Genomic DNA, 56,001 nt, shown 5'->3' on the forward strand with positions numbered 1-56,001 from the left:
CCGCCCCTGACCACCATCCGCCAGGACATCGAGGAAATGGGCCGCCTCATGGCCCGCCTCCTGCTGCGCGCCATCGAACCCCCGGCCGCCACCCGGGGTTCCGTCCCCGCCCCCTCCTCGATCGTCACGCCGACGCAGCTCGTGGTGCGCGCCTCCGCCTAGCGGGCGGTTCGGGCCTTGCGGCGTAGCTCACCCCGGAGCCGGGTTTTCGCAGGCCACGGCGGGTGCCGGGGCCGATCCGAACTCCTGTGTGTGATCTGTGGGTTGGAAACGCCGGGCAAAGGGAAGGTCACGAACAGGCAGCGAACGTGAGGGTGCGGTGAAGGCCGCACGGATACGCGGAGGTCAGGTATGACCGTGATTCTCGGCATTGTGATCGTGGCACTCGTGGTCGCCGTCGTCGTCGGTTCGTTCTGGAGCGCGGGCAGCCCGATCGCGGTCCGGCGCCGCCACGGACAACGTCCCGGTGGCGGCGCCGGATGACGGCGCGTCAGTACGGCTGATCCCGGGTCAGTAGACCCTGCGGTGGCCACCGCCGCCGCCCCGCTTGCGCAGGTACATCTCGCGTCCCGCGGCGGACCGTTCCTTCCATACGCGCCGCATCTCGGCGCGCGCCCGCTGGTCGGTGCGTGAGGCGATCCACGCGTTCTCCCGCAGCAGCTTGCGGTAGCTCTCCAGCCGGCGGTGCTGCAGCCTGCCGTCCTCCAGCGCGGCGAGTACCGCGCAGCCCGGCTCGGACACATGGGAGCAGTCCTGGAACCGGCAGTCGGCGGCCAGTTCCTCGATCTCGGAGAACACCTGGGTGAGCCCGGCCTCGGCGTCCCAGAGCCCGACGCCGCGCAGCCCGGGGGTGTCGATCAGCACGCCGCCGCCGGGCAGCGGCAGCAGGTCGCGGGTGGTCGTGGTGTGCCTGCCCTTGCCGTCGGCGTCCCGGGTGGCCTGCACCTCCTGCACCTCGCGCCCCAACAGGGCGTTGGTCAGCGTGGACTTGCCCGCGCCCGACTGCCCGAGCAGCACCGCGGTGCCGCCCGCCAGGACGGCCCCGAGCACATCGAGCCCCTCGCCGGTCGCGGCGCTGGCCACCAGTACCTGGACGCCGGGCGCGGCGGCCTCCGCGTCGGCCAGCAGATGGGTGGTGTCGGGCACCAGGTCGGCCTTGGTCAGGACGACCAGCGGCTGCGCGCCGCTCTCCCAGGCCAGGGAGAGGAAGCGCTCCAGCCGTCCGAGGTCGAGTTCGGCCGCCAGCGAGACCGCGATCACCGCGTGGACGATGTTCGCCGCGAGCACCTGGCCCTCGGACCTCTTGGACGACGCCGAGCGGACGAAGGCGGTCCGCCGCGGCAGCAGTGCCCGTACCGACGGGCCCTTGGGTTGCGCGGGGTCGGGGTCGACCACCGCCCAGTCGCCGGTGCACGCCACCCGTGTCGGATCGGGCGAGTGCACCGGATCGGTGTCGGCGCGCAGGGTGACGAGTCCGCCCGCGTCACCGGGGACGACGACGTCGCACATCCCCCGGTCGACCCGGACGATACGGCCGGGCAGCAGTCCCTGCCCGGCGTGTGAGGCGAACCGCTCCGCCCACTCCTCGTCCCAGCCGTACGAGGCGAGGGGGTGCGAGGAGGCGGACGGGGCGGTGAGAGAAGACGAAGACAAGGGGAGACCCTTCGATGGGTGGCCCCGGCACCGCGCGCACGGGCGCGGAAGGAAGAGGTGAGGTCAGCCGGAGACCACGGGGGTGGAGTGGATGTACTGGCGAATGCGGGCAGCGCCCAGCGCAATGACAGTCATCGGTCAACACCTCCCAGGTCTTCTCCGTCGGGTCACCACGGCGGCCCGACCGGGCCCCGCAGACAACGCCCGTACCGTAGCGCCCCTCCCTGATCGGGCGCCAGCTATTTTCCGCCGGGGTGCGATCCGGGGTGCCATCCGGGGTGCGAGGTCGTGCGGATCGCGGAGATCGCACTGATGTGGCGGGCCCCGCAGCGGTCCTGGGGCAGCACGAGTTGGGGGCCGTACGCGTCGAGCGGGGTGGTGTCGATACGGGTGGCGAGCAGGACGGGGGCACGCCCGAAGTCGGGGTCGATCTCGGCCCAGGACAGCAGCGCGAGATGGCCGTCGAGGCCGGTGACGGCGATCAGGAAGCGCAGCCGCTCCCGGCGGCTGGCGGGGTCGAAGGCCGGGCGGGCGGCACGCAGCACGTCGTAGAGGAGCGGGCCGCGGAAGTGGTGGTGCTGGATGCCGCTGCTGGCGCAGTCGAAGCTGACGTCGGCCTCGTGCTCGGGCCAGTCGCGCAGGTCGGCGACCGTGAGGCGGAGGGGGCGCGCGATGTCGCCGGTCAGTTCCACTCATGTCTGATTCCCGACCCCGCGGTCGGATATGCCGCAGGAGCGAGCGGAATCCGGTCGATCCCGCACTTCTGCGGTCGCTCATGGCACACCCGGCTGGCATCTGCAGGTGCGGGGGCCGACACGCAATCGTGTGATCGCACAAGCGAGCGGCATGTGCCGGATTGTTGAGCTTATGCAATGCGACAGCAGACTTACGCCTCGCAGATACGTCACTATGATCGACACATGCACACGTACCGGATCGGTGAGATCACGGCTTCTGCCGAGGTCATGACGGGGGTCAGCGCGGACCCCCCGCGGGTCTCCTCCGCGCACCACCGCTTCGCGTGAACCCGCGCGTCTGTGCGCGGCAGAGAGGGAGAACTCCTGTGACAACCCGTACCGCGCGGCGTCGCGCCCTGCAGCTCGCCGTCGGCACGTCTGCCGTGCTGCTGGCGCTCACCGCCTGTTCCTCGTCGGACAAGAAGTCGGACAGCACCTCTTCCGGCACTCCTGGCGGCACCACGACGAGCGCTTCGGCGGGCTCGCAGAAGGTCACCGGCACGGTCACCGTCTTCGCCGCGGCCTCGCTGAAGGAGAGCTTCACGACGCTGGGCAAGGAGTTCGAGGCGGCGTATCCGGGCTCCAAGGTGACGTTCAACTTCGGCGGCAGCGACACGCTCGCGGCGAGCATCACCTCCGGCGCCCCGGCCGATGTCTTCGCCTCGGCGAGCCCGAAGACGATGAAGACGGTCACGGACGCCAAGGACGCGGACGGCACCCCGGCCACCTTCGTCCGCAACCAGCTGGAGATCGCGACGCTGCCCGGCAACCCGGACAAGATCGCCTCGCTCAAGGACCTGACGAAGTCCGGGGTGAAGGTCGCGCTCTGCGCGAAGACGGTGCCCTGCGGCGCCGCCGCGCAGAAGGCGCTGACCGCCAGCCACCTGACGCTGACTCCGGTCACGTACGAGACGGACGTCAAGGCGGCGCTGACGAAGGTGGAGCTGAAGGAGGTCGACGCGTCCGTCGTCTACAAGACCGACGTGCAGGCCGCCGGCGGCAAGGTCACGGGCGTCGAGTTCCCCGAGTCCGCCTCGGCGATCAACACCTACCCGATCGTGAAGCTGAAGAACGCGCAGAACGCCGCGGGCGCCGACGCGTTCATCGCGTTCGTGCAGTCGGCCGAGGGCCAGAAGGTGCTGTCCGCGGCGGGCTTCCTCAAGCCGTGACGGACGGCGACCGCGCGGGCGCCGCGGCCGATCTCCTGGAGTCCCCGCACACCGGGGGCCCGGGGGGACGGCCGCGGCGCCCGCGTGTCCGGGGGCACGGCGTGCCGCTCCCCCTGCTGCTGCCCGCGCTGCTCGGACTGGTCTTCCTGCTGCTGCCGCTGGTCGCGCTGCTGGTCAGGGCGCCCTGGAGCAGCCTGCCCTCGGAACTCACCAGCGCCGCCGTCTGGCAGGCACTGCGGCTGTCGCTGCAGACCGCCAGCCTGGCCACCGCGGTCTCACTGGTGCTCGGGGTGCCGCTGGCCTGGCTGCTGGCCCGCACGGCCTTCCCCGGGCGGGGGCTCGTACGGGCGCTGGTGACGCTGCCGTTGGTGCTGCCCCCGGTGGTCGGCGGTGTGGCGCTGCTGCTGGCGCTCGGCCGCAACGGCATCGTGGGCCGCTGGCTGGACTCGGCCTTCGGCATCACCCTGCCGTTCACCACGGCCGGGGTGGTCGTGGCGGAGGCGTTCGTGGCGATGCCGTTCATGGTGATCAGCGTCGAGGGCACGCTACGGGCCGCCGACGTGCGCTACGAGGAGGCCGCCGCCACGCTGGGCGCCTCGCGCTTCACCGCCTTCCGGCGGGTCACGCTGCCGATGATCGCACCCGGGGTCGCGGCCGGCGCCGTACTGGCCTGGGCGCGGGCGCTCGGCGAGTTCGGCGCCACCATCACCTTCGCGGGCAGCTTCCCCGGCCGCACCCAGACGATGCCGCTGGCCGTCTACCTCGCGCTCCAGGACGACCCGGAGGCGGCCATCGCACTGAGCCTGGTGCTGCTCGCGGTGTCCATCGCCGTACTCGCCGGGCTCAGGGAACGCTGGACGGCCGCCGCGTGAACCGGTTCACGAAGGAGAAGGAGCGGGGCGTGGCCGGTGGCGCGCCCGGCCTCGACGCCCATCTGCTGCTGGACCGGGGGAGCTTCCGGCTGGACGTACGGCTGTCGGTGGCGCCCGGCGAGGTACTGGCGCTGCTCGGGCCCAACGGCGCGGGCAAGACCACCGCACTGCGCACCCTGGCCGGGCTGACCCCGCTGACCGGCGGCCATCTGCGGCTCGACGGGCGGGAGCTGGAGGACCCGGCGCGGCGGCGGCGCGTGGCGCCCGAGGACCGCCCGGTCGGAGTGATCTTCCAGGACTACCTGCTCTTCCCGCATCTGACGGCGCTGGACAACGTGGCGTTCGGGCCGCGCTGCCAGGGCGTCGGCAAGGCCGAGGCGCGCGCCCACGCGGCCGAACTCCTGGACCGGATGGGGCTGTCGGACCACGCGCAGGTGAAGCCGCGGCGGCTGTCGGGCGGGCAGGCGCAGCGGGTCGCGCTGGCCCGCGCGCTGGCCACCGAGCCGCGGCTGCTGCTGCTCGACGAGCCGCTGGCGGCACTCGACGCCCGCGCCCGGCTGGACGTACGGGCCGAACTGCGCCGCCATCTGGCCGCGTTCGAGGCGGTGGCGGTGCTGGTCACCCACGATCCGCTGGACGCGATGGTGCTCGCCGACCGGCTGGTCGTCATCGAGGGCGGCCAGGTGGTCCAGGAGGGCACCCCGGCCGAGATCGCCCGCCGCCCGCGCACCGACTACATCGCCCGGCTGGTCGGGCTCAACCTCTACCAGGGCGAGGCCGAGGGGCACAGTGTCGTGCTCGGTCCCGGCCTCACCATGACCAGCACGGAGGAGCTGTCGGGACCGGTCTTCGTGGCCTTCCCGCCGAGCGCGGTCACCCTCCAGCGCGACCGTCCGGACTCCAGCGCGCGCAACGCCTGGCAGGCCAGGATCGACGGGCTGGAGTCGCACGGCGACCAGATCCGGGTGGCGCTGACCGGGGTGGCCGGTGAACTCCCGCTGACCGCCGACCTGACGGCGGTGGCCGTCGCCGAACTCGGCCTGCACGCGGACGCGGTGGTGTGGGCGACGGTCAAGGCCGCCCAGACGCACGCCTATCCCGCCTGACGGGCACACTGTCACCATGCTGCTGCGCCAGCTCGAATATCTGGTGGCCCTGGCCCGCTGGGGGTACCTCCCAGGCCGAAGGCTCTGGGGGAGTCACTTCGCCCGCGCCGCGGCGGCCTGTTACGTGTCGCAGCCGTCGCTGTCGGCCGCGATCCGCAAGCTGGAGCACGAGTTGGACGCGCCGATCGTGCGGCGCGGGCGGCGCTTCGAGGGGCTCACCCCCGAGGGCGAGCGGGTGCTGGCCTGGGCACACAAGGTGCTGGCCGAACGGGACGCGCTGGAGCAGGAGTTGTCGGCGATGCGCGGCGGCCTCGCGGGCACCCTGCGGATGGGCGCCATCCCCACCGCGACGACCGCGGCCTCGCTGCTGACCAGCGCATGCACGTCGGTACGGTCGCGGCGGGCCGGATCGGGCTGGCGGTGCTGCGCAGGCCGGCGCCGTTCGACGTCAAGCTGCACTACTTCGACCGGCAGCGGCTGCCGGAGCACATCGAGAAGGAGCTGAACCTGACCTTCCACCCCACGGCCGCCGACATGGTGCCGCACTGCGACGTGGTGACGATCAACGCGCCGCTGCACCCGGAGACCGAGGGCCTGTTCGACGACGCGATGATCGGGCGGATGAAGCGCGGCGCGTATCTGATCAACACCGCCCGCGCGCGGATCTGCGACCGGGACGCGGCCGACCGGGCGCTGCGCGACGGGCGTCTCGCCGGGTACGCGGGAGACGTCTGGTACCCGCAGCCCGCCGGGGCCGTGGCGGGCGGCGGCCTTGCCGGAACCGGCGCCCGGTCGTACTCGACCAGGAGCTGACACCGCCCGCCCCGGTCGGTGCGGCGCCGCCGCGGGGCAGCGGTGCACCCTCGCGGCGGCGCTTCAACTCCCATACGATCAACGGCAGTTGAGCCTCATGTCGAGACTGATGGGAGCACCGCACGTGTCCCCCAGCAAGGAGAAGAAGTTCCAGGTCATCACCTCGATCCAGCGGCGGACCGAGAATCCGCTGATGATCAGGAACCCGTTGCAGACGGTTCTGGTGACCACCGGCCGCACGTCCGGACTGGCCCGCCGTACACCGATCGGCGGGCGCAGGGTGGGCCGTACCTTCTGGTTCGTCGCCGCGCACGGCCACCGCGCCAACTATGTGCGCAACATCGAGAAGAACCCCGAAGTGCGGCTGCGGCACCACGGCCGCTGGTACACCGGCACCGCGTACCCGATGCCGGACGACGACCCCATCGCCCGGATGAAGATGCTGCCGCGCGTCAACAGCGCGCTGGCGCGGGTGCTGGGCACGGGGCTGATGACCATACGGGTCGACCTCACGAAATGACGTAAGGGCGCGTGTCCGATTCCTTCAAGACGGCCGGTACGGGTGCGGCCTAGCGTGGTCGGTATGACAGCACGCAACGCACCCGTACCCCGTATTGACCTGATCGGCATGGTCGTCGCGGACATGGCGGCCTCACTGGCCTTCTACCGCCGCCTGGGCATCGACGTGCCCGCCGAGGCGGACGGCGAGCCGCATGTCGAAGCGGCCCTCCCCGGCGGCCTGCGGCTGGCCTGGGACACCGTGAAGACCGTCCAGTCCTTCGACCCGAGCTGGACCCCGGCCACCGGCACCCGCGTCTCGCTCGCCTTCGACTGCGGCACCCCGGCGGGGGTCGACGCGGTCTACGCCGAACTGACCGCGGCCGGCCACCCCGGCCATCTGGAGCCGTGGGACGCCTTCTGGGGCCAGCGCTACGCCGCGCTCCTCGACCCGGACGGCAACGGCGTCGACCTCTTCGCGGCGTCGGACACGGGCGACGGGCAGCCGCAGGGCTGAGATCGCCGGGCCGCAGGCCGTTCTCGGCGTCGGCGTCAGGGCCGCAGCAGCCGCCCTAGGGGTACGCCCGCGAGCGCCTTCACCTCGCGGGCGAGGTGGGCCTGGTCGGCGTAGCCCGCGCGCAGTGCGACCTCGGCGAAGGCGGTGCCGCGCCGGGCCAGCGCGAGCGCCCGCTGCATCCGCAGCACCCGGGCCAGGGTCTTGGGCCCGTAGCCGAAGGCCGCCTCGCAGCGGCGGCGCAACTGCCGCTCCCCCAGCCCCGTACCGGCCGCGACGGCGGACAGCGGGCGGCCCGCGCGCAGCCCCGCCGCCACCCCCGCGGACAGCGGGTCGGCGGGGCCGGTCTCGTGCGTCCGCCGTACCGCCCACTCCTCCAGGACCGCCGCCGGGTCGCCGCCGCCCGCCCGGTCGGCGAGTGCGCGGGCAGCCCGCGCGGGCCACAGGGCGTCCAGCGGCACCCGCTGGTCGCGCAGTTCGCGGGCGGGCGCGCCGAGTGCCCGGGGACCGGCGCCGGGGGCGAAGCGCAGTCCCGCGTACGCGCTGCCGGGACGGTCGGCGGACAGGTGCGCGACGGTGTCGGGCCCGGCGACCAGCAGCGCGCCGTCGTGCCAGATCAGGTCCATGCAGCCGTCGGGCAGCACCCGGTACTCGCCACTGCCGCAGCCGTCGTCGTCGCGGGTCCACACGATGACACCCGGTACCAGGGCGGCGCGTTCCTCGTACATACCTCCATGGTGCCCCTTTCCCGGCCGCCGTCAGAAGACGGTCAGAAGTACGGCGGGGACGGCGGGCGCTGCGGAGGGGGCGGCGGGGGCGGCGGGGGCGGGGGCTGCGGCGGCCTCGGGGGCGGCGCGGGCACGACGGGCGCGGGCTGGTCCGCTGCCGGGCGGCGCGGGCGGCGCAGCCGGGAGCGCACATCGGCGTGCGGCAGGAACCCGGCCCAGCGCTCCGGGAACTCCGCGGGCGGGTCCTCCTCGGGACCCATCTCGTCGTCGGCGAAGTGCGCGCGGGCGGCGCGGCGGGCCGCGGCCTGGGCCACCACCTCCGCGGCGGCGGCCTCGCGCAGCCTGGCGTTCTCCTCGCGGGCCGCGGCGGTCGCCAGCGACGGCCAGACCCGGTCCACGGCGGCGTTGACCGCGGCGCCCACCAGGACCGCGAAGGCCGACACCCCGATCCACAGCAGTACGGCGACAGGCGCGGCCAGCGACCCGTAGATCGTCGGCCCCTCCACGGTGTGGGTGAGGTAGATCCTCAGCACGAAACTGCCGCCCACCCACATGAACAGCGCGATCAGGGCGCCCGGCACGTCCTCGTACCAGGGCGATCTGACCGGCACGGACACGTGGTAGAGCGTGGTGAGGAAGGCGACGGAGGCCACCAGCACGATCGGCCAGTACAGCAGGTTCACGGTGCCCGCGCCGCCGGGCAGCACCTCGACCGCGGTGTTGGGCCCGGCCACGATCAGCGGCAGCACGGCCGCGCCCAGGATGAGCGCCACGACGTAGAGGGCCAGCGACATCAGCCGGGTCCTGACGATGCCGCGGCGGCCCTCCAGCCCGTACATGATCGTGATGGTGTCGACGAAGACGTTGACCGCCCGCGAGCCGGACCACAGGGCGATCAGGAAGCCGAGCGAGATCAGATCGGGGCGGCGGCCGTGGAAGACGTCGTCGACCAGGGGTTTGACCAGTTCGTTGACGCCCTTGTCGGACAGCACGGTGGCCGATGCCTTGAGGATGTTGTGGCGGATGTGATCTATGGTGTCGAGGCCGACAATGGTGTCGACGTAACCCAGCGCACCGACCAGCCCCAGCAGCAGCGGCGGCAGCGAGAGCAGCACGAAGAAGGCCGCTTCCGCGGCCAGTCCGGTGACCCGGTACTCCATGCAGGAGTTGACGGTGTCCTTCAGCAGCAGCCACGCGACCTTGCGCTTGGAGACGTTGCGGTAGAGCACCCGCGCCCGGCGCCAGCGGCCAGGTCGCCGATGGGTTCTTCCTTCTGCTGCTTGCACCCCCTTACGTTAGCTGGCATGACAGCCCTCACCCACACGGTGACCAACCAGGCTCCGCCGCTGGTCGGCCACGACGTCTACGCCACCGACAGCGCCCTGACCGAGGCCGTCGCCCGCCATGTCGACCCGGCCCGGCTGGACGAGATCAGCGACGAGCTGAGCACGCTCGGCCGGGCCGCGGGCTCCGCCCAGGCACAGCGCTGGGGCGAGGAGGCGAACACCTACTCCCCCGTGCTGCGCACCCACGACCGCTACGGCAACCGGATCGACGAGGTGGACTTCCACCCGTCGTACCACCGACTGCTCGGGCACGCGGTGTCCGCGGGACTGACCGACGCGTGGTCGCGCCCCGACGGCCATGTGCGGCGTGCGGCGGGGTTCCTGGTCTGGTCGCAGGCCGAGGCCGGGCACGGCTGCCCGGTGTCGATGACGCATGCCGCGGTACCCGCGCTGCGCACCGACCCGGCGCTGGCCGCCGAGTGGGAGCCGCGGCTGGGCTCACGGGTCTACGATCCGCGGCTGGCGGCTCCCGGCGCGAAGCCCGGGGCGCTGTTCGGGATGGGCATGACGGAGAAGCAGGGCGGCTCCGACGTGCGGGCGAACACCACCCGGGCGGAACCGCTGGCGGAGGAGGGCGCCTACGCGCTGACCGGGCACAAGTGGTTCTGCTCGGCGCCGATGTCGGACGGCTTCCTGGTGCTCGCCCAGGCGGTCTCCGCCGGGAACGGCGGTCTGACCTGCTTCCTGCTGCCGCGGGTGCTGCCCGACGGCACCCGTAACGCCTTCGCCATCCAGCGGCTGAAGGACAAGCTCGGCAACCGCTCCAACGCCTCCTCCGAGGTGGAGTTCCACGGCACCTGGGCGCGCCGGGTCGGCGAGGAGGGGCGCGGGGTGGCCACCATCATCGAGATGGTGGCGGCGACCCGGCTGGACTGCGCGCTCGGCTCCGCCGCGCTGATGCGGCAGGCGGTGGCGCAGGCGGTGCACCACGCCACGTACCGCAGTGCCTTCGGCGGGCCGCTGATCGACAAGCCGCTGATGCGGAACGTCCTGGCGGACCTGGCCGTGGAGTCGGAGGCGGCGACCGCCACGGTGCTGCGGCTGGCGGCGGCGTGCGACACGGACACCGAGCAGGAGCGGGCGTTCCGGCGGCTCGCGGTGGCGGTCACCAAGTTCTGGGTGACCAAGCGGTGTCCGGTGGTGGCGGCCGAGGCGCTGGAGTGCCTGGGCGGCAACGGCTACGTGGAGGAGTCGGGGATGCCGCGGCTGTTCCGCGAGTCGCCGCTCAACTCCGTCTGGGAGGGCTCGGGCAACGTCCAGGCGCTCGACGTGCTGCGCGCTCTCCAGCGCGAGCCGCAGGCCCTGAACGCCTTCCTCAGCGAGATCGGCCTCGCCCGCGGCGCCGACCACCGGCTCGACGGCGCGATCAAGGACCTCCTCACCGAACTCTCCGACCTCAGCCACCTCGAGGCGCGCGCCCGCCGCGTCGTCGAGCGCATGGCCCTGGTCCTCCAGGGCTCCCTCCTCGTCCGCTTCGCCCCGCCCCCCGTCGCCGACGCCTTCTGCGCCTCCCGCCTCTCCGGCGACTGGGGCACCACCTTCGGCACCCTCCCCCCGACCCTGGACCTGAAGGCGATCGTGAACAGGGCAGCACCGGTGGAGGACTGAGGGCGCCCCGGGGGTGGGGGTGCGGGGAAGGGGCTCGGGGCTTCCGGATTCGGTACGGCATCAGCCCCTTTTTTGCCGCCCTCTCGCCTCCGGCGGCTTAGACCCGGTGTCGACGGTCGATCGTGCTCGATCCCCTCGTTCCTCGGGGAACTCCGCGCGTTCTCCCTTTCAACACCGGCGCCGCCTTTGGCTCGCTGGCTACATCACCGCAACCCGCGACGCAGAGGCACCGTTCCGGGGTGCCGGACCGTGCCCCGAAGGGGCGCGGGGAACTGCGCGATGGGGGCACCTCCCGGCCGAAGGCTGGGGGACCCCGCCAGGGGAAGGTCCCGGGGACGGGCTCGGGCGGCAGCCCGAGGGGTAGGCGCAAAACGGCGCGGCAGCGGTGCCGTCCCCGGCCCCGGGGGTGGGCCAGGAGAAAGGTTTCCGCTGCCGCGCCTGCAGAGGGTGGCGCCGCGCCGACTCGGCACCACCCCCGGTCATGTGGGGCTCTCTGACCCGCGCCGGTACGGTGACGCGGCGTCACTGTCCGTCGAAGTCGCGTACGCTCGCAACGGTTGCATCCCGTTGCAACCGTTTCCGGCAGGGCGGGGGTGCGGTGACTCAGCTACCGATCGAGTCCGGAGGGCTGGACTCGATGGACGTGCGCGCCTCCGCGCACCTGCTCGCCTCGGTCCGCGAGGCCACTCTTGCGGGTGAGATCCCGCCCACGCCGCCGCGGGCAGTGATCGGCGCGTCATGGGAGCGCGTCCAACGCCGCGGCGTCGACCCTGACATCGGCCGGCACAACGGCCTGCTGAGCACCGAGGAGATCGAGCACCGGCGGCAGTCCACGCCGCTCGGCGACGTGCTCCCGCTGTTGCGCGAGGGCCTGGTCTCGGTCGCGGACGCCGCCTGGCACATCATGGTCGTCACCGACGCGGACGGCCGGGTGCTGTGGCGGGACGGCAGCCTGGCGGTGCGCAAGAGCGCCGACCGGCTCGGCTTCGCCGAGGGCGCGTCCTGGTCCGAGGACGTGGTCGGCACCAACGCGATCGGCACGGCGCTGGTGACCCGTACGCCCCTGCAGGTGCACTCCGCCGAGCACTTCGTCCGTACCCACCACGGCTGGACGTGCGCCGCCGCGCCGCTGCACGACCCGCGCGACGGGCGGCTGCTGGGCGTGGTGGACGTGAGCGGGCCCGCCGCGACCGTGCACCCGGCGACCCTGTCGCTGGTGTCGGCGGTCGCCCGGGTCGCCGAGGGCGAGCTGCGCAACCGGCACTGGGCGGCGGTGAACCGGCTGCGGTCGATCGCGGCGCCGCTGCTCGCCCGGTTCGAGGGCCAGGCGCTGGCCGTCGACCGCAACGGCTGGACCGCCGCGGTGACCGGGATGGCGCCGCCGGACCGGGTGGCGCTGCCCCCGACCGTGCGGGCCGGGCAGAGCTGGCTGCCGTCGCTCGGGCTGTGCGTGCTGGAACCGCTGCCCGGCGGCTGGCTGATCAGGATCGGCGGCCGGGAGCGGGCGCCCGCGGCCAGCCGGGTGGTGCTGGACGTGAGCCGCCCGCGCAGCTGGCTGGTGACGGTCACGGGCGCCGCCGGGAGTTGGGCGCAGCAGCTCAGCCCGCGCCACGCGGAGCTGCTGTTCGTGCTGGCCGTGCACCGCGGCGGCCGCACCGCGGCGGAGCTGGCGGCCGACCTGTTCGGCGACCCCACCCGCACCGTCACCGTACGGGCCGAACTCTCCCGGCTGCGGCGCAATCTCGCCGGTGTCCTCGCGCACCGCCCCTACCGCTTCGCCGACGGGGTGGATGTCCAACTCGTACGCCCACAGCATCCGCTGGACCTCCTCCCCCACTCCCTGGCGCCGGCCGTCCTGGCGGCCCGCCGCTGACCTCACCCCGGGCTCCCACTCGGCGGTTACGGTGTGTGTCCGGACGGTGACCATGGAAACGGACCCGCCGCGGCAGCGTCAAGAGGCCGCCTCCGGCCGATGCGCGACATCCGGCCACCGGGTGTCCTGGGGCGCCGCATAAGGTGAGGCCATGAGCACCGCCCTGACCACCTGGTCCCTGGAGATGAACGCCGCCGACGAGCTGCGGGCGGCGGCCGTGCCGCCGGGGGAGGCAGGGGTGGCGGTCGTGCGGGCGGAGGTCGCTTCCGGGGAGTTCGGGCGGTTCCTCTATACGGCGGTGGGCGCGGACTGCGCGTGGACGGACCGGCTGCCGTGGACGCGGGAGCGGTGGGGCGACCATCTGGCCGAGCCGGGCACCGAGGTGTGGGTGGCGTACCAGCACGGCACCCCGGCCGGTTACGTGGAGTTGGGCGCGCAGGACGCCGGCGTGGTGGAGATCGTGTACTTCGGGCTGCTGCCGCAGTTCCGCGGCCGCGGTCTCGGCGGCCATCTGCTGTCGTACGGCGTGCGGCGCGCCTGGGACCTGGGCGAGCGGTGGGAGGGGCGCGGGGCGACGACCCGGGTGTGGGTGCACACCTGCTCGCTCGACGGGCCGCACGCGCTGGCCAACTACCAGCGCCGCGGCTTCCGGGTGTTCGACACCGTCACGGAGAGCACCGTGACACAGGACACAGTGTCTCAGTAACTGAGATTATCTGGTCCACATAGTGGATAGCGGTGGACTCTCCCGAGACCCGCATGCCACGCTTCCGTCATGTCGCGCACTGGAATCGCCTTGGTAGGTCGGCCGCACGTCGACTTCTGCCGCGTGTCCAGCGCCATCTGTCCGGCGGGCTGACCGCACTGCCCCAACCTCCGCCATCCCCGTCGTCGTGGATGCCCGGGAGTGACCCGCCGCCGCCCGCTGCGCACCGCAGCCCTGTGATTCCCCAGGCCAACGGGTTCTTCCGCGCTGTTTCGACCGTATTCGAGCCTGCCCGAAGGACGCATCGCCATGGCTTCCAGCCCTGACCTCCCCCAGACTCCGGCCTCGGGCGACCCCGCCGCGGCCCCCGCCGCGCGTCGCAAGACCAGGCGGCACCGCGGTGAGGGCCAGTGGGCCAAGGGCCACTTCACTCCGCTCAACGCCAACGAGCAGACCAAGAAGGACGACGACGGTCTCAACGTACGGACACGTATTGAGACGATCTACTCCAAGGCGGGCTTCGACTCCATCGACGGCGCCGACCTGCGCGGACGGATGCGCTGGTGGGGTCTGTACACCCAGCGCCGCCCCGGGATCGACGGTGGCCGCACCGCGATCCTGGAGCCGGAGGAGCTGGACGACCGCTACTTCATGATGCGGGTCCGGATCGACGGCGGCCGGCTGACCGTGGCGCAGCTGCGGGTGATCGGTGAGATCTCCCAGGAGTTCGCCCGCGGCACCGCCGACATCACCGACCGGCAGAACGTGCAGTACCACTGGATCCGGATCGAGGACGTGCCGGAGATCTGGCGCCGCCTCGAAGAGGTCGGACTGTCCACCACCGAGGCGTGCGGCGACACCCCGCGCACCATCCTCGGCTCCCCGGTGGCCGGGATCGCCGCCGACGAGATCATCGACGGCACGCCCGCGATCGAGGAGATCAAGACCCGCTACATCGGCAGCAAGGACTTCTCCAACCTGCCGCGCAAGTTCAAGACCGCGGTCTCCGGCTCGCCGCTGCTCGACGTGGTGCACGAGATCAACGACGTGGCCTTCGTGGGCGTGCGCCACCCCGAGCACGGCCCCGGCTTCGACCTGTGGGTCGGCGGCGCGCTATCCACCAACCCGCGGCTCGGCGAGCGCCTGGGCGCCTGGGTGCCGTTGGCCGAGGTCCCGGAGGTGTGGGCCGGTGTGGTCGGCATCTTCCGCGACTACGGCTACCGGCGGCTGCGCTCCCGCGCCCGGCTGAAGTTCCTGCTGGCCGACTGGGGCGTGGAGAAGTTCCGCCAGGTGCTGGAGGACGAGTACCTGGGGCGCGCGCTGGTCGACGGCCCCGGGCCCGAACTGCCGCAGGAGCGCTGGCGCGACCACATCGGCGTCCACCAGCAGAACGACGGCCGCTACTACGTCGGCTTCGCCCCGCGGGTCGGCCGGATCGACGGCACCACGCTGACGAAGATCTCCGCGCTGGCCGCGGACCACGGCTCGGACCGGCTGCGGACCACCACCGACCAGAAGATGCTGGTGCTGGACATCGAGGAGTCCAGGATCGAGTCGCTGGTGTCCGGGCTCGAGTCGCTCGACCTCCAGGTCCGCCCGTCGTCCTTCCGGCGCGGCACGCTGGCCTGCACCGGTATCGAGTTCTGCAAGCTGGCGATCGTCGAGACCAAGGCGCGCGGCGCGTCCCTGATCGACGAACTGGAGCGCAGGCTGCCGGACTTCGACGAGCCGATCGCGATCAACATCAACGGCTGCCCCAACTCCTGCGCCCGTATCCAGACCGCCGACATCGGTCTGAAGGGCCAGCTCGTCACCGGCCCCGACGGGCAGCAGACCGAGGGCTTCCAGGTGCACCTGGGCGGCGGCCTCGGACTGGAGCCCGGCTTCGGCCGCAAGGTGCGCGGGCTGAAGGTCACCGCGGCCGAACTGCCGGACTACGTCGAGCGGGTGCTCACCCGGTTCCAGGCCGAGCGCACCGACGGCGAGCGGTTCGCCCAGTGGGCGGCGCGGGCGTCCGAGGAGGCGCTGTCATGAGCGAGCGGGCCGCGCCGTTCTACTGCCCCTACTGCGGGGACGAAGACCTGCGTCCCTCGGAGGAGGGCCACGGCACATGGGAATGCCGGGCGTGCAGTCGCGCATTCCAGGTGAGGTTCCTCGGACTGCTGTCCAGGGGACCGCAGTCCGATTCGACCGATGGAGGCGCTTCGTGACCACCACCTCGACTCCCCGGCACACCGCGGAGGAACTGCAGCGGCTCGCCGAACAGGCGGGCCGCGACCTGGAGGAGGCGTCCGCGCTCGACGTGCTGCGCTGGGCCGCCGAGACCTTCGGGCCGCGGTTCTGCGTGACCTCCTCGATGGAGGACGCCGTCGTCGCGCACCTCGCCTCGCGCGCGCTGCCCGGCGTCGACGTCGTCTTCCTCGACACCGGCTACCACTTCCCCGAGACCATCGGCACCCGGGACGCCGTCGCGGCGGTGATGGACGTGAACGTCATCACGCTCACCCCGCGGCAGACCGTCGCCGAGCAGGACGCCGAGTACGGGCCGAAGCTGCACGACCGCGACCCCGACCTGTGCTGCGCGCTGCGCAAGGTCGCCCCGCTGGAGCAGGGCCTGCGCGACTACGACGCCTGGGCGACCGGGCTGCGCCGCGACGAGTCCCCGACCCGCGCCAACACCCCGGTGGTGAGCTGGGACGCCAAGCGGCGGAAGGTCAAGATCGCGCCGATAGCCCGCTGGACGCAGGCCGACGTGGAGGCGTACGTGGCCGAGCACGGGGTCCTCACCAACCCGCTGCTGATGGACGGTTACGCCTCGGTCGGCTGCGCGCCCTGCACCCGCCGGGTGCTGGAGGGCGAGGACGCCCGCTCCGGGCGCTGGGCGGGTCTGGGCAAGACCGAGTGCGGGATCCACCTCTGATGACACACCAGGAGTTCGACATGGGCACCGGAGCCACCGTATGGCTCACCGGTCTGCCGAGCGCGGGCAAGACCACGCTCGCGTACGCGCTGGCGGAGCGGCTGCGCGGTGAGGGACACCGCGTCGAGGTGCTCGACGGCGACGAGATCCGCGAGTTCCTCTCGGCGGGCCTCGGGTTCAGCCGTGAGGACCGGCACACCAATGTGCAGCGGATCGGCTTCGTGGCCGAGCTGCTCGCCTCGCACGGTGTGAAGGTGCTCGTGCCGGTCATCGCCCCGTACGCGGACAGCCGCGAGGCGGTCCGCAAGCGCCACCAGGCGCAGGGCACCGGCTATGTGGAGGTGCATGTCGCCACTCCCGTCGAGGTCTGCTCGGACCGCGACGTGAAGGGGCTGTACGCCAAGCAGGCCGCGGGCGAACTCACCGGTCTGACCGGCGTGGACGACCCGTACGAGGCCCCGGAGGACCCGGACCTGCGGATAGAGACGCAAGGCCACACGGTCCAGGAGTCGGCTGACACCTTGCACGCTCTGCTTGTCGAGAGGGGACTGGCGATATGACGACGACCGCCGTGGTGCCGACGGACAGCCCGTACGCGCTGTCGCACCTGGACGCGCTGGAGTCCGAGGCCGTGCACATCTTCCGGGAGGTGGCGGGCGAGTTCGAGCGGCCCGTGATCCTCTTCTCGGGCGGCAAGGACTCGATCGTCATGCTGCACCTGGCGCTCAAGGCGTTCGCGCCCGCCGCGGTGCCGTTCTCGCTGCTGCACGTGGACACCGGGCACAACTTCCCCGAGGTGCTGGAGCTGCGCGACCGCACGGTCGCCGAGCACGGGCTGCGGCTCCATGTCGCGATGGTGCAGGACTACATCGACGACGGCCGGCTGCGCGAGCGCCCCGACGGGCTGCGCAACCCGCTGCAGACGGTGCCGCTGACCGAAGCGATCCAGAAGCTGCGCTTCGACGCGGTCTTCGGCGGCGGGCGGCGCGACGAGGAGAAGGCCCGCGCCAAGGAGCGGGTGTTCTCGCTGCGCGACGAGTTCTCGCAGTGGGACCCGCGCCGGCAGCGCCCCGAGCTGTGGCAGCTCTACAACGGCAGGCACGCGCCGGGCGAGCACGTCCGGGTGTTCCCGCTGTCGAACTGGACCGAGCTGGACGTGTGGCAGTACATCGCCCGTGAGGGCATCGAGCTGCCGGAGATCTACTTCGCGCACGAGCGCGAGGTGTTCAGCCGGTCCGGGATGTGGCTGACCGCGGGCGAGTGGGGCGGCCCCAAGGACGGCGAGCCGGTCGAGACCCGGATGGTGCGCTACCGCACCGTCGGCGACATGTCCTGCACCGGCGCCGTCGACTCGGCCGCCACCACGCTCGACGCCGTGATCACCGAGATCGCCGCGTCCCGGCTGACCGAACGGGGAGCCACCCGCGCCGACGACAAGATGTCAGAGGCCGCGATGGAAGACCGCAAGCGCGAGGGGTACTTCTAACCATGACCGGCACCGTGAACCCCCTCACCGCCGAGCAGTTGTCGGCGACCACCCTGCTGCGCTTCGCCACCGCGGGCTCCGTCGACGACGGCAAGTCCACGCTGGTGGGCCGGCTGCTGCACGACTCCAAGTCGGTGCTCAGCGACCAACTGGAGGCGGTCGAGCGGGTGTCGCAGGACCGCGGCCAGGAGGCCCCGGACCTGGCGCTGCTCACCGACGGCCTGCGCGCCGAGCGCGAGCAGGGCATCACCATCGACGTGGCCTACCGCTACTTCGCCACCGCCCGGCGCCGGTTCATCCTGGCCGACACCCCGGGGCACGTGCAGTACACCCGCAACATGGTGACCGGCGCCTCGACCGCCGAGCTCGCCGTGGTGCTGGTCGACGCGCGCAACGGCGTGGTGGAGCAGACCCGCAGGCACGCGGCGGTCGCGGCGCTGCTGCGGGTGCCGCACGTGGTGCTCGCGGTCAACAAGATGGACCTGGTGGACTACGCGGAGCCGGTCTTCGCCGCCATCGCCGAGGAGTTCACCGCGTACGCGGCGGCGCTCGGCGTGCCGGACATCACCGCCATCCCGATCTCGGCGCTGGCCGGTGACAACGTGGTGGAGCCGTCCGCGCACATGGACTGGTACGGCGGCCCGACGGTGCTGGAGCACCTGGAGACGGTGCCGGTCAGCCATGACCTCACCGGCTGCCCGGCGCGCTTCCCGGTGCAGTACGTGATCCGGCCGCAGACCGCGGAGCACCCCGACTACCGGGGCTACGCGGGCCAGATCGCCTCCGGGCTGCTGCGGGTCGGCGACGCGGTGACGGTGCTGCCGTCGGGCCGTACCACCACGATCGCCGGGATCGACGCGCTCGGCCGCAGCGTCGACACCGCGTGGGCGCCGCAGTCCGTCACCGTGCTGCTCGCCGACGACCTGGACATCTCGCGCGGCGACCTGATCGCGCAGACCGCCACGGCGCCGGCCACCACCCAGGACGTACGGGCCACCGTGGCGCATCTGCACGAGCGTCCGCTGCGGATCGGCGACCGGGTGCTGCTCAAGCACGCCACCCGGACGGTGAAGGCGATCGTCAAGGCGCTGCCGTACCGGATCGACCTCTCGCACGGTCTGGCGCACGAGAACGACCCGGCGGAGCTGGAGGTCAACGACATCGGCGCGGTGGAGCTGCGGACCGCGGAGCCGCTGCCGCTGGACGCGTACGCCGACTCGCGGCTGACCGGCTCCTTCCTGCTGATCGACCCGGCGGACGGCACGACGCTGACCGCCGGTATGGCCGGAGAGGCCTTCGCCGAGGTGAAGGTCCCGACGGCGGCCGACGACGACGGATGGGACTTCTGACGATGGATCAGGATGCCTTCTCGGGATTCGCGAAGGAGGGCGGCCGCGTCGGCAGCGGCGCGCTCGGCGCGGGGACGGGCGGGGTCGCGCGATGTGTGCGCTGACTCCGATGGCAGCGGTTCGCGTGTGCAACGCGACCGCCGCCGTACGCCCCGGCCGTGTCGCACGCGGCCCGCAGCACCGCTTTCGAAGACCTGACGACCCTCCGGCCGCGCCCTCCTAGACGGGCGCGACACGCCGGGCCTTACGAGAGGACACGCCCGTGTCTGCCCAGCACCGTCCAGCAGTCCGCCGCAGACTCATCGCCGCGGCCGCCACCCTGCCGATCCTGATCGGCGCGCTCGCCGCCTGCGGCTACGGCTCCAAGAAGGACGACTCCTCCGACTCGTCGCCCGCGCCGGTCGCCAGCGCCGGTACGAAGAAGCTCTCCGCCGACGAGGTGAAGATCGGCTACTTCCCGAACCTGACCCACGCCACTCCGCTGGTCGGGCTCAAGGAGGGCCTGTTCCAGAAGGAACTGGGCGCCACGAAGATCAAGGAACTGACCTTCAACGCCGGGCCCGCGGAGATCGAGGCGCTCAACGCCGGTTCGATCGACATCGGCTGGATCGGCCCCTCCCCGGCGATCAACGGCTACACCAAATCGAACGGCACCAGCCTGCGGATCATCTCGGGCTCCGCCTCGGGCGGTGTGAAGCTGGTCGTCAACCCGGCCAAGATCAAGACGCTCGACGACGTCAAGGGCAAGAAGATCGCCACCCCGCAGCTCGGCAACACCCAGGACGTGGCGCTGCTGAACTGGATCGCGTCCAAGGGCTGGAAGGTCGACGCGCAGAGTGGCAAGGGCGATGTGTCGGTGGTCCGCACCGACAACAAGATCACCCCGGACGCCTACAAGAACGGGTCGATCGACGGGGCGTGGGTGCCGGAGCCGACCGCCTCGAAGCTGGTCGCCGAGGGCGCGAAGGTGCTGCTCGACGAGAGCACGCTGTGGCCCGACAAGAAGTTCGTGATCACCAATGTGATCGTGTCGCAGAAGTTCCTCGCCGCGCACCCCGATGTCGTCGAGGCGGTGCTGCGGGGCTCGGTGAACACCAACGCCTGGATCGCGGCCAACCCCGACAAGGCCAAGGCGGACGCCAACGAGCAGCTCAAGCGGCTCACCCAGAAGGCGCTGCCGGCCAAGGTCCTCGACCCGGCCTGGCAGTCCATCCAGCTCCTCGACGACCCGCTGGCCGCCACGGCGAACCAGGAGGCCGCGCACGCGGTGTCGGCGGGGCTGCTCAAGAAGCCCGACCTGAACGGCCTGTACGACCTCACGCTGCTCAACAAGGTCCTCAAGGCGGCTGGCAAGCCGACCGTGGACGCGGCGGGGCTCGGCAAGCAGTAGCCCCGCACCAGCACTGTTTGCTCGCACCGAACAGTCCGCACGTCCAATGATCAGGACCCCCAGGAGGTGACACCGATGGCCGACACTCTCACCAGCGCCGTGGCACAGGCCACGGAACCCGCTGCGTACGCCGCGCGAATCGACCATGTGTCGAAGGCGTTCGGCAGGCCCGGCGCACAGCAGCTCGTACTGGACGACATCACCCTGGATGTACGTCCGGGTGAGTTCGTCTGCCTCCTGGGGGCCTCGGGGTGCGGCAAGTCCACCCTGCTCAATCTGGTGGCCGGTCTCGACAAGCCGTCCGCCGGGACGATCGACGCGTCCGGCGGACGGCCCGCGCTGATGTTCCAGGAGCACGCGCTGTTCCCCTGGCTGACGGCGGGCAAGAACATCGAACTCGCCCTGCGGCTGCGCGGGGTGCCGCGGGAGGAGCGCCGCCCGGAGGCCGAGCGGCTGCTCTCCCTGGTGCGGCTGGGCGGCGCCTACGGCAAGCGGGTGCACGAGCTGTCCGGCGGTATGCGGCAGCGGGTGGCGCTGGCCCGGGCGCTCGCCCAGGACAGCCAGCTGCTGCTGATGGACGAGCCGTTCGCGGCGCTGGACGCCATCACCCGTGACGTGCTGCACGACGAGCTGACCCGGATCTGGTCCGAGACGGACCTGTCGGTGCTGTTCGTGACGCACAACGTGCGCGAGGCGGTACGGCTGGCCGAGCGGGTGGTGCTGATGTCGTCCCGCCCCGGGCGGATCGCCCGCGAGTGGACCGTCGACATCCCGCAGCCGCGCCGTATCGAGGACGCGGCCGTGGCCGACCTGTCCGTCGAGATCACCGAAGAACTGCGTGGGGAGATCCGCCGCCATGGCCAGCACTGAGACGGAGCCCACGGGCAGCGCCGCCGGGCAGGACGAGGCGACGACCGCTGACGCCGCGGTCCCGGCGCAGAAGGCGGCGCCCGGGGTCCGGCACGACATGTCGGGCCTGGAGGCCGGTCTTGACGCGCTGGAGACCGTACAGGTCCAGCGCTCGCCGATCGGCGAGCTGCTGCTGAAGAAGGTGCTGCCGCCGATCTCGGCGATCGTGCTGGTGCTAGTGGTCTGGCAGCTCGCGGTGTGGGCGAAGCTCGCCGACCCGACGAAGCTGCCCAGCCCCTCGGCGGTCGGCCAGGAACTGTCCGACCGGTGGCAGGCGGGCGACCTGTTCTCCATCATCTGGACCAGCGTCGAGCACGGCCTGCTGGGCTTCCTGGCCGCGCTGGCCATCGGCACCCCGCTGGGCCTGCTGGTGGCCCGGGTGCCGTTCGTGCGGGCCGCGATCGGCCCGATCCTGTCCGGGCTGCAGTCGCTGCCGTCGGTGGCGTGGGTGCCGGCCGCCGTCATCTGGCTGGGCCTGAACAACTCCACCATGTACGCGGTCATCCTGCTGGGCGCGGTCCCGTCGATCGCCAACGGCCTGGTGTCCGGCATCGACCAGGTGCCGCCGCTGTATCTGCGGGCGGGCCGCACCATCGGCGCGACCGGGCTGCGCGGCGCCTGGTTCATCCTGCTGCCCGCCGCGCTGCCCGGCTACATCGCGGGCCTCAAGCAGGGCTGGGCGTTCTCCTGGCGCTCGCTGATGGCCGCGGAGCTGATCGCCTCCTCCCCCGACCTGGGCGTGGGCCTGGGCCGGTACCTGGAGAACATGCGGGAGTCCTCGGACATGGCGGGGGTCTTCCTCGGCATCCTGCTGATCCTGTTCGTCGGCATCGCCATCGACCAGATCATCTTCAGTCCCCTGGAGCGCTGGGTGCTGCGCAGCCGCGGGCTGTCGGCGAGGAGCCAGTAGTGCGCCCCGGCCAGTCGCCCCCGCTGCTCGTCATCGCGCACGGCTCCCGCGATCCGCGGCACGCCGCGACCGTGCGCGCCCTGACGCAAGCGGTACGGGCGGCCCGGCCGGGACTGCGGGTGGACACCGCGTTCCTGGACTTCTGCGCGCCCTCGGTGCCGCGGGTCCTGGAACGGCTGGCGGCCGACGGCGTACGCGACGCGGTGGCGCTGCCGCTGCTGCTGACCCGGGCCTTCCACGCCAAGGCCGACATCCCGGCCGTACTGCGCCAGGCACCGGCCAGGCTGCGGATCCGGCAGGCCGACGTGCTCGGCCCGTCGCCGCTGCTGACCGCCGCCCTGGAGCGGCGGCTGTACGACGCCGGGCTGCGGCCCGGCGACCGCTCGTCGACCGGCATCGTGCTGGCCTCGGCGGGCTCCACCGACCCGGAGGCGAGCGCGGTGATCGCTGAAATCGCGCGGGAGTGGCGGCACACCGGTTGGTGCGCCGTGCGGCCCGCGTTCGCCTCCGCATCCCTGCCGCGCACCGAGGACGCCGTCCGCGAGCTGCGCGCCGAGGGTGTCCGCCGGATCGCGGTCGCGCCGTATGTGATCGCGCCCGGCTTCCTGCCGGACCGGATCGCCCGCGGCGCCCGCGAGGCGGGCGCCGATCTGCTCGCCCCGGTGCTGGGCGCGGCGCCCGAGGTGGCCGAGCTGCTGCTGCGCCGCTACGACGAGGCGCTGCGGCCGTCGTTCCGGGCGCTGCTGTCCGCCTGAGAGCGGCTTCTCCTCGTACCCGCGAACCAGGCATACAATTCCGGCATTTCGTTGCTTTCTCCACGCTTTTGCATGCCCTTGGGGGCAGCGGGCAGGGCACCACGTGTCCTCTGCGCCGCACGGGGGCAATCGCCCCCGACGCGAGGAGGACCGGCACGATGGCCACGATCGACCAGCGGGAGATCGAGCACGCGCGGACCCGGAAGCCGGTCCGCGTGCACGATCCGCTGCCCCCGTCGCCGCTGCCGTCCCCGCCGACGTCCCCCTCGTCCCGCACGACACCGCCGTCCCTCCCGTCGGCCGCGCGGCCCGCACCCGCAGCCCGGCAGGGCGAGCGGCTGGCGGCGCTCGACGGGCTGCGCTTCCTCGCCGCGCTCGTCGTGGTCTTCTTCCATCTCGTGGGCCAGGTGCCCGCCACCTTCCAGCGGATCTGGGGGCGCCCGTACCAGGAGGTCTTCCCCGTCGCGCACAGCTACTTCGCCTTCGGGCGGCTCGGCGTGGAGCTGTTCTTCGTGATCAGCGGGTTCGTCATCGCCATGAGCGGCTGGGGGCGCTCGCCGCGGGACTTCTTCATCGCCCGGGTCGCCCGGCTGTACCCGATGTACTGGATCGCGGTCCTGCTCACCGCGCTGTTCCTGACCACGGTCGACACCCCCTTCGGCCAGCCGGCGCTGCGTACCGTGGTGGCCGACATGACCATGCTGCAGACCCCGCTCGGGGTGTCCGACCTGAGCGCGGTGTACTGGACGCTCTGGCCGGAGCTGTGCTTCTACCTGATGTTCGCCGTCGTCGTGTGGCGCGGGGTGAGCTACCGCCGGGTGGTGCTGTTCTGCGGGGCCTGGACGGTCGCCGCGGTGCTGGCCCCGGCCGCGGACAACCCGCTGATGACGACGCTGGTGAACCCGGTCTCGGCGCCGTACTTCATCGCCGGTCTGGCCTTCCACCTGATGTACCGGTTCCGGCCCTCGCCGCTGCTGTGGGGCATCGTGGGCATGTCGTGGCTGCTCGCCGTGCAGTTCCTGCTGGCGTCCAGCGGCGGGCGGATCGACTGGCAGGAGTGGTCGCCGAACAAGGGTGCCCTGGTGCTCGCGGTCACCGTGATCTTCGCTCTGGTCGGCGCGGTCGCGCTCGGCTGGACCCGCCGCATCACCTGGCGCTGGCTGGGCACCGCGGGCCGGCTGACCTTCCCGCTCTATCTGATCCACTACAGCGTGGGCATCTGGCTGGCGAACACCTTCGGCCGGCGGATGGACCCGTGGCTGCTGGTCGTCGGCAGCACCCTCGCGTTCATCGCCCTGAGCTACGTCCTCCAGCGGTACGCCGAACGCCCGCTGGCCACGGTGGTGCGGCGCTCGCTGCGGTCGGCGGCGTGGCGGGGCCCGGCGTAGGAATGCGGTGCGTGTAGGGGGCAACTGCCCGGCCATGGTGGGGTTGACCCCACCCCTGAGGGGGAGAACACCCTCCCCGAAGTCACCAGCAGGCCGGATGGGTCGGTACCTCCGCCGACCGTAGCGTCATGGGTGACAGAGCGGCCGGACGCCGCCACCCATGACGATCTTCGCAAGGGGGACACCGTGAGTCGCGCACGCGCACACGGCAGCAGGATGGGCATCGCGGCGGCGATGGGCAGTTGGAGCGCGCGCCATCGCTGGGCGGCGGTCGGCGGCTGGATGCTCTTCGTCATCCTGGCCATGTTCATCGGCCAGTCGGCGGGCCGCGTCGACGTCGACGAGGACCGGGCGATGTCCGGCGAGGTCAGCCAGGCCGCCACGATCAACGACGACGCCGGGCTCAAGGGCGCGGCGAGCGAGATGGTGCTCCTCCAGACGAAGGGCGCGGGCAAGGCCACCGATCCGGCCTTCCGTGCCGCCGTCACCGATGTGATGTCGGCGGTCAAGGGCACCGGCAAGGTGACCGCGGTGACCTCGCCCTACGCCACCAGGACGATCTCGGCCGACCAGCACTCCGCGCTGGTGCGGTTCGACATGCTCGGCGACAAGGACGACGCGTCGAAGCAGGTGGATCCGGTGCTCGACGCGGTGAAGGCCGCACAGGGGCGCCATCCCGACCTGCGGATAGAGGAGTTCGGCGACGCCAGTTCGCAGAAGGCGGTCAACGACGCCTTCGGCAGCGACTTCGCGACCGCCGAGTACTCCGCGGTGCCGGTGGCACTGGGCATCCTGCTGGTGGCGTTCGGCGCCCTGGTGGCGGCCCTGCTGCCGGTGGCGCTGGCGATGACGGCCTTCCTGGCCGCGGGCGGTGTGGTGGCGATGGTCAGCCACTCGGTGCCGATGAGCGACACCGCCAACTCCGTGATGCTGCTGGTCGGTCTGGCCGTGGGTGTCGACTACTGCCTGTTCTACCTGCGCCGCGAGCGTGAGGAGCGGGCCGCGGGGCATGACCCGCAGACCGCGCTGAAGATCGCCGCCGCGACCTCCGGACGGGCGATCCTGATCTCCGGTGTCACCGTGATCGTGGCCATGGCGGGCATGCTCTTCACCGGCATCGGCGACTTCAAGGCCATGGGTGTGGCCACGATGATCGTCGTCGCCATCGCGATGTTCGGTTCCGTCACCGTGCTGCCCGCGCTGCTGTCGCTGCTCGGCCACCGGGTCGAGAAGGGCCGCATCCCGTTCCTGAACCGCCGCAAGAAGGCCGCCGCCGGCCGCCCGGCCGACAGCAGCAGCCGCTTCTGGCGGGCCGTGCTGCGGCCGGTGCTGCGCAACCCGAAGGCCGCCGTCATCATCGCGGGCGGCGCGCTGCTGGCCATCGCGCTCCCGGCGTTCGGCATGAAGTCCGCGAATCTGTCGATGCAGCAGGAACTGGGCGACAGCCTGCCGATCATCCAGACCTACGAGCACATCAACACGGCGTTCCCCGGCGGTCCCGACCCGGCCCATGTCGTCCTGAAGGCCGACGCGATCAACGCCCCCGCGGTCAAGAAGGCCATCGCGGAGTTCCGCACCGAGGCGGTCTCCTCCGGCGCCAGCAAGGGCCCGGTGACGCTCACCGTGCACAGCGCGCAGAACGTGGCGCAGATCGACGTACCACTGGCGGGCGGCAGCGACCGCGCCAAGGCGGAGGCCGACCTGCATCTGCTGCGGGACCACGTACGCCCCGACACGCTCGGCAAGGTCGACGGCCTGCAAGCGCCGATCACCGGTGAGACCGCCGGGTCGATGGACTTCGCCAACAAGATCACCAGCAGTGTGCCGCCGGTCTTCCTCTTCGTGACCGTCTTCGCCTTCCTGCTGATGCTGCTGTCCTTCCGGTCGCTGACCATCGCCCTGACCTCGATCGCGCTCAACCTGCTGTCGGTCGGCGCCGCCTACGGCATCCTGACCGCGGTCTTCCAGCACGGCTGGGGCGCGTCGCTGGTGGGCGCCACCGGCACCGGCGCGGTGGCGGCCTGGCTGCCGCTCTTCCTCTTCGTGATCCTGTTCGGGCTGAGCATGGACTACCACGTGTTCGTGGTCTCCCGGATCCGCGAGGCCCGGATGCGCGGGCTGACCACCAAGGGCGCCATCGAGCACGGCATCACCACCACAGCGGGCGTCGTGACCAGCGCCGCCGTCATCATGGTCGCGGTGTTCGCGATCTTCGGAACGCTGTCGATGCAGAGCATGAAGCAGATGGGTGTCGGCCTGGCCTTCGCGGTCCTGATCGACGCCACGATCATCCGCGGGGTGCTGCTGCCGGCGGTCATGTCGCTGCTGGGCGAGCGCAACTGGTACCTGCCGCGCTGGCTGCACCGGCTGCCCGACATGACGCACGACGAGTCGGCGCTGCCGCAGCCCCCGGCCGCCGCCCCGGCCCCGGTGCACACCGGCGGATACGGCGAGCCGTACCCGGGCGGCTACCCCGGCCAGGTCAGGGACCGCGTCTGACCGGCCACCGCACCGCCTGAACACCCGCGCGAGCACGGCGCCGCCCCCTCCCACCCGGGACGGGGGCGGCGCCGTGCCGCCGTATCCCGGCCGTTGTCGGTGGGCGGCCGTAGTGTGGGATCCGTGACCGTACGAGACAGCGCCAGCAACGGAACCGTCGCCGCGGACGAGGTGGAGCTGCGGCTGGAAGCACACCGCGTCGAGCTGACCGGGTACTGCTACCGGATGCTCGGCTCGGTGTTCGAGGCCGAGGACGCGGTGCAGGAGACCCTGGTGCGCGCCTGGCGCTCCCACGGCGGCTTCGAGGGGCGCTCGTCGCTGCGCTCGTGGCTGTACCGCATCGCCACCAACGTCTGTCTGGACAGCCTCAACGCGGGCAAGCGCAGGGCCCGCCCGATGGACCTGTCCCCGGCCTCGCACGCGGACGCGGCGCTGCCCGCCATGTCGCCGGAGAGCATCTGGATCGAGCCGGTGCCCGACGTCCGGGCGCTGCCGTCGGCGGGCGACCCGGCCGATGTGGTGGTCGCGCGGGAGACGATCAAGCTGGCGTTCGTCGCCGCGCTCCAGCACCTCCCGGCCCGGCAGCGGGCGGTGCTCATCCTGCGCGAGGTGCTGGCCTGGAAGGCGAGCGAGACCGCGGAGCTGCTGGGCACGTCGGTCGCCTCGGTGAACAGCGCGCTGCAGCGGGCCCGCGCCACGCTCGGCGCGGCCGGGGTGAGCGCCACGGCGCCCGCCACCGCGCCGATGGACGAGGACCAGGAGAAGCTGCTGGCCCGCTATGTGGACGCCTTCGAGCGGTACGACCTGGACTCGCTCACCAGTCTGCTGCACGAGGACGCCACCATGCAGATGCCGCCGTTCCCGCTGTGGCTGCGCGGCCACGCCGATATCCGCGCCTGGTTCCTGGGCACCGGCATAGGCTGCCGTGGCTCGCGGCTGGTCCCGGCCGCGGCCACGAACGGCTCGCCCGCCTTCGGCCAGTACCGCCCGGGCGCCGAGCCGGGCGCCCCCCGGCAGGCGTGGGCGCTCCAGGTGCTGGAGATCTCCGACGGCCGGATCACCGGCCTGCACTCATTCCTCGACACCGAGCGGGTCTTCCCGCTCTTCGGCCTCCCACTCGAACTCCCCGCCTAGCCCGGCGCGTTCGAGCAGCTCGCGCAGTGCGGGAGCGGCGCCGTACAGCCGTACGGCGTGTCCGGTGCGGCGGGCGGCCAGCCGCAGCCGCGACAGCGCGGCGACGGTGCGCAGCCCGGCGGGCAGCCCGCGCACATCCAGCTCCACCACGGCGGGGGGGCGCGCTGACGCGGCGTCGGGCGGCCCGGGCGCGCTCAACTGCCGGGCGGCACCCGCCGGTTCGGGTCCGCCCGGCCGGTCCGGATCGCCCGGGTCCGCCGGTCCTGGGGCCGCGGCCGCCATCCCTGTCCCCCACTCGTCGTCGCGGAGCCCGCCACCGGGCCCCCTGGATACCGACCGGCCGGACGGCCGCGAATCATCGCTCCCGGCGAGTGCGATGTGCGGGCGGCGCCTTCTCGGTGCCGTCTCGATCCGGCCTCGGCGCCCCCTCGATGCCTCCCTCGCCCGCCCGTGGCGCGTATTCAGGGCGCATTCCCTGTCCCCACCGCGCGAACTGGGGGCGTGCGGATGCGAGACTTGCCATGTCTCGCACGGGTGTCCGATGACCGTGGCATATGCACGGCGGAAGACGGCACGTCGGCGGGGCGGCGCGCGCATTGACGGCACCACGGGTACGGCGGTACGGAACAGCAAGCGTTTACGGCGAAGGGGTCGGTATGGCGGACGCGGTGTTCACGCAGGACCGGGCACGGGCGGTACTGGACGCCGCCGGGCATCCCGAGGCCGATCTGCTGGCCTTCGGGGAGAACGCTGTCTTCGCCGCCGGGCGCCTGGTGATCAAGATCGGCCGCAGCGCCGACCTGCTGGACCGCGCCCGCCGCGAGGTGCGCACCGCCGACTGGCTGGCCAAGCACGACATCCCCGCGGTCCGCTCCGCGGAGTCCGAGGTGCGGCTGGTGCACGGACACCCCATCACGTACTGGCAGCGGCTGCCCGATCCGCTGCGGCCCGCGGAACCCGCCGACGCGGCGCCGCTGCTGCGGCTCGTCCACGCCCTGCCGGAGCCGGACTTCGGGCTGCCGCCGCGGGATCTGCTCGGCGGTGTCGAGCGCTGGCTGCGGATGGCCGGCGCCGCCATCGACCCGGCGGACGCGGCCTATCTACGGGAGCGCAGGGACGGCTTCGCCACCGCCGCGGCCGCTCTGGTCCCGCATCTGGGCCGCGGCCCGATCCACGGCGACGCGCTGCCCCGCAACATCCACATCGGCCCGGACGGCCCGGTCCTGGTCGACCTGGAGACCTTCTCCTCCGACCTGCGCGAGCACGACCTGGTCGTGCACGCGCTCAGCCGCGACCGCTTCGGCGGCACCCCGGCCGCCTACGACGCCTTCACCGCCGCCTACGGCTGGGACGTCACCGAGTGGGACGGCGCCGATGTGCTGCGCGGCGCCCGCGAGACGGCGAGTTGCGCCTGGGTCGCCCAGCGCGCGCCCGCCAGCCCGGCCGCGCTCGCCGAATTCCGCCGCCGGGTCAACTCGCTGCGCACCGGCGACAGAACGGTCCGCTGGTACTCCTTCTGACCCCGCCTCACCGTCCGCCCGGCTCCCCCGCCGGGCCGCACTGCTACGACGCCACGGCCGCCCGCAGCGGCCAGTCCCGGTCGACCCCCGCCGCGTCCGCCGAGCCCTTGCGCCGCAGCCAGTCGGCGAAGTCCTCGGCCCAGGCGGCGTACCAGCCGGTCTGGGAGCTGTGCAGGTCCCACAGATCGGCCTCGGCGGCCTCCGGGTAGCGGACGGCGAGGGCGCGGGCCACCCGCACGGCGGCCAGCGCGTCCGCGCCCGCGTCGTGAGCGCCGTCCAGCACGACCCCGTAGACCGCGCAGGCGGCCTCCAGGGTGCGCTTGCCGCGCCGGAACTTGTCCAGGGCCCGGTCCATCACCAGCGGGTCGATGACGGGCCCTGGACGGGCCCCTGGGGCCGCCAGCGGCGGCAGCGCGTACCGCCGCAACTCCTCGTCCAGAAGGGTGAGGTCGAAGGGCGCGTTGTAGACGACGACGGGCACTCCCGCCGCCCAGTAGCCGCGCAGCGCGTCGGCGATCTCGGCGGCCACCTCGGCGGCCGGGCGCCCGTGGGCGGCCGCCCGCTCGGTGGTTATGCCGTGGATGGCGGTGGTCTCCGCCGGGATGGGGACGCCGGGGTTGGCGAGCCACGACCGGTGCCGGACCGGCTCACCGCTCTTCACCTCGGTCACCGCGGCGGTCACGATCCGCGCCTGGCGCGGGTCGGTGCCCGTGGTCTCCAGGTCGAACCCGACCAGCAGCTCCTCGTGCCATCCCATGGCGAACGTCCCTTCCCACCCAAAGTCCCCGTACCCCCGTGTGCTCTGCCATCATGGCGGGCACCACTGACAGTCCCGTGCCGGGCACCCGCCGGCCGGGCCGCGGGGACCGCTCAGGACACCGGCCGGGAGTCGGCCCAGATGCCGTCGAACTCCTCGCGGTAGACGTCGAACAGACCGCTCTCCGCGGGGCGTTCGCCGTCCACCACCCGGCGGGAACCACCGCGCAGCAGGATCACCGGCACCTCCATGCCGCGGGCCCGCCGCAGATACGTCTGGACGACCGCCAGGCCGTCGGCGGTGTCGCCGTCGACCAGATACGCCGTGAACCGCGGGGTCTCGTCGAAGACCTGGATCTCGAAGGCCGCCGGGTCCCGCAGCCGGGCCCGTACCCGCCGCATGTGCATGATGTTCATCTCGACGGACCGGCTCAGCTCGCCGCGGCCGAGGCCCAGTTCCCGCTCCCGGCGGCGGATCGTGCTGCTGGCCGGGTTGAGGAAGGCCAGCCGTACCCGGCAGCCGGACTCCGCGAGCCGGACCAGCCGCCGCCCGGAGTAGTTCTGCACCAGCAGGTTGAGGCCGATGCCTATCGCGTCCAGCCGCCGCGCCCCGGCGAACAGGTCCTCCACCGGGAGCTGCCGCTGCAGCCTCACCCGGTCGGGGTAGACGCCGATGACGTCGGCGTAGCGGTCGGCCACCAGGTCCTCGACGGCGTCCACCGGCAGCCGCTGCGCGGCGGTGCGGGCGGGCCCGGCGCCCAGCAGCTCCAGCAGCCGGGCGGCGGCCCGCTCGGCCTGGTCGAGCACGGTCCTGGACAGCGCCCGGTTGCGGGAGACGACGTGCCGGGTCACCTCCAGCTCGTCGAGGGCGAGTTCGAGGTCCCGGCGGTCGTCGAAGTACGGCTCGAAGCACGGCCAGTGCTGGACGACCAGTTCGCGCAGCTGCGGCAGGGTCAGGAAGCTCAGGACGTTGTCGTCGGCGGGGTCGAGCAGGAACCCCTTGCGGCGGCTGACCTCCCGTACCGCGACGGCCCGCTGCACCCACTCGTGCCCGGCCGGGCCCGCCGCGGCGACCACCCACTCCTCACCGTGCACTGGCTCGTAGATCGGGCGCAGCACGGCGTTGACGACGGCGCGCAGGCGCTGTTCGACGAGGTTCAGCCAGACGTATGCCCGCCCGGCCCGGGTGGCGCGGGTGCGCACCTCGGCCCAGGCGTCGGCGCCCCAGTCCAGTTCCGCTCCGATCTCCAGCGGTTGGGTGAGGGTCACCGCACCGGGCAGGCCCTCACCGGCGGCCGCGTCCGCGACGTGCGGGTCCCCCTGCTCACCGCCTCCCGGGAGCATCAGACCTCCGGACGTCACCACGACACCGCCTCCCACCCCCGTCCACGATCAAGGAAGGGTACTGCGGTGCGGGGGGCGTCGCAGCCCTGTTGACCCTACTTGACTACTAGCGGAAAACCTCACCACGCTTGCGGTCGCTGCCTGTTGTGGCTACGTCACCGTGGGGTGGGCCAGGTGGGAGGATGCACTTTCGGCAACGAATCTGGCCGGATGCGCGGCCGGGCCGCGTGATCCGGTCCGGGAGTGGAAGAGTCACCTCATGCAAGTCTGGCCGGGTCAGTCGTATCCCCTCGGTGCCACCTTTGACGGCGCGGGCACCAACTTCGCCGTCTTCTCCGAGGTGGCGTCACGAATCGAGCTGTGTCTGCTGCACGACGACGGCTCCGAGACGGCGGTGGAGCTGCGGGAGGCGGACGCCTTCGTCCGGCACGCCTATCTGCCCGGGGTGATGCCGGGGCAGCGCTACGGCTTCCGGGTGCACGGGCCGTACGATCCCGCGCGCGGCCACCGCTGCAACTCCGCGAAGCTGCTCCTCGACCCCTACGCCAAGGCGATAAGCGGTTCCATCGACTGGGACGAGGCGGTGTACGGCTACCGGTTCGGACAGCCGGACTCCCGCAACGACCTGGACTCCGCCCCGCACACCATGACCTCGGTCGTGGTCAACCCGTACTTCGACTGGGCGGACGACCGCGCGCCGCGGATCGACTACCACCGGACCGTCATCTACGAAGCCCATGTGAAGGGTCTGACGATGACCCATCCGGGGCTTCCCGAGGAGATCCGCGGCACCTACGCGGCGCTGGCGCACCCGGCGGTGATCGGCCATCTGGTGGAACTCGGGGTGACCACCCTGGAACTGATGCCGGTGCACCAGTTCATCCAGGACCACCGTCTGGTCGACGCGGGACTGGCGAACTACTGGGGTTACAACACCATCGGATTCTTCGCGCCGCACCACGCGTACGCCTCGCTGGGCGACCGCGGCCAGCAGGTGCTGGAGTTCAAGACGGCGGTGCGCGCGCTGCACCGGGCCGGGATCGAGGTGATCCTCGACGTGGTCTACAACCACACCGCGGAGGGCAGCCACCTCGGCCCCACCCTGTCGCTGCGCGGCCTGGACAACGCCTCGTACTACCGGCTCGGCGGCGACAAGCGGTACTACACGGACACCACGGGCACCGGCAACAGCCTGCTGATGCGCAGCCCGCACGTGCTCCAGATGATCATGGACTCGCTGCGCTACTGGGTGACCGAGATGCACGTGGACGGCTTCCGCTTCGACCTGGCGGCCACCCTGGCACGGCAGTTCCACGAGGTGGACCGGCTCTCCTCCTTCTTCGACCTGGTGCAGCAGGACCCGGTGGTCTCCCAGGTGAAGCTGATCGCCGAGCCGTGGGACGTCGGCGAGGGCGGCTACCAGGTGGGCAACTTCCCGCCGCTGTGGACCGAGTGGAACGGCAAGTTCCGCGACACCGTACGGGACCTGTGGCGCGGGGAGAGCGCCACGCTCGCCGAGTTCGGCTCCCGGCTGACCGGCTCGTCCGACCTCTACCAGGACGACGGCCGCCGCCCGCTGGCCTCGATCAACTTCGTCACCTGCCACGACGGCTTCACCCTGCACGACCTGGTGTCGTACAACGACAAGCACAACGAGGCCAACGGCGAGGGCAACCGGGACGGCGAGAGCTTCAACCGGTCCTGGAACTGCGGCGCCGAGGGGCCGACCGACGACGCCGAGGTGCAGGCGCTGCGCGGCCGCCAGATGCGGAACTTCCTGGCCACCCTGATGCTCTCCCAGGGCGTGCCGATGATCTCGCACGGCGACGAGTTCGGCCGCACCCAGGGCGGCAACAACAACGCCTACTGCCAGGACAACGAACTGGCATGGGTGGCCTGGCCCGGCAAGCCGGGCGACGGCGGTCGGGACGACGACGCGCACCGGCTGCACGACTTCCTGCGCACCATGGTGTGGCTCCGCCGCGACCACGCCGTCTTCCGGCGCCGCCGGTTCTTCCACGGCCGCCCGGTGGAGGGCACCCACGACGAGCTGTCCGACATCGCCTGGTTCACCCCCGAGGGGCAGGAGATGGCGCAGCGGGACTGGCAGGCGGCGCACGCCAGGTCGCTGGTGGTCTTCCTCAACGGCAACGCGATCTCCGAGCCGGGCGCGCGCGGCGAGCCGATCACCGACGACTCCTTCCTGCTGATGTTCAACGCGGCGCGGCGCTCCCAGGAGTTCGTGGTGCCGGTCAACCACGGCAAGGAGTGGCAGCTCGTGGTCGACACCGGGGAGCCCGACGGGGTGCCGCCGGGCAGCGGGCGCAAGGTCAGGGCCGGCGACCGGCTGGAGCTGGTCGACCGGAGTCTGGTGGTGCTGCAGCGGCCCGCGTGACGCGGTGGGACGACAGGGCCGTTCCGGGGTAGGGAACACCCCATGACCGCACTCACCGTCACACCCGCCTCGACGTACCGGGTGCAGGTACAGCCCGGCTTCACCTTCGCCGACACCGCCGCCAGGGTGCCGTACCTGGCGGCGCTCGGCGTCACGCACCTGCACCTGTCGCCGGTCCTGGAGGCCGTGCCCGGCTCCACGCACGGCTACGACGTGGTGGACCACACCCGGGTGCGGGAGGAGCTGGGCGGCGAGCAGGGCTTGCGGGAGCTGTCGCGGATCGCCCGCGAGCACGGTCTCGGGCTGGTGCTCGACATCGTGCCCAACCACATGGCGGTGCCCGCGCCCGAGCACCTCAACGGGCCGCTGTGGGCGGTGCTGCGGGACGGCCCCGAGTCGTCCTACGCCGGGTGGTTCGACATCGACTGGGCGGCGCTGGGCGGCAAGGTGCTGCTGCCGGTGCTGGGCGACCCGCTGCCCGACGTACTGGACGCCCTGGTCGTGGAGCGCGACAAGCGGGCCGACGGGAAGGTGCTGCGCTACTTCGACCACGTCCTGCCGCTGCGCGAGGGCACCGAGGAGCTGCCGCTGGAGGAGCTGCTGGCGGCGCAGTGGTACCGGCTGGCGTACTGGCGGGCCGCCCGCACCGAGCTGAACTACCGCCGCTTCTTCACCATCTCCGACCTCATCGCGGTCCGCGTGGAGCGGCAGGAGGTCTTCGACGCCACCCACGCCACGGTGCTGCGGCTGCTGCGCGAGGGCGTCGCGGACGGCCTGCGGATCGACCACCCGGACGGGCTGGCCGACCCCGCGGGCTATCTGCGGCGGCTGGCCGCGGCGACCGAGGGGCGCTGGACGGTGGTGGAGAAGATCCTGCAGCGCGACGAGCCGCTGCCCGCGGACTGGGAGTGCGCGGGCACCACGGGCTACGACGCCCTGGACCGGATCGACGGGCTCTTCACCGACCCGGACGGGGTCGCTGAACTGGCCGACTTCTACCGCGAGTTCACCGGCGTGGCCGACGACCGCGGCGGCCGCTGGGCGGCGACCGCGCGACGGGCGGCGTACCGCGTCGTCACCCACGACCTGGCCGCCGAGGTCGAGCGGCTGCGCCGCACCGCGGAGCGCGCCCGCGCCGCGCTGCCGGGCGACCCCCCGTACCCGCCGGGAGCGCTCGCCGACGCGATCCGCGAGCTGCTGGTCCGGCTCCCCGTCTACCGCCCGTACGTCCCCGCAGGCGGCCCGGCCTCGCCGACGGACGCCGCCATGCTGGAGCACGCCGCGCAGGCGGCGCGCCGGGAGTGCGCGGCGGAGCTGGCGGACGCGCTGGACTTCGTCCGCGACCTGGCCCTGGGCCGGGCCGGGCAGGTGCTGGACACCGCGCGCACCGACCGCGCCGAGCTGGCGGACATCGCCGACTTCACCGTGCGGTTCGCCCAGGTCGCCTCGGCGCTGCACGCCAAGTCGGTGGAGGACACCGGCTTCTACCGCTACACACCGCTGCTGTCGCTGTGCGAGGTGGGCCGGGACCCCGCGCACCCGGCGACAGCCCCCGAGCAGTTCCACGACTACTGCGCGACCGTGGCGCGGGAGCGGCCCGCGACCGGGACCGTGCTGTCCACCCATGACACCAAGCACAGCGCCGACCTGCGGCTGCGGCTCGCGGTGCTGTCCGAGATGCCGGGCGACTGGCGGGACTGGCTGCGGTCGCGGTCGCTGCGCGCCGAGCGCTTCGGCGACGCCCCCGCGCCCGACCGGCACACCGAGTACACCGTCTTCCAGACCGGCGTCGGGCTCGGCTTCTGCCACCCCGACCGGCTGGTGCCCGCGGCCCTCAAGGCGGTCCGCGAGGCGGGCCTGCACACCAGCTGGACCGAGCGGAACGCGGCGTACGAGAAGGCCGTCACCGACTTCACCGAGCAGGGCCCCTGCGGCGGGCAGGTCTACGACGTCGGCGAGTTCGTCGCCGGGCTGCACTCGTACGCCTGCGCCAACACGCTGGGCGCCGCGCTGCTCCATCTGACGATGCCGGGGGTGCCCGACGTCTACCAGGGCACCGAGTTCCCGGTGCACACCCTGGTCGACCCGGACAACCGCGGCCCGATGAGCGGTCCGGTCGCGGGCACCCACCGGTTCGGCACCGGCCGCACCCTGCAGGGGCTGCTCGACGGCGCCCGGCCGTTCAGCTTCGACGAGGTGAAACTGCGGCTGACCGCGGTCGCGCTGCGGCTGCGCCGCGACCACCCGCACTGGTACGGGCCGGACGCCGGGTACGCGCCGCTGGCCGTCGAGGGCCCGGCCGCCGCGCACTGCGTGGCGTTCGTCCGCGGCGACGGCGCGATCACCGTGGTGACCCGGCTCTCGCGCCGCCTGGAGCGGGCGGGCGGCTGGCGCGGCACGGCCCTCACCCTGCCGCCCGGCCGCTGGCTCGACCGCCTCGGCGGCGGCAGCCACGAGGGCCGGATCCGCCTGTCAGGACTGCTCGCCGACTCCCCCGTGGCCCTGCTCACCCGCAGGTGAGGCGCCCCCCGGCTCTCAGTGCCGCGGCGTCTCCGCGCCCCGGCCCTCAGCGTCCCGGGCCGACGACCGGCAGCGCTTCCTGGTCGGCTTCCGGGAGCCAGTGGCGGGCCGGGTCGTAGGCGAGCCAGGCGGCGTCGCGGGCGGTCGAGGCGAAGGCGGACAGCAGGTCGGGCAGCACCGGGTGCCGCTCCGCGGTGCGCCAGACGACATGCCAGGCGTAGAGCGGGGTCGGGTCGACGACCGGGATCTCGCGCAGACCGCCGCCGTCCGGCACCTCGACCTCGGTGCACAGCAGCGAGAAGAGGTCGGGCCGGGCCCTGAGGTGGGCCAGGAAGGGGTCGAGGCCGAGGTTGATGCCGCCGAACTCGCCGGGGACATCGAAGCGTTCGGTGAAGGCGCGCAGGAACTCCACCTTCTCCTTTGGCGCGGGAAACCACAGCCGCCCGGCCCGCAGGTCGGCCGGGGTCAGCGCGGCCGCCGCGGCCAGCGGGTTGTCCTCGCTCATCACCGCCTTGACGGGTTCGAGCCTGACCAGCCGGCGGGTGACCGCGGCGGGCCACGGCTCGTCCAGCGCGTGGGTGCGGCCGAGCGCGAAGTCGATCTCGTCGCCGCGCAGCCCGGCCAGCGCGGCGAGGAAACCGGGGCGCAGGCTCAGCTCGATGTCCAGCTCCGGCGCCCCGTCGACCACGTCGCGGATGGTGCGCAGCGGCACGAACATATGGCCCCACACACTGACCCGCAGCGCCCGCGGCTCGTGCCGGACGGCGGCCACCGCGGCCTCCCCCGCCCTGACCAGCTCGCGGGCCGGGTCGAGGAAGCGCCGCCCGGCCTCGGTCAGCTCCACACCGTGCCCCGAGCGCTCGAACAGCCGCCGCCCGAGGGCGTCCTCCAGCCGTGCCACCCGCTTGGACAGCGCCTGCTGGGAGAGGTACAGCTCGGCGGCGGCCCGGCCGAAGTGCAGCCGCTCGGCCGTCACGACGAAGGCGCGCACCTGCGCGAGGTCGAGATCCACCGCCGCCGCACCCCCGTCGTCCCCGTACTCGTACCCGTGCCCGTGCCCGTACACGTATCCGTCCCCGTCACGCCTGCCGTGTCGGCAGCACGATCACCTGTCGCAGGTTAACGTGCGCGGCCCGGCTGGTGACGTACGCGATCAGGTCCGCGACGTCCTCGGAGGACAGCGGGCCGATCGCCCGGAACATGCCGTCGAGCTGCTCGGTCAGCTCGGCGTTGTCGATGTGCCCGCCCAGTTCGGTGTCGGTCAGACCGGGCTCGATGTTGGTGACGCGGACGTCACGCGGGCCGAACTCGGTGCGCAGCGACGCCGACAGGTGGGTGAGCGCGGCCTTGGTGGCACCGTAGACGGCGTAGTTGGGGAAGCTGATGTGCGCGCCGATGGAGGAGATGTTGACCAGGTCGGCGGGGTGTCCCTCGGCAGCGGCGGCCAGCAGGTCGGCGCGGAAGGCGTCGATGATCCGCAGCACGCCGGTGAGGTTGGTGTCGAGCATGCGGGCCCACTCGTCGGTGCGGCCCGCGTCGATCGGGTTGGGCAGCATGACACCGGCCGAGTTGACGACCAGGTCGACCCGGCCGTACTCCCGCCGGATCCGCTCGGCCGCCACCCGTACCGACTCCGCGTCGGTCACGTCGACCGTGACGGCCAGCGCCTGGCCGCCGTCCGCGGTGATCTTCGCGGCCAGCGTCTCCAGCCGGTCGGCGCGGCGGGCCAGCAGCGCCACCCGGGCGCCGTGCGAGGCCAGCAGGGCGGCGGTCGCGGCGCCCATCCCGCTCGCCGCCCCGGTGACGACGGCGGTACGGCCCGCGAGGTTGTCGTAGCTCATGGTGGGAACTCCTTGAGGTGTCCGGTGTTTCGGTGTGCCCCCACCGTGCGCCGCGGCGCGGCGCCCACCCAGGGCTGAGCTTTTCCTGGGTCTGCCAGTACCAGGATCGGGGTGCGGCACTCCCCTAGGCTCTGGGGCATGGACAACACGCTCGGGGGATTCCTGCAGACGCGGCGGGCGCGGATACAGCCGGAGGAGGTCGGGCTGCCCGCGTACGGCAGGCGGCGGGTGCCGGGGCTGCGGCGCGAGGAGGTGGCCCAGCTCGCCGGGGTGAGCGTCGACTACTACATCCGGCTGGAGCAGGGCCGCGGCAAGCATGTCTCGGACGCCGTGCTGGACGCGGTGGCGCGGGTGCTGCGGCTCGACCCGACGGAGCACGCGCATCTGCGGGACCTGGCGCGGCCCGAGCGCGCGGCGGGCGGGCCCACCGGCGGTCCGGCCGCGGGCGGCGCGCAGGTCCGGCCGGGGGTGCGGCTGATGCTCGACAGCATGCGCGACACCCCGGCGTTCGTGCTGGGCCGCCGGATGGACGTGCTGGCCTGGAACGCGCTGGGCGACGCCGTCAACGGCTTCACCTCGATGACGGGCCCGGGCTCCGACGACCGCGCCGGAGGCGGGCGGCGGCCCAACATGGCGCGTGCCGTCTTCCTCGACCCGCGGGCGGCGGAGTTCTACCCCGAGTGGGCGGCCGTCGCCGCCGAGACCGTGGCGTATCTGCGGCTGTACGCCGGGCGGCACGCCGACGACGAGCTGCTGGCCGCCCTGGTCGGCGAACTCTCGGTGAAGAGCGCCGACTTCCGCCGGCTGTGGGCCGACCACCTGGTGCGGGAGAAGACCTACGGCGTCAAGCGGATCGGTCATCCGGTCGCCGGGGAGCTGGAGTTCGGCTACGAGACCCTCGCACTGCCGGGCGACCCCGACCAGTTGCTGGTCGTCTACACGGCGCCGCCGGGGTCGGCGACGGCGGAACGGCTCGCGGTGCTGGCGAGCTGGACCGCGGACCGCACCGCGGCCGACGCGTCCGGCCTGCGCTGACAACCGATCGTTGTCGACCCCTCCCAACGGCTGTTGGACGCACCTTCTGACCTGCGGTTTTCCTTGATCCAGCAGCGAGGCCCACCGGGCTTCGCGCAGGATCGAGGAGCTGGCGATGAAGGCACTGCTGCCCACCGGGAACCCGGCCGAGATGGTGGTACTCGGCGACGCGGAGGAGCCGCGGCCGGGCCCGGGGCAGGCGCTGGTCAAGGTCGAGGCGTTCTCCCTCAACCGCGGCGAGGTCTTCCGGCTGCACGGCGCGCCGCGGCCGGACCGCCGCCCCGGCAAGGACATCGCGGGCCTGGTCGTCCAGGCCGCCGCGGACGGCACGGGCCCGAGCGCCGGGCAGCGGGTGGTCGGCCATCCGCCCGGCGGCGGCTGGGCGGAGTACGCCGCGGTCGACACCGACCGGCTCGCCGTACTCCCCGAGGGCGTCTCCGCGATCCGTGCCGCCGCCCTGCCGCTGGCCGGACTGACCGCGCTGCGGCTGCTGCGCACCGCGGGCTGCGTCTCCGGCCACCCGCTGCTGCTCACCGGCGCGTCCGGTGGGGTCGGGCACTACGTGACGGAGCTGGCGGTCGGCGCGGGAGCGCAGGTCACCGCGGTCACCGCGACCCCCGAACGGGGCAAGCGGCTGGCGGAGTTCGGCGCCCGGGTGATCCACCACCTCGACGACGCCACCGGCCCCTTCCACACCGTCATGGAGTCGGTCGGCGGCGAGTCCACCGCCCGCGCGCTGGCCCTGCTGCGGCCCCGCGGCGAGCTGATCTGGTTCGGCCAGGCCTCCCGCGAACCGGCCGCGCTGAACTTCTTCGACTTCTTCCGCGGCCCGCGCTCGGCGACCGTGCGGCACTTCCACTACGAGCACTTCGACGAGCCCTACGCCGCCGATCTGGCCGCGCTGGTGCGGCTGGTGGCCGAGGGCAGGCTGCACCCCGAGATCGGCCGCCTCACCGACTGGCGGTCCACCGCCACCGCCCTCAACGACCTGCGGGACCGGCGGATCGCCGGGAACGCCGTACTCACGATCGGACAGTGACGACGATGACCGCGCCCACCACACCCACCGCACCCGCGGCGGCCGCCATGGCGGAGGACCCCGGGACCCCGCGGCTGACCTCCCGTCAGCGGCTGGTCCTCGTCCTCCTGCTGGGCTCGCAGTTCATGCTCGCCGTGGACTTCTCGATCCTCAACGTGGCGCTGCCCGACATCGGCCGCGGCCTCGGCTTCTCGCTGGCGAACCTGCAGTGGATATCGACCGCGATGATGCTGCCCTCGGCCGGTTTCACGCTGCTCTTCGGCCGCCTGGCCGACCTCGCGGGACGGCGCAGCATGCTGCTCGCCGGAATGGCGCTGCTGGCCGCCGGCTCGCTGGCGGGCGGGCTCGCCACCGGCCCGGCGATGATGATCGCCGCCCGCGTCGCCCAGGGCCTGGCCGCCGCGCTCGCCACCCCGGCCGCGCTGTCGCTGCTCACCACCTCGCTGCCCGAGGGGCCGCTGCGGGACAAGGCGCTCGGCCTCAACGGCACGCTTATGTCGGCCGGTTTCACCATCGGCGCGATCTTCGGCGGGGTGCTGACCGACCTGCTGAGCTGGCGGTGGGCGTTCTTCGTCAACGTGCCGGTCGCCGTCGCCGTGATCGTCGCCGCCCCCGCTGTCATCCCGGAGAGCCGCGGGAAGCGCACCCGGCTGGACCTGCCGGGCGCGGTCACCGTCACCGGCGGCCTGCTGACCCTGGTCTACGGCGTCACCACCGCGGGCCGGCTCGGCTGGACCGACCCCTCGGCGCTCGGCTGGCTCGCCGCCGCCGTGGCCCTGCTGACCGCCTTCTGGCGGATCGAACTGCGCGCCCAGGCCCCGCTGGCCCCCGTGCGGGTGCTCACCCGGCCCACCGTCACCTGGGGCAACCTCGGCGGCCTCGTCACCTTCGCGATGGAGAGCTCGCTGATCTTCCTGCTGACCCTCTACATGCAGCAGGTGCTCGGCTACTCGCCACTCCGTACCGGCCTGTCGTTCTGTGGCATCGGCCTGGCGGCCTTCGTGGGCGGGCTGCTGGCGCCCCGGCTGATCGGCCGCTTCGGGACCCGGGCCGTGCTCACCTGCGGGCTGCTGCTCCAAGGCGTCGCCACCGGCGCGCTGTTCCTGCTCGGCGACGGTGGCAACGCGGCGATGACCGTACTGCTGGCGGCGTCGTCGGCCGGGGCCTTCGGCCACATCTCGGCGATCGTCGGCTACATGGTCACCGCCACCTCGGGGCTGCCGGACGCCGAGCAGGGCCTGGCCACCGGGCTCACCTCGATGACCCAGCAGGTCGGCGTCACCCTCGGCATCCCGGTGCTCAGCGCGGTGGCCACCACCCGTGCGCACGCCACCGGTTCGGTGCTCAGCGGAGTGCACACCGCGCTCCTGGCCGACGCGGTGGTGGTGCTCGCCGGGGCGGTCCTGGTCGGCACCGGACTGCGCCGCAGGCACTGAGGTCCCGCGGTCCAGCACTTTTCGGTGCGTCGCCCCCCGGCGGCGCACCGAAAAGTGCTGGACCCCCGCCCGGCGCCCTAGTTAGGGTGATCATCACGCCCGCGACTGAGACCGGAAGGAGGCGAGAGCGATGTCCGCCATCACTGTGCCGCGCTCCCGCCCCTCCACCGCAGGGCGTCCGTGACCCGTACGGGAGCGCATCGACTGCTCCCGAAGGACTCACATGTCTGATCTGGTCTTCCGTCCGCTCGCCGCGGGCGAGTCCGCCCTCTTCACCTCCCTGTCCGACCCCGGCCTCGTCGGCCGCCCGCTGCTCGGCCACACCTTCGCCACCCTCGACGCGGGCGGCGAGTACCGCCCCGAGTGGGCCTGGGTGGCCCTGCGGGACGGACGCGTCGTCGCCCGCGCCGCCTGGTGGGCCAAGCCGGGCGACACCGAGCCGGTCGCGCTCGACTGGTTCGACTTCGCCGACGGCGAGGCCGAGGCCGCCGCCGAACTGCTGCGCACCGCACCGCTGTACGCCGAGTACGACCTCCTGCTCCCGCCCGGCTGGCGCGATCTGCCGGACGTCCGGGCCGCTTTCGAGGCCCGCAAGGCGGCCGTCGAGGCCGCCGGAATGCGGCAGCTCGTCGAGCGCTACCGCTACCAGTGGACGGCCGCGGACGGACCGCTCCCCGCCCGTACCGGACGGCTGGAGTACCGCCCCGAGCCGGACGACGCGGCCTTCCGCGCGGTCATGGCCCGCATCATGACCGGCACCCTGGACGCCCACGACCGCCGCATGCTCGACGAGCAGGGCCTCGACGCGGCGCTCGACGAGACGATCGGCGTCTTCGACTGGTTCCCCTCCCCCAAGGACTGGCGCCGCATCGCCTACACCCCCGACGGCCAGATCGCCGGCCTCCACGTCCCCGCCCGCAACCCCGGCGGCCCCTGCATCGGCTTCATCGCCGTCGTCCCGGAGCACCGCGGCCACGGCTACGCCTACGACCTCCTGGTCGAGTGCGGCCGCGATCTCCTCGCCCACGGCGCCGACCGCATCGCCGCCGCCACCGACCAGGGAAACTTCCCGATGGCCGCCAACTTCGCCAAGGCGGGCTATCCGATAGTGCAGGAACGCGTCAACTTCGTGGCCGCGAGCAACCGAACCTGCTGACTCGGTCGTATGCACCTTGTCGCGCTCCCGACTGCCCCCTACGGCAGGGCGGTCACGGGTCGCATCTACCAACCGGGGGCATCAGTCCCCGGTTGGTACGGGTCCGTTGACGAGAACCCACGCCGAGCGGGCGCGGTTGCGCACGTTGACCCCGGCGACGACGTCGGCGGGGCCAGCGAGTCCGCACCGACGACAGGAGAATAGGTCCCGGGTGGGACGATTGTGTCTCGCGGTGTGCCCGCAACGTGGGCACATCTGCGAGGTGTAGTGGGCGTCCACCGCGATCACCGGCACCCCGACCCGTTGGGCCTTGTACCGAATGTGCGCTTCGAGCTGGTGGAACGGCCAGGAGGAGAGCGCAGCCCGCTGGTCGCCGGAAGGCCGTACCCGGTCGCGGATGCCGCCCAGCTCCTCTAGGGCGATTCCGCGTCCGGTGCGTTGGGCAACAGCCACGATCTCCTTGCTGATGTTGTGGTTGACGTGCGCGGCGTACCGCGCTTCGCGCTTCGCCCGGCGTTTGGCACGCCGATTTGCGGAACGGGTCCGCTTGCCCTGGAGTTCGGCACGCTTGCGGGCGTGCCAGCGTCGGTACCGTCCGAGTCGACGGCCCTGGTAGTTGTCCCCGTCCGAGGTGGTGGCGAGGTTGACGATGCCCCGGTCCACTCCGATCCAGTCCACCGGGTTGGTGTTGAGCGGTGCCTCGGGGATCTCGCAAGTGGCGATCAGAAACGTCTTGATCCGCCCGGCGAGCGTCCAGATGCTCACTGTCCGCGCATCGTGTTGCCACGACAGGATCCGGTCGTCATACGGCTGCGCCGCATCCGACCGGAAGCCGACCGGCCTCGACTCCGCCCGCCCGCGCCGCTGCGACCCGGCCGGGCCAAGATTCCCCGCCCGGATGTTCGCACGCAGCGTCGCGTAGGCGTCCACCACCTTTTTCACCGTACGCACGGCCGGTTGCGCGGCGAGCCCGAACTCGGCCTTGAGACGGGCATAGACCAGCTTCTGCAACCCATTGCGGGACCTGGTGCCCGCCTCGTAGGCCACCACCGACACGGCGTCAGCCGCCCGATTGCACACTGCAAGCGTCGCTGCCAAGGCCGCCGCCACCTCGGGCGACGGCAGCAGCTTCACCTGCACCGCGACTTTCACTCTGTCAAACTAGCCTCACCCACTGACAATGACCTCCGAGCGGCGGTGGACGCCGCGGCGGGCGGCCCCGTGAGGGAAACCCGGTGAACTTCGTCTGACACGACGATGCGTCGGCCCGTCCCCCGGGCATGCATGGAGTCCGGGGGTCGAGCGATCCGGACGAGACGGGAGCCGTGCGTGCTGTTCGAGGTGTGGGCGCCGAATGCCCAGCGGGTGGAGATCCTGATCGAGGACGGCCGGTACGCGCTCGGCCCGGATCCGGTGCGGGCCGGGTGGTGGCGGGCGGATCTGGCCGCGGGGCACGGGGCGCGGTACGCGTATGTGCTCGACGGCGGGCCGCCGTTGCCCGATCCGCGCTCACGCCGCCAGCCGGACGGGCCGGACGGCCGCAGCGCGGTGGTCGACCAGGACGCCTTCGCCTGGCAGGCGCCGTGGCCGGGGCGCGCGCTGCCGGGCGCGGTGGTCTACGAGCTGCACGTGGGGACGTTCACCCCCGAGGGCACCTTCGACGCGGCGATCGAGAAGCTGCCGCATCTGGCGCGGCTGGGGATCACCCATGTCGAGCTGATGCCGGTGTGCCCCTTCCCCGGCAGGAACGGGTGGGGGTACGAGGGGGTGTCGCTGTGGGCGGTGCACGAGCCGTACGGCGGGCCCGAGGGGATGAAGCGCTTTGTCGACGCGGCGCACCAGCACTCGCTGGGCGTGATCCTGGACGTGGTGCACAACCACCTCGGCCCGTCGGGCAACCATCTGCCGCCGTTCGGCCCGTACTTCACCGACCGGCACCACACACCGTGGGGCGACGCGGTCAACCTGGACGCGCCCGGCTCCGACGAGGTGCGTGACTTCCTGATCAGCAGCGCGCTGTGCTGGCTGCGCGACTTCCGGCTCGACGGGCTGCGGCTGGACGCGGTGCACGCGCTGGTCGACACCCGCGCGCTGCACTTCCTGGAGGAGCTGTCGACGGCGGTCGACGCGCTGTCGGCGGCGCTCGGCCGCCCGCTCTTCCTCATCGCCGAGTCCGATCTGAACGACCCGCACTCCACCGCGCCGCGCGAGGCGGGCGGGCTGGGGCTGCACGCCCAGTGGAGCGACGACTTCCACCACGCGCTGCACGCCGCGGTCACCGGGGAGTCGCAGGGCTACTACGCGGACTTCGCCGCCGCCGGGCCGGGCGCGGTCGCCAAGACGCTGACCCACGGGTTCTTCCACGACGGCAGCTACTCCAGCTTCCGCGGCCGCCACCACGGCCGCCCGCTGGACCGCGCCGCGGTGCCCGCGCACCGGCTGCTGGGCTATGCGCAGACGCACGACCAGATCGGCAACCGGGCCGTCGGCGACCGGCTGCCCGCCGAGCTGCTGGGTGTGGCCGCCGCGCTGGTGCTCACCGCGCCCTTCACGCCGATGCTGTTCATGGGCGAGGAGTGGGGTGCGGCGACGCCCTGGCAGTTCTTCACCGACCACGACGACAAGGAGCTGGGCGCGGCCATCACCCGGGGCAGGCGGCGGGAGTTCGCCGCGCACGGCTGGGCGGAGGAGGACGTGCCCGACCCGCAGGACCCGGCGACCCGGGACCGGTCGTGCCTGGACTGGTCGGAGCCGGAGCGGTCGCCGCACCGGGAGCTGCTCGCCTGGTACCGCTCGCTGATCGCGCTGCGCCGTGCGGAGCCGGCGCTGACCGATCCGCACCTGGACGCGGTCGCGGCGACCGCGGGCGGCCGTACGCTGCGGCTGGCCCGCGGGCCGATCCGCGTCCTCGTCAACTTCTCCGACGCCCCGGCCCGCGTCCCGCTGGACGTGCCGTGCAAGGTGCTGCTGGCCCGCCCCGCCTGCCGTGTGCTGCCGGGCCCGGACGGCGCCGTCCAGCTCCCGCCCCGGGGCGCCGCCGTGCTGCGGACGACGGCGGCCCCGGCGGCTACGGTGAAGGGGTGACCTCACCGACCCCCGAGACCCCCGCCGGGACTCCGGCCCAGGCTCCCGCGGCCACGACGGCCCCGCTCGCCGACTGCGTCCTGTGCGGCGAGCCGACCGAGTACCCGGCGAGCACCCGCGGCGCCACGTACTGCCCGGTCTGCGAGTGGCAGGAGGGGCAGCGGACGGCCTGCTCGGGCTGACGAGGCCGACCGCCTGCTCGGCCCGGCGGCCCTGCGGCCCTGCGGGGTCAGGTCGCCAGCAGCCGGGCGCGGCTGCGCTCGACGTCGAAGTCGGCCACCGGGTACTTCGGGTCGATCAGCTCCAGGTGTTCGAGCAGCAGCGTGCGCACGGCCCAGTTCCGGTACCACTTGTGGTCGGCCGGGACGACGTACCAAGGCGCCGCGTCGGTCGAGCAGCGCTCCAGCGCCGCCTCGTACGCCCGCTGGTAGGCGGGCCACAGGGCGCGTTCCTCGATGTCGCCGCTGTCGAACTTCCAGTGCTTGTCGGGGTCGTCGAGCCGGGCCAGCAGGCGTTCGCGCTGCTTCTCGTAGCTGATGTGCAGGAAGATCTTGACCACGCTGACGCCGTCGTCGGCGAGCGACTGCTCGAAGTTGTTGATGACGTCGTAGCGGCCGGTCCAGACGTCGCGCGGGACCAGGTCCCTGACCCGGGCGATCAGCACGTCCTCGTAGTGCGAGCGGTCGAAGACGCCGATCTCGCCGGGGCCGGGGAGCGCGCGGCGGACCCGCCACAGGAAGGGGTGCTCCCGCTCCTCCTCGGTGGGCGCCTTGAACGCCTTGACGCGTACGCCCGAGGGGTTCATGCCCGCGGTCACGTGTTTCAGGGTGCCGCCCTTGCCGGAGGTGTCCATGCCCTGGAGCACCAGCAGCACACAGCGCGGGTCACCGGCGGTGCTCTGCGCGAACAGCCGCGTCTGGAGGTCGACCAGCCGCTCGCGCGACGCGGGCTCCCCGGCGAGCGCCGCCGCCTTGTCCGGTGGCCCGCCGGGGGTGGACGCCGGGGTGTACGCCTTCAGCGCGACCGGGCCGCGGCCCGGCGGCACCCGCAGCAGCGCCCGCAGTCCCGTGGGGCCGTTGCCGGAGCCGTTCCCGGAGCCCTTGTCGCCGCCCTTGCCCTCGTGCTTGGCCATGCACCGATCCTGCGACGGATCAGCGGGCGCCGCCAGCGCCGTTCAGCCGCTCGGCGTCACGGGCGAGCGAGGTGAGGCGGGAGACCGCCCGGAAGTACTTCTTGCGGTAGCCGCCCGCGAGCATGTCGGCGCTGAACAGGCGGTCGAAGGGCACGCCGGAGGCCATCACGGGGACCTCCCGGTCGTACAGCCGGTCGGCGAGCACCACCAGGCGCAGCGCGGTGGCCTGGTCGGTGACCTGCTCGACGCCGCGCAGGAAGACCGCGTCGACGCCGTCACACAGGGCCCCGTAGCGGCTGGGGTGCACCCGGGCGAGGTGGTCCGCGAGCGCGCCGAAGTCGTCGAGCGCGGCGCCGGGGGTGGTCAGCGCGGTACGGGTGACCTGCTCGTCGTCGTACGGGGTGGGGGCCGCGGGCAGGCCGCGGTGCCGGTAGTCCTCGCCGTCGATGCGCAGCGACTGGAAGCGCGCGGACAGGCCCTGTATCTCCCGCATGAAGTCGGTGGCGGCGAACCGGCCCTCGCCGAGCTTGCCCGGCAGGGTGTTGGAGGTGGCCGCGAGCCGCACTCCGGCGTCGGCGAGCTTGCCGAGGAGGGTGGAGACCAGCACGGTGTCCCCGGGGTCGTCGAGTTCGAACTCGTCGATGCAGACCAGCCGGTGTCCGCTGAGGGCGCTGACGGCCCGCTGGAAGCCGAGGGCGCCGACCAGGTTGGTCAGCTCCACGAAGGTGCCGAACGCCTTGGCCTCGCGCGGGGCGGGCGCGGCATGCCACAGCGAGGCCAGCAGATGGGTCTTGCCGACGCCGTATCCGCCGTCCAGGTACACCCCGCCGGGCCCGGTGGGAGCGGCGGGCTCGCGACGGAACCACCGCTTGCGGCCGCTCTCCGGCTCCCCGAGCGATCCGGCGAACGCGCTCAGCGCCTTCACCGCCGCCGACTGGCTGGGCTGCCCGGGGTCGGGTATGTAGCTGTCGAAGCGCACGGAGTCGAAGCGCGGCGGCGGCACCATCTCGGCCACCAGCCGCTCCACGGGCACCTGCGGGGTACGCCCGCTCAGCGCCACCGGCCCGCCGTCGGTCGCGGCGGAGGCGGCTATGCCATCGGTTCCTGAGGACACGGCAGAGGTCGACACAACCATCCAGCCTAGTCCCCGGGCCCGCCGCGGGATCCCTCGTGTGGCCTACCCCACGTGCCCCTTCTCCAGGGCGTGGAAGACTTCGGGGCATGCAGAGGCTGTTTCCCGTCCCGGGCGCGGACGGTTCCGGTGGTCCTGGCGGCCCGGCCGCTCCCGGCGGCTCCGTGGAGGGCGGCGGCGGGCTGGACACGCCGTTCGGCCTGGCGGAGGCGTACGCGTACCCGGAGCGTGCGGCGGGCCCGTACCTGCGCGCGAACATGGTCGGGTCGCTGGACGGCGCGGCGCGGCACGAGGGGAAGTCGGCGCCGCTGTCGTCCGAGGGGGACATGCGGATCTTCGGTGTGCTGCGGGCACTGGCCGATGTGGTGCTGGTGGGCGCGGAAACGGTTCGCCAGGAGGGCTACCGGCCCGCCCGCGCCCGGGAGGTCTTCGCCGGCCGCCGGGCGGCCGACGGGCAGACCCCGGCCCCGGCGATCGCCGTCATCAGCCGTGGCCTCGACCTGGACTTCGGCCTGCCGCTGTTCAACGAGCCGGTCACCCCGACCCTCGTGCTGACCGGCTCCACGGCACCGGCCGAGCGGCTCGACGCCGCCCGCGCGGCGGGCGCCGTGGTGGTGGTCGCGGGCGAGGGCGACGGGGTGGACCCGGCACGTGCGGTGAGCGAGCTGGCCGCGCTCGGCCACCTGCGGCTGCTGATCGAGGGCGGCCCGCGGGTGCTGGCGCAGTTCGCCGCGGCGGACGCGCTGGACGAGCTGTGCCTGACCGTCGCGCCGATCGTCACCGGTGGCAGCGCCCCCCGGATCATGAACGGCCCCACCGTCCCCGGCCCCGCGCGCTTCACCCCGCTGTCGGTGCTGGAGGAGGACGGCTTCCTCTTCACCCGCTACGGCCGGGCCTGACGGGCACCGAAAAAAGCGGACGCCCTCGTTCCGTTTTGCTCCGTCCGGGAACACTTAACCGAGTGCTCCGGGAAGATCGGGGCAGGATTGATCCAGTGGCATCCGGTGGGCCCCGAGAAAGAAGGACGCGTCCGTGTTCACGACCGTACTCATGATCGAGAAGCCGCTCGCCCCGGCGGACGTGGAGCTCGTCACCACCCTGCACGGCGAGGAGCACGTCTCCTTCGTCGTCCTCATGCAACCCCGCGGCGACCAGGACGTCCTGCTGCGCGCCGTCGACGACGTGGCGCTCGGCTATCTCGACGAGGCCGCCCGCGAGAACGAGGTACCGGAGGGCAAGGCCGCCTTCCACTCCGCCGAGGAGGGCCTGACCCACTCGCTGGAGGCGCTGCGCGCCACCGGCGCCGAGGCGGTCGGCCAGGTGGTCGAGAGCCACCCCCTCGACCTGCTGCGGACCATCGTGGAGCAGACCCACGCCGACGAGGTGATCGTGCTGACCGCCCCGCACTTCGTCGAGGAGTTCTTCCACCGCGACTGGACCTCCCGCGCCCGCCACAAGGTCGGCGTCCCGGTGCTGAAGCTCTTCGCCCAGCACGAATAGCGGCCCGTCGGCCCCGCGGCGGCCCTCACCGGGCCGCCGCGCCCCGGCCGCGGTCCCGGGGTGCGAGAATCGGGCTGCCAAGCCGCAGGTACGACAGCCGACAGCCCCGGGAGATCCGCGCATGAGCCCGTCCGTTCCCCCCGCCATGGACCGACCGCACTTCATCGGCATCGGCGGCGCCGGAATGTCGGGGATCGCGAAGATCCTCGCGCAGCGCGGCGCGCGGGTGGCGGGCAGCGACGCGAAGGACTCGGAGACGGCGGCCGCGCTGCGGGCGCTGGGCGCGACCGTGCACATCGGCCACGACGCCGCGCACCTGGCACCGGACGCGAGCTGCGTGGTGGTCTCCAGCGCGATCCGGCAGGAGAACCCGGAGCTGGTCGCGGCCCGCGAGCGCGGCGTCCCGGTGGTGCACCGCAGTGACGCGCTCGCCGCGCTGATGGCGGGCACCCGCCCGATCGCGGTGGCGGGCACGCACGGCAAGACCACCACCACCTCGATGCTGGCGGTCGCGCTGACCTCGCTCGGCCTCGACCCGTCCTACGCGATCGGCGGCGACCTCGACGCCCCCGGCTCCAACGCCCACCACGGCGGCGGCGACATCTTCGTGGCCGAGGCGGACGAGAGCGACCGCAGCTTCCACACGTACACGCCCGAGGTGGCGATCGTGCTCAACGTGGAGCTCGACCACCACGCCAACTACGCCTCGATGGACGAGATCTACGAGTCCTTCGAGACCTTCGTCGGCAAGGTGCGCCCCGGCGGCACCCTGGTGGTCTCCGCCGACCAGCCCGGCGCAGTCGAGCTGACCGCGCGGGTACGGGACATCGGCGACCTGCGCGTGGTGACCGTCGGTGAGTCCGAGGGCGCCGACATCCGTATCGCGAAGATCAACCCGCGCGGGCTGACCAGCGAGGTGACGGTCGTACTCGACGGCCGGATGCTCACCTTCACCGTCTCGGTCCCCGGCCGCCACTACGCGCACAACGCGGTCGCCGCCCTGGCCGCGGGTATCGCGCTGGGCACCCCGGCCCGCAATCTGGCGTCGGCGCTGGCCAAGTACACCGGGGTCAAGCGCCGCCTGCAGCTCAAGGGCGAGGCCGCCGGGGTGCAGGTGATCGACTCCTACGCGCACCACCCGACCGAGATGGCCGCCGACCTGGAGGCGATCCGCGGCGCGGCGGGCGACGCGCGGGTGCTGGTGGTCTTCCAGCCGCACCTGTTCAGCAGGACCCGTGAGCTGGGCCGCGAGATGGGCCAGGCGCTGGCGGCGGCCGACGCCTCGGTGGTGCTGGACATCTACCCCGCGCGTGAGGACCCGATCCCCGGCGTGACCAGCGACGTCATCATCGACGCCGCCCGCGCCGCCGGGGCCGACGTCAGCGCGGAACACGACAAGCAGGCCGTCCCCGGGGTCGTGGCAGGAATGGCGAAGCCGGGTGATCTCGTTCTCACCATGGGCGCGGGTGATGTGACAGACCTGGGTCCGCTGATTCTGGCCCGCCTCGGCAGTTGAGGAGACCGCGATGTCGTACCAAGTGAACAAGTCCGAGGAGCAGTGGCGCGAGGAGCTGACCCCGCAGGAGTACGCCGTCCTGCGGGAGGCCGGCACCGAGCGCCCCTTCACCGGTGAGTACACCGACACCAAGACCACCGGCGTGTACGCGTGCCGGGCGTGCGGCGCCGAGCTGTTCCGCTCCGACACCAAGTTCGAGTCGCACTGCGGCTGGCCGTCGTTCTACGACCCGGCCGACACGGACGCCGTGGAACTGATCGAGGACCGCACGATGGGCATGGTCCGCGTCGAGGTCCGCTGCGCCAACTGCGGCTCCCACCTGGGCCATGTCTTCGAGGGCGAGGGCTACGGCACCCCGACCGACCAGCGCTACTGCATCAACTCGATCTCGCTGCGGCTGACGCCGAAGGAGTAGAGCCGAAGGGGCAGCGGCCCCTTCGGCCGGGGGCCGGGCGCGGTCAGGCCGCGTCCGGGACCCGGTCCAGCGCGAAGCCGTCGCCGAGCGCGGCGTCGAGCGCGGGCATACGGCCGGTCGCCACCGCGAGCGCGGCGTGGTCGTGGAAGTCGCGGGTGTGCTCGATCAGCCCGTCCCGGACGCGGAGCACCTGGATGTTGGCCAGGTGGAAGGCCCGGCCCGTGGTCAGGGCCTTCCCCCGGGTCTCGAACTCGGCGACGATCACCTCCGGGTCGGCCGTCTCGTGGACCCGGATGTTCTCCACGACCATCTCCAGGTTGCCCGCGCCCAGCATGGTGAAGCGCTCGTGCAGCGTGGCCCGGCCCTCCACCCGGTCGGGCACCGGGAGGGCGAACGGGAGTTCGGCGACCGCGTCCTCGGCGTACAGCGCGGCGACCTCGTCCCACCTGCCCGCGGAGAGCAGTCCGGCGAGCGTGGTGAAGACCTCGCGGGGCGTGGGGACGGATACGGGTGCGGGTGTGGGCATGGGAGTTCCCCTCTCGTACAATCGGAGTCGTGACTCCGCTACGACTTCAACGATACGGACTGGCGACTCCGTTTGTCCATGGGTACGGCTCCGCCCGGCGGGGTGGTCGGCCGTGACGGCGGGAGCGCGGCCGCTGCGGGCCGACGCGCGGCGCAACCGCGAGCGGCTGCTGGAGGTGGCCGAGGCGGTCTTCACCGAGAAGGGCACGGGCGCCTCCACCGAGGAGATCGCCCGGCAGGCCGGGGTGGGCATCGGCACCGTCTTCCGCCACTTCCCCACCAAGGAGGCGCTGCTCGCCGCCGTCTACGCCCGGCTGCTGGGACGGCTCGGCGAGACCGCGCGGGAGCTGGCCGACCATCCGGACCCGGGCGCCGCCTTCTACGACTTCGTCACCCTCGCCGTCGGCCACTCGTCCACCAAGAACGCCTTCGCCGACGCCCTCACCGAGGCCGGGGTCGCCGTACCGGAGACGGACGACAACGACCGGCCCTTCCTCAGCGACGCCCTGGAGACGCTGCTGCGCCACGCCCAGCGGGCCGGAGCCGTCCGGGACGACATCGGGCTCGGCGACCTCAGGGCGGTGCTCATCGGCATCTCCCGCGCGGTGGAACACGCCCCCGAAGCGGACGGCGCCAGCGCCCACATCGCCGCCGTCCTCCTCGACGGCCTGCGGCCGCCCCGCTAGGTGCGTGTCCGCGACGCCGCGTCGTCGGGGGGCGGACCTTGCGGACGCTCCCTAGAGCCGCGAGACGCTGCGGCAGGAGATCCACGCCGCGAGCGCGGCGGCGGGGGCGGCGACCGCCAGGGAGAGCAGCGGGTAGTGCACCGTGCCGGTCCGTGAGCCGGTCACCAGGCCGGTCACGGCGGCGTGGGCGGGCGATCCGGTGGCCACGAGTACGGCGCCCGCCGCGAGGGCGGTGGTGAGCAGCGACCAGCCGGTGCCGCGCATCAGCGGCGGATTGGTCAGCGCGCCGACGGCCGTGCCCACCAGCACCGACACGGCCGCCGCCAGCAGCCCGGCCAGCGCGGCGGCGCCGACCGGGACCGTGGTCCGCAGATCGTCCGAGTGCGGCCCGCTCACCGCCAGCACCACCGCCGTACCGGCCCCGCCCACCACCGCCGACATCCCCATCGCCGTCACCAGCGCCCCGAGCTGCGCCCGCCGGGCCCCCACCGCCGACGCCACACACGCCCGCGCCGCCGGGGGCTCGTTCGTCACGCACACCCGCACCATCCACGCCGCCACCGGCACCAACAGCGCCGACGCGTACCCCAGCGACCCCAGCAGCGGCTGCCCACCGGACACCCCGATCGCCATCACGGCCCCGTAGAACAGCAGCGGCCCCAACCAGCGGTGCGACCGCAGCAGCAGGTCCGCCTCGTAGCGCAGCAGCGCCAGGGGCACGCGGGGGTTGCGGGGGCCGCGGGCGGGCGCCTCCGGCAGCCCGTGGGGGTCAGGACGGCCGCCCGGCTCGGCGGGCGCCACGACGGACGCGACCGGCACGCGCGGACCGGACACGTCGGCCGCGGTCTCGGTCCGCGATCCGACGGGTCGGGTCGGTGCCGGTGAGCCGGGCACGGGGTGGAGTGCGGTGATGTGCCAGGGCGGGTCCGCGGCCAGGAGCGTCCGCAGGGCCGCGTCGGATTCGGGGCCCGGGACCGTGAGGCGGACCGCGCCCGAGGGGAGCCGGGTGAAGGGGTGCGGCACGGGCGGCCGACCGGCCGGACCTGGCGGCGCGGCCTCGATCACGACGGCCGTGGACACGGAAGGCAGCACCGCCGGAGCCCCGGCCACGGCCGGCCTTGGCACGGGCGAGCCCGGCGACAAGGCCTCGGTCCCGCCGGAGGCGGTGACGCGGTGGATCGCGGTCGGCTCGCCCGCCAGGCGGCCGGGGTCGTGGTCGACGAAGACGACCGTGCCGCCCGCGGCGACCCGCGTGCGGACGGCGTCGTCGAGGGTCGTGCGGGCGGCCTGGTCGAGGCCGGTCCAGGCCTCGTCGAGGACGAGGAGTTCCGGGTCGGCCAGGAGCGCCTGGGCCACGGCGACCTTCTGGCAGGTGCCCTTGGAGAGTTCGTCCAGCGGGGTGTCCGCGTAGCCGGAGATCGCGAAGCGCTCCAGCCAGTGCCGTGCCCGCTCGCGCGCCCGGGGCACCGGCAGTCCGCGGACGGCCCCGAGGTGGGTCAGATAGCGCAGCACCGGGAACGGCAGCGCGGCCGGGAACCGCTCGGGGACGTACGCGGTCGCCGTCGCGGGGCGCCCGCGGACCTCGCCGGCGGTGGGCGGGTCGACGCCCGCGACGATCCGCAGCAGCGTCGACTTGCCGGTGCCGTTCGCGCCCTCGATCCGCACCAGGGCGCCCGGCGGCAGGTCGAGGGTGAGGTCGCGCAGCACCCAGGGGCCGCGGACACCGTAGCGACGGCCCACCCCGTCCAACCGCGTGATCTCCCGCACCCGCCCATCCTGGCCCACGCTCGCCGGGCGGCCAACAGCCGGTGGCAGACTGGGGCGGTGACCAGCCCGAGTGACCAGCCCGCCGACAGCCCCTTCCGCCACGAGTCCGTCGATCGCGACGCCGCGCCGCAGTACGTCCTGCCGCTCGTGGTCCGTATCGAGCGCGACGCGCCGCCCGCCCGTACCGACGCCCTGGAGACCGCCGCCCGGGCCGTGCTGACGCTGCTGTCGGACGAGCGGGCGACGGCGGAGGACGGCGAGTGGACGCGGGCCGTGACGGACTGGCAGGACGCCAGGATCCGCAAGGTCGTACGGCGGGCCCGCCGCGCCGAGTGGCGGCGCGCGGAGGCGCTGCCCGGCATCACCGTCACCGGCGCCGCCGCCGAGGTGCGTGTCTTTCCGCCCGTACCGCTGGACGGCTGGCCCAAGGACCTGGCCCGGCTCCAGGTGTCCGGCACCGAACTCGACGACCCCGAGCCGCCGCCCGCCGCCGACCCCGCGCACCCGGTGCTGTGGATGAACCCCGGCATCACGATGTCCGCGGGCAAGGCCATGGCCCAGGCCGGGCACGGCGCCCAACTCGCCTGGTGGGAGCTGTCCGACGCCGAACGGGCCGCCTGGCGTGCGGCCGGTTTTCCGCTCGCCGTCCGCACTCCCGCCCCGGCCGACTGGTCCGCCCTGACCGCCACCCCGCTCCCCGTCGTCCGCGACGCGGGCTTCACCGAGATCGCCCCGGGCTCCCCCACCGTCATCGCCGACCACCCCGCCCTCCACCGCACCGCACCCCGCTAGGGCCTGTCCGCATCGCGGAAGTATCCGCAGCTCAGGGCGCATTGTCG

General features: G+C 73.0%; 53 protein-coding genes and 2 pseudogenes. 41 read left to right on the top strand and 14 right to left on the bottom strand.

Annotated features, from left to right (window positions below; all coding sequences use genetic code 11):
* Together AB0M29_RS10065 and AB0M29_RS10070 are read left to right on the top strand one after the other, a co-directional pair.
* A partial coding sequence (locus AB0M29_RS10065) for a substrate-binding domain-containing protein (protein ID WP_365381946.1) occupies positions 1 to 162 on the top strand: 162 nt, incomplete at its 5' end.
* Positions 163 to 351: 189 nt separating this feature from the next.
* On the top strand, positions 352 to 483 hold the full coding sequence (locus tag AB0M29_RS10070) for a hypothetical protein (RefSeq protein WP_365381588.1): 132 nt from the start codon (positions 352 to 354) through the stop codon (positions 481 to 483).
* 27 nt (positions 484 to 510) lie between these two features.
* Here AB0M29_RS10070 and rsgA read toward each other — a convergent pair whose 3' ends face one another.
* Both rsgA and AB0M29_RS10080 read right to left on the bottom strand, forming a co-directional pair.
* Complete coding sequence (gene rsgA / locus AB0M29_RS10075; protein WP_365381590.1) at positions 511 to 1,653, bottom strand: ribosome small subunit-dependent GTPase A; 1,143 nt, start codon at positions 1,651 to 1,653, stop codon at positions 511 to 513.
* Positions 1,654 to 1,892: 239 nt separating this feature from the next.
* Entirely contained in the window at positions 1,893 to 2,345 is a 453-nt protein-coding gene (locus AB0M29_RS10080) for a molybdopterin-dependent oxidoreductase (protein WP_365381591.1), read from the bottom strand.
* A gap of 371 nt (positions 2,346 to 2,716) precedes the next feature.
* Here AB0M29_RS10080 and modA point away from each other — a divergent pair, with 371 nt between their 5' ends.
* The 7 genes and pseudogenes from modA to AB0M29_RS10115 all read left to right on the top strand — a co-directional run bounded on the left by modA (position 2,717) and on the right by AB0M29_RS10115 (position 7,365).
* Complete coding sequence (modA, locus tag AB0M29_RS10085) at positions 2,717 to 3,559, top strand: molybdate ABC transporter substrate-binding protein (RefSeq protein ID WP_365381593.1); 843 nt, start codon at positions 2,717 to 2,719, stop codon at positions 3,557 to 3,559.
* A complete protein-coding gene (locus AB0M29_RS10090; protein WP_365381595.1) occupies positions 3,556 to 4,431 on the top strand; it encodes an ABC transporter permease in 876 nt (291 codons plus the stop codon). The genes modA and AB0M29_RS10090 overlap by 4 nt, the downstream gene beginning before the upstream one ends.
* Positions 4,428 to 5,537, top strand: coding sequence for an ABC transporter ATP-binding protein (locus AB0M29_RS10095; RefSeq protein WP_365381597.1), 1,110 nt, complete (start codon positions 4,428 to 4,430; stop codon positions 5,535 to 5,537). Before AB0M29_RS10090 ends, AB0M29_RS10095 begins: the two co-directional genes overlap by 4 nt.
* A gap of 16 nt (positions 5,538 to 5,553) precedes the next feature.
* Positions 5,554 to 5,913 (top strand): annotated as a pseudogene (locus tag AB0M29_RS10100) (LysR family transcriptional regulator); the annotation flags it as partial.
* 2 nt (positions 5,914 to 5,915) lie between these two features.
* Positions 5,916 to 6,350, top strand: a pseudogene (locus AB0M29_RS10105) (NAD(P)-dependent oxidoreductase); the annotation flags it as partial.
* 124 nt (positions 6,351 to 6,474) lie between these two features.
* Positions 6,475 to 6,870 (top strand): nitroreductase/quinone reductase family protein, encoded by a 396-nt coding sequence (locus tag AB0M29_RS10110; RefSeq protein ID WP_365381598.1) that lies wholly within the window; start codon positions 6,475 to 6,477, stop codon positions 6,868 to 6,870.
* A gap of 63 nt (positions 6,871 to 6,933) precedes the next feature.
* Positions 6,934 to 7,365: a VOC family protein gene (locus AB0M29_RS10115; RefSeq protein ID WP_365381600.1), complete on the top strand. Its 432-nt coding sequence runs from the start codon at positions 6,934 to 6,936 to the stop codon at positions 7,363 to 7,365.
* A 35-nt stretch (positions 7,366 to 7,400) separates the two neighbouring features.
* Here AB0M29_RS10115 and AB0M29_RS10120 read toward each other — a convergent pair whose 3' ends face one another.
* Both AB0M29_RS10120 and AB0M29_RS10125 read right to left on the bottom strand, forming a co-directional pair.
* Entirely contained in the window at positions 7,401 to 8,090 is a 690-nt protein-coding gene (locus tag AB0M29_RS10120) for a helix-turn-helix transcriptional regulator (protein ID WP_365381602.1), read from the bottom strand.
* A 41-nt stretch (positions 8,091 to 8,131) separates the two neighbouring features.
* Positions 8,132 to 9,376 (bottom strand): YihY/virulence factor BrkB family protein, encoded by a 1,245-nt coding sequence (locus AB0M29_RS10125; RefSeq protein ID WP_365381604.1) that lies wholly within the window; start codon positions 9,374 to 9,376, stop codon positions 8,132 to 8,134.
* Positions 9,377 to 9,394: 18 nt separating this feature from the next.
* On the opposite strand from AB0M29_RS10125, the gene AB0M29_RS10130 reads away from it, so the two are divergent.
* The 17 genes from AB0M29_RS10130 (at position 9,395) to AB0M29_RS10210 (ending at position 28,363) form a co-directional block, all read left to right on the top strand.
* Positions 9,395 to 11,044: an acyl-CoA dehydrogenase family protein gene (locus AB0M29_RS10130; protein ID WP_365381606.1), complete on the top strand. Its 1,650-nt coding sequence runs from the start codon at positions 9,395 to 9,397 to the stop codon at positions 11,042 to 11,044.
* 598 nt (positions 11,045 to 11,642) lie between these two features.
* Positions 11,643 to 12,917: a GAF domain-containing protein gene (locus AB0M29_RS10135; protein WP_365381608.1), complete on the top strand. Its 1,275-nt coding sequence runs from the start codon at positions 11,643 to 11,645 to the stop codon at positions 12,915 to 12,917.
* 151 nt (positions 12,918 to 13,068) lie between these two features.
* Entirely contained in the window at positions 13,069 to 13,623 is a 555-nt protein-coding gene (locus AB0M29_RS10140; protein ID WP_365381610.1) for a GNAT family N-acetyltransferase, read from the top strand.
* Positions 13,624 to 13,692: 69 nt separating this feature from the next.
* Positions 13,693 to 13,776: a putative leader peptide gene (locus AB0M29_RS10145; RefSeq protein ID WP_322899662.1), complete on the top strand. Its 84-nt coding sequence runs from the start codon at positions 13,693 to 13,695 to the stop codon at positions 13,774 to 13,776.
* 156 nt (positions 13,777 to 13,932) lie between these two features.
* The gene (locus tag AB0M29_RS10150) at positions 13,933 to 15,657 is read left to right on the top strand and encodes a nitrite/sulfite reductase (protein WP_365381611.1); all 1,725 of its coding nucleotides are present in this window, start codon (positions 13,933 to 13,935) and stop codon (positions 15,655 to 15,657) included.
* A complete protein-coding gene (locus AB0M29_RS10155) occupies positions 15,654 to 15,833 on the top strand; it encodes a hypothetical protein (RefSeq protein WP_365381613.1) in 180 nt (59 codons plus the stop codon). The genes AB0M29_RS10150 and AB0M29_RS10155 overlap by 4 nt, the downstream gene beginning before the upstream one ends.
* Positions 15,830 to 16,543, top strand: a complete 714-nt coding sequence (locus AB0M29_RS10160) for a phosphoadenylyl-sulfate reductase (RefSeq protein ID WP_365381615.1) — start codon at positions 15,830 to 15,832, stop codon at positions 16,541 to 16,543. Before AB0M29_RS10155 ends, AB0M29_RS10160 begins: the two co-directional genes overlap by 4 nt.
* Positions 16,543 to 17,103, top strand: a complete 561-nt coding sequence (gene cysC, locus AB0M29_RS10165; RefSeq protein ID WP_365381616.1) for an adenylyl-sulfate kinase — start codon at positions 16,543 to 16,545, stop codon at positions 17,101 to 17,103. Before AB0M29_RS10160 ends, cysC begins: the two co-directional genes overlap by 1 nt.
* On the top strand, positions 17,100 to 18,029 hold the full coding sequence (cysD, locus tag AB0M29_RS10170; RefSeq protein WP_365381618.1) for a sulfate adenylyltransferase subunit CysD: 930 nt from the start codon (positions 17,100 to 17,102) through the stop codon (positions 18,027 to 18,029). The genes cysC and cysD overlap by 4 nt, the downstream gene beginning before the upstream one ends.
* A gap of 2 nt (positions 18,030 to 18,031) precedes the next feature.
* Complete coding sequence (locus AB0M29_RS10175; RefSeq protein ID WP_365381620.1) at positions 18,032 to 19,378, top strand: GTP-binding protein; 1,347 nt, start codon at positions 18,032 to 18,034, stop codon at positions 19,376 to 19,378.
* A 262-nt stretch (positions 19,379 to 19,640) separates the two neighbouring features.
* Positions 19,641 to 20,768 carry an aliphatic sulfonate ABC transporter substrate-binding protein gene (locus AB0M29_RS10180; RefSeq protein WP_365381621.1) on the top strand — a complete coding sequence of 376 codons (1,128 nt, stop codon included), beginning with the start codon at positions 19,641 to 19,643 and terminating at the stop codon, positions 20,766 to 20,768.
* Between the two features lie 75 nt (positions 20,769 to 20,843).
* Positions 20,844 to 21,638, top strand: a complete 795-nt coding sequence (locus AB0M29_RS10185; protein WP_365381623.1) for an ABC transporter ATP-binding protein — start codon at positions 20,844 to 20,846, stop codon at positions 21,636 to 21,638.
* On the top strand, positions 21,625 to 22,587 hold the full coding sequence (locus AB0M29_RS10190) for an ABC transporter permease (protein ID WP_365381625.1): 963 nt from the start codon (positions 21,625 to 21,627) through the stop codon (positions 22,585 to 22,587). Before AB0M29_RS10185 ends, AB0M29_RS10190 begins: the two co-directional genes overlap by 14 nt.
* Positions 22,587 to 23,342: a sirohydrochlorin chelatase gene (locus AB0M29_RS10195; protein ID WP_365381627.1), complete on the top strand. Its 756-nt coding sequence runs from the start codon at positions 22,587 to 22,589 to the stop codon at positions 23,340 to 23,342. The genes AB0M29_RS10190 and AB0M29_RS10195 overlap by 1 nt, the downstream gene beginning before the upstream one ends.
* A 158-nt stretch (positions 23,343 to 23,500) precedes the next feature.
* A complete protein-coding gene (locus AB0M29_RS10200) occupies positions 23,501 to 24,730 on the top strand; it encodes an acyltransferase (protein WP_365381628.1) in 1,230 nt (409 codons plus the stop codon).
* Between the two features lie 216 nt (positions 24,731 to 24,946).
* Positions 24,947 to 27,229 (top strand): MMPL family transporter, encoded by a 2,283-nt coding sequence (locus AB0M29_RS10205; protein WP_365381947.1) that lies wholly within the window; start codon positions 24,947 to 24,949, stop codon positions 27,227 to 27,229.
* Positions 27,230 to 27,352: 123 nt separating this feature from the next.
* On the top strand, positions 27,353 to 28,363 hold the full coding sequence (locus AB0M29_RS10210; RefSeq protein WP_365381630.1) for a sigma-70 family RNA polymerase sigma factor: 1,011 nt from the start codon (positions 27,353 to 27,355) through the stop codon (positions 28,361 to 28,363).
* Here the strand turns inward: AB0M29_RS10210 and AB0M29_RS10215 are convergent.
* Positions 28,301 to 28,645, bottom strand: coding sequence for a hypothetical protein (locus AB0M29_RS10215; RefSeq protein WP_365381631.1), 345 nt, complete (start codon positions 28,643 to 28,645; stop codon positions 28,301 to 28,303). The genes AB0M29_RS10210 and AB0M29_RS10215 overlap by 63 nt on opposite strands.
* 374 nt (positions 28,646 to 29,019) lie before the next feature.
* On the opposite strand from AB0M29_RS10215, the gene AB0M29_RS10220 reads away from it, so the two are divergent.
* Positions 29,020 to 29,883: an aminoglycoside phosphotransferase family protein gene (locus AB0M29_RS10220; protein ID WP_365381633.1), complete on the top strand. Its 864-nt coding sequence runs from the start codon at positions 29,020 to 29,022 to the stop codon at positions 29,881 to 29,883.
* Between the two features lie 43 nt (positions 29,884 to 29,926).
* Here AB0M29_RS10220 and AB0M29_RS10225 read toward each other — a convergent pair whose 3' ends face one another.
* Both AB0M29_RS10225 and AB0M29_RS10230 read right to left on the bottom strand, forming a co-directional pair.
* Entirely contained in the window at positions 29,927 to 30,640 is a 714-nt protein-coding gene (locus tag AB0M29_RS10225) for a 3'-5' exonuclease (RefSeq protein WP_365381634.1), read from the bottom strand.
* Between the two features lie 113 nt (positions 30,641 to 30,753).
* Positions 30,754 to 31,983 carry an SAV2148 family HEPN domain-containing protein gene (locus tag AB0M29_RS10230; protein WP_365381948.1) on the bottom strand — a complete coding sequence of 410 codons (1,230 nt, stop codon included), beginning with the start codon at positions 31,981 to 31,983 and terminating at the stop codon, positions 30,754 to 30,756.
* A 259-nt stretch (positions 31,984 to 32,242) separates the two neighbouring features.
* Here AB0M29_RS10230 and glgX point away from each other — a divergent pair, with 259 nt between their 5' ends.
* A complete protein-coding gene (gene glgX / locus AB0M29_RS10235; protein WP_365381636.1) occupies positions 32,243 to 34,378 on the top strand; it encodes a glycogen debranching protein GlgX in 2,136 nt (711 codons plus the stop codon).
* Between the two features lie 42 nt (positions 34,379 to 34,420).
* Positions 34,421 to 36,898, top strand: coding sequence for a malto-oligosyltrehalose synthase (treY, locus tag AB0M29_RS10240; protein ID WP_365381638.1), 2,478 nt, complete (start codon positions 34,421 to 34,423; stop codon positions 36,896 to 36,898).
* Positions 36,899 to 36,944: 46 nt separating this feature from the next.
* Here the strand turns inward: treY and AB0M29_RS10245 are convergent, their stop codons facing one another.
* Both AB0M29_RS10245 and AB0M29_RS10250 read right to left on the bottom strand, forming a co-directional pair.
* Positions 36,945 to 37,964, bottom strand: coding sequence for a LysR family transcriptional regulator (locus tag AB0M29_RS10245; RefSeq protein ID WP_365381640.1), 1,020 nt, complete (start codon positions 37,962 to 37,964; stop codon positions 36,945 to 36,947).
* A 13-nt stretch (positions 37,965 to 37,977) separates the two neighbouring features.
* On the bottom strand, positions 37,978 to 38,739 hold the full coding sequence (locus AB0M29_RS10250; protein WP_365381642.1) for an SDR family oxidoreductase: 762 nt from the start codon (positions 38,737 to 38,739) through the stop codon (positions 37,978 to 37,980).
* A gap of 138 nt (positions 38,740 to 38,877) precedes the next feature.
* Between AB0M29_RS10250 and AB0M29_RS10255 the strand changes: the two genes are divergently transcribed.
* The 4 genes from AB0M29_RS10255 (at position 38,878) to AB0M29_RS10270 (ending at position 43,405) form a co-directional block, all read left to right on the top strand.
* A complete protein-coding gene (locus tag AB0M29_RS10255) occupies positions 38,878 to 39,774 on the top strand; it encodes a helix-turn-helix transcriptional regulator (RefSeq protein WP_365381644.1) in 897 nt (298 codons plus the stop codon).
* A gap of 115 nt (positions 39,775 to 39,889) precedes the next feature.
* Positions 39,890 to 40,813, top strand: a complete 924-nt coding sequence (locus AB0M29_RS10260) for a zinc-binding dehydrogenase (RefSeq protein ID WP_365381645.1) — start codon at positions 39,890 to 39,892, stop codon at positions 40,811 to 40,813.
* A gap of 5 nt (positions 40,814 to 40,818) precedes the next feature.
* Positions 40,819 to 42,249, top strand: a complete 1,431-nt coding sequence (locus AB0M29_RS10265; RefSeq protein WP_365381949.1) for an MFS transporter — start codon at positions 40,819 to 40,821, stop codon at positions 42,247 to 42,249.
* Positions 42,250 to 42,472: 223 nt separating this feature from the next.
* Entirely contained in the window at positions 42,473 to 43,405 is a 933-nt protein-coding gene (locus tag AB0M29_RS10270) for a GNAT family N-acetyltransferase (protein WP_365381647.1), read from the top strand.
* Between the two features lie 81 nt (positions 43,406 to 43,486).
* Here AB0M29_RS10270 and AB0M29_RS10275 read toward each other — a convergent pair whose 3' ends face one another.
* Positions 43,487 to 44,557, bottom strand: coding sequence for a transposase (locus AB0M29_RS10275; protein WP_365381648.1), 1,071 nt, complete (start codon positions 44,555 to 44,557; stop codon positions 43,487 to 43,489).
* A 177-nt stretch (positions 44,558 to 44,734) separates the two neighbouring features.
* Here AB0M29_RS10275 and treZ point away from each other — a divergent pair, with 177 nt between their 5' ends.
* Both treZ and AB0M29_RS10285 read left to right on the top strand, forming a co-directional pair.
* Positions 44,735 to 46,489 carry a malto-oligosyltrehalose trehalohydrolase gene (gene treZ, locus AB0M29_RS10280; protein ID WP_365381650.1) on the top strand — a complete coding sequence of 585 codons (1,755 nt, stop codon included), beginning with the start codon at positions 44,735 to 44,737 and terminating at the stop codon, positions 46,487 to 46,489.
* Complete coding sequence (locus AB0M29_RS10285; RefSeq protein ID WP_365381652.1) at positions 46,486 to 46,671, top strand: hypothetical protein; 186 nt, start codon at positions 46,486 to 46,488, stop codon at positions 46,669 to 46,671. The genes treZ and AB0M29_RS10285 overlap by 4 nt, the downstream gene beginning before the upstream one ends.
* Before the next feature lie 47 nt (positions 46,672 to 46,718).
* Here AB0M29_RS10285 and AB0M29_RS10290 read toward each other — a convergent pair whose 3' ends face one another.
* Both AB0M29_RS10290 and zapE read right to left on the bottom strand, forming a co-directional pair.
* A complete protein-coding gene (locus AB0M29_RS10290; protein ID WP_365381654.1) occupies positions 46,719 to 47,621 on the bottom strand; it encodes a PPK2 family polyphosphate kinase in 903 nt (300 codons plus the stop codon).
* Positions 47,622 to 47,640: 19 nt separating this feature from the next.
* On the bottom strand, positions 47,641 to 48,756 hold the full coding sequence (gene zapE / locus AB0M29_RS10295) for a cell division protein ZapE (RefSeq protein ID WP_365381656.1): 1,116 nt from the start codon (positions 48,754 to 48,756) through the stop codon (positions 47,641 to 47,643).
* An 86-nt stretch (positions 48,757 to 48,842) separates the two neighbouring features.
* Between zapE and AB0M29_RS10300 the strand changes: the two genes are divergently transcribed.
* From AB0M29_RS10300 to msrB, 4 genes are all read left to right on the top strand, one after another.
* Complete coding sequence (locus AB0M29_RS10300; RefSeq protein ID WP_365381658.1) at positions 48,843 to 49,652, top strand: pyrimidine reductase family protein; 810 nt, start codon at positions 48,843 to 48,845, stop codon at positions 49,650 to 49,652.
* Positions 49,653 to 49,785: 133 nt separating this feature from the next.
* Entirely contained in the window at positions 49,786 to 50,253 is a 468-nt protein-coding gene (locus tag AB0M29_RS10305) for an indole-3-glycerol phosphate synthase (protein WP_365381660.1), read from the top strand.
* A gap of 121 nt (positions 50,254 to 50,374) precedes the next feature.
* Entirely contained in the window at positions 50,375 to 51,769 is a 1,395-nt protein-coding gene (murC, locus tag AB0M29_RS10310) for a UDP-N-acetylmuramate--L-alanine ligase (RefSeq protein WP_365381662.1), read from the top strand.
* Between the two features lie 10 nt (positions 51,770 to 51,779).
* Positions 51,780 to 52,184 carry a peptide-methionine (R)-S-oxide reductase MsrB gene (gene msrB / locus AB0M29_RS10315; RefSeq protein ID WP_365381664.1) on the top strand — a complete coding sequence of 135 codons (405 nt, stop codon included), beginning with the start codon at positions 51,780 to 51,782 and terminating at the stop codon, positions 52,182 to 52,184.
* Positions 52,185 to 52,227: 43 nt separating this feature from the next.
* Here the strand turns inward: msrB and AB0M29_RS10320 are convergent, their stop codons facing one another.
* The gene (locus AB0M29_RS10320; RefSeq protein WP_365381666.1) at positions 52,228 to 52,710 is read right to left on the bottom strand and encodes a nuclear transport factor 2 family protein; all 483 of its coding nucleotides are present in this window, start codon (positions 52,708 to 52,710) and stop codon (positions 52,228 to 52,230) included.
* A 112-nt stretch (positions 52,711 to 52,822) separates the two neighbouring features.
* On the opposite strand from AB0M29_RS10320, the gene AB0M29_RS10325 reads away from it, so the two are divergent.
* Positions 52,823 to 53,395, top strand: a complete 573-nt coding sequence (locus tag AB0M29_RS10325) for a TetR/AcrR family transcriptional regulator (protein WP_365381667.1) — start codon at positions 52,823 to 52,825, stop codon at positions 53,393 to 53,395.
* Positions 53,396 to 53,446: 51 nt separating this feature from the next.
* Here the strand turns inward: AB0M29_RS10325 and AB0M29_RS10330 are convergent, their stop codons facing one another.
* Positions 53,447 to 55,162, bottom strand: a complete 1,716-nt coding sequence (locus tag AB0M29_RS10330) for an ATP-binding cassette domain-containing protein (protein ID WP_365381669.1) — start codon at positions 55,160 to 55,162, stop codon at positions 53,447 to 53,449.
* 57 nt (positions 55,163 to 55,219) lie between these two features.
* Here AB0M29_RS10330 and AB0M29_RS10335 point away from each other — a divergent pair, with 57 nt between their 5' ends.
* A complete protein-coding gene (locus AB0M29_RS10335; RefSeq protein WP_365381671.1) occupies positions 55,220 to 55,954 on the top strand; it encodes a peptidyl-tRNA hydrolase in 735 nt (244 codons plus the stop codon).
* Positions 55,955 to 56,001: the final 47 nt, after the last annotated feature.

Origin of the sequence: Streptomyces sp. NPDC051976, from assembly GCF_040680795.1 — a bacterium.
Classification (GTDB): domain Bacteria; phylum Actinomycetota; class Actinomycetes; order Streptomycetales; family Streptomycetaceae; genus Actinacidiphila.

What these genes read in the sequence shown, in the direction of transcription:
- AB0M29_RS10230 (WP_365381948.1), bottom strand. Translation starts at nt 31,983, where the DNA reads ATGCTCCCGGGAGGCGGTGAGCAGGGGGACCCGCACGTCGCGGACGCG.
- cysC (WP_365381616.1), top strand. Translation starts at nt 16,543, where the DNA reads ATGACACACCAGGAGTTCGACATGGGCACCGGAGCCACCGTATGGCTC.
- AB0M29_RS10225 (WP_365381634.1), bottom strand. Translation starts at nt 30,640, where the DNA reads ATGGGATGGCACGAGGAGCTGCTGGTCGGGTTCGACCTGGAGACCACG.
- AB0M29_RS10130 (WP_365381606.1), top strand. Translation starts at nt 9,395, where the DNA reads ATGACAGCCCTCACCCACACGGTGACCAACCAGGCTCCGCCGCTGGTC.
- AB0M29_RS10175 (WP_365381620.1), top strand. Translation starts at nt 18,032, where the DNA reads ATGACCGGCACCGTGAACCCCCTCACCGCCGAGCAGTTGTCGGCGACC.
- zapE (WP_365381656.1), bottom strand. Translation starts at nt 48,756, where the DNA reads ATGGTTGTGTCGACCTCTGCCGTGTCCTCAGGAACCGATGGCATAGCC.
- AB0M29_RS10300 (WP_365381658.1), top strand. Translation starts at nt 48,843, where the DNA reads ATGCAGAGGCTGTTTCCCGTCCCGGGCGCGGACGGTTCCGGTGGTCCT.
- cysD (WP_365381618.1), top strand. Translation starts at nt 17,100, where the DNA reads ATGACGACGACCGCCGTGGTGCCGACGGACAGCCCGTACGCGCTGTCG.
- AB0M29_RS10150 (WP_365381611.1), top strand. Translation starts at nt 13,933, where the DNA reads ATGGCTTCCAGCCCTGACCTCCCCCAGACTCCGGCCTCGGGCGACCCC.
- AB0M29_RS10320 (WP_365381666.1), bottom strand. Translation starts at nt 52,710, where the DNA reads ATGCCCACACCCGCACCCGTATCCGTCCCCACGCCCCGCGAGGTCTTC.
- AB0M29_RS10255 (WP_365381644.1), top strand. Translation starts at nt 38,878, where the DNA reads ATGGACAACACGCTCGGGGGATTCCTGCAGACGCGGCGGGCGCGGATA.
- AB0M29_RS10215 (WP_365381631.1), bottom strand. Translation starts at nt 28,645, where the DNA reads ATGGCGGCCGCGGCCCCAGGACCGGCGGACCCGGGCGATCCGGACCGG.
- AB0M29_RS10145 (WP_322899662.1), top strand. Translation starts at nt 13,693, where the DNA reads ATGTCGCGCACTGGAATCGCCTTGGTAGGTCGGCCGCACGTCGACTTC.
- AB0M29_RS10205 (WP_365381947.1), top strand. Translation starts at nt 24,947, where the DNA reads ATGGGCATCGCGGCGGCGATGGGCAGTTGGAGCGCGCGCCATCGCTGG.
- treY (WP_365381638.1), top strand. Translation starts at nt 34,421, where the DNA reads ATGACCGCACTCACCGTCACACCCGCCTCGACGTACCGGGTGCAGGTA.
- AB0M29_RS10070 (WP_365381588.1), top strand. Translation starts at nt 352, where the DNA reads ATGACCGTGATTCTCGGCATTGTGATCGTGGCACTCGTGGTCGCCGTC.
- AB0M29_RS10140 (WP_365381610.1), top strand. Translation starts at nt 13,069, where the DNA reads ATGAGCACCGCCCTGACCACCTGGTCCCTGGAGATGAACGCCGCCGAC.
- AB0M29_RS10190 (WP_365381625.1), top strand. Translation starts at nt 21,625, where the DNA reads ATGGCCAGCACTGAGACGGAGCCCACGGGCAGCGCCGCCGGGCAGGAC.
- AB0M29_RS10265 (WP_365381949.1), top strand. Translation starts at nt 40,819, where the DNA reads ATGACCGCGCCCACCACACCCACCGCACCCGCGGCGGCCGCCATGGCG.
- AB0M29_RS10260 (WP_365381645.1), top strand. Translation starts at nt 39,890, where the DNA reads ATGAAGGCACTGCTGCCCACCGGGAACCCGGCCGAGATGGTGGTACTC.
- AB0M29_RS10155 (WP_365381613.1), top strand. Translation starts at nt 15,654, where the DNA reads ATGAGCGAGCGGGCCGCGCCGTTCTACTGCCCCTACTGCGGGGACGAA.
- AB0M29_RS10115 (WP_365381600.1), top strand. Translation starts at nt 6,934, where the DNA reads ATGACAGCACGCAACGCACCCGTACCCCGTATTGACCTGATCGGCATG.
- glgX (WP_365381636.1), top strand. Translation starts at nt 32,243, where the DNA reads ATGCAAGTCTGGCCGGGTCAGTCGTATCCCCTCGGTGCCACCTTTGAC.
- AB0M29_RS10200 (WP_365381628.1), top strand. Translation starts at nt 23,501, where the DNA reads ATGGCCACGATCGACCAGCGGGAGATCGAGCACGCGCGGACCCGGAAG.
- murC (WP_365381662.1), top strand. Translation starts at nt 50,375, where the DNA reads ATGAGCCCGTCCGTTCCCCCCGCCATGGACCGACCGCACTTCATCGGC.
- AB0M29_RS10185 (WP_365381623.1), top strand. Translation starts at nt 20,844, where the DNA reads ATGGCCGACACTCTCACCAGCGCCGTGGCACAGGCCACGGAACCCGCT.
- AB0M29_RS10120 (WP_365381602.1), bottom strand. Translation starts at nt 8,090, where the DNA reads ATGTACGAGGAACGCGCCGCCCTGGTACCGGGTGTCATCGTGTGGACC.
- AB0M29_RS10220 (WP_365381633.1), top strand. Translation starts at nt 29,020, where the DNA reads ATGGCGGACGCGGTGTTCACGCAGGACCGGGCACGGGCGGTACTGGAC.
- AB0M29_RS10290 (WP_365381654.1), bottom strand. Translation starts at nt 47,621, where the DNA reads ATGGCCAAGCACGAGGGCAAGGGCGGCGACAAGGGCTCCGGGAACGGC.
- msrB (WP_365381664.1), top strand. Translation starts at nt 51,780, where the DNA reads ATGTCGTACCAAGTGAACAAGTCCGAGGAGCAGTGGCGCGAGGAGCTG.
- AB0M29_RS10270 (WP_365381647.1), top strand. Translation starts at nt 42,473, where the DNA reads ATGTCTGATCTGGTCTTCCGTCCGCTCGCCGCGGGCGAGTCCGCCCTC.
- AB0M29_RS10250 (WP_365381642.1), bottom strand. Translation starts at nt 38,739, where the DNA reads ATGAGCTACGACAACCTCGCGGGCCGTACCGCCGTCGTCACCGGGGCG.